53 protein-coding genes and 1 tRNA gene are annotated in these 51,632 nt (G+C 66.4%); 27 read left to right on the top strand and 27 right to left on the bottom strand.

Features of this window, described 5'->3' with window-relative positions; translation table 11 throughout:
- Both TX79_RS19910 and TX79_RS15750 read right to left on the bottom strand, forming a co-directional pair.
- Positions 1–922 (bottom strand): AMP-binding protein (locus TX79_RS19910; protein ID WP_230198598.1); only part of this gene is annotated, 922 nt, incomplete at its 3' end.
- 142 nt (positions 923–1,064) lie between these two features.
- A complete protein-coding gene (locus TX79_RS15750; RefSeq protein ID WP_049928601.1) occupies positions 1,065–1,985 on the bottom strand; it encodes an MBL fold metallo-hydrolase in 921 nt (306 codons plus the stop codon).
- A 208-nt stretch (positions 1,986–2,193) separates the two neighbouring features.
- Between TX79_RS15750 and TX79_RS15745 the strand changes: the two genes are divergently transcribed.
- Complete coding sequence (locus TX79_RS15745) at positions 2,194–3,369, top strand: sensor histidine kinase (RefSeq protein ID WP_049928600.1); 1,176 nt, start codon at positions 2,194–2,196, stop codon at positions 3,367–3,369.
- A gap of 13 nt (positions 3,370–3,382) precedes the next feature.
- Here TX79_RS15745 and TX79_RS15740 read toward each other — a convergent pair whose 3' ends face one another.
- Positions 3,383–4,285: a cation diffusion facilitator family transporter gene (locus TX79_RS15740; RefSeq protein ID WP_049928599.1), complete on the bottom strand. Its 903-nt coding sequence runs from the start codon at positions 4,283–4,285 to the stop codon at positions 3,383–3,385.
- Between the two features lie 264 nt (positions 4,286–4,549).
- On the opposite strand from TX79_RS15740, the gene TX79_RS15735 reads away from it, so the two are divergent.
- The 6 genes from TX79_RS15735 (at position 4,550) to TX79_RS19415 (ending at position 7,386) form a co-directional block, all read left to right on the top strand.
- Positions 4,550–4,963 (top strand): fluoride efflux transporter FluC, encoded by a 414-nt coding sequence (locus TX79_RS15735; protein ID WP_049928598.1) that lies wholly within the window; start codon positions 4,550–4,552, stop codon positions 4,961–4,963.
- Positions 4,964–4,968: 5 nt separating this feature from the next.
- The gene (gene crcB / locus TX79_RS15730) at positions 4,969–5,388 is read left to right on the top strand and encodes a fluoride efflux transporter CrcB (RefSeq protein WP_154660596.1); all 420 of its coding nucleotides are present in this window, start codon (positions 4,969–4,971) and stop codon (positions 5,386–5,388) included.
- A gap of 153 nt (positions 5,389–5,541) precedes the next feature.
- Positions 5,542–6,117: a magnesium transporter gene (locus TX79_RS15725; RefSeq protein ID WP_049928596.1), complete on the top strand. Its 576-nt coding sequence runs from the start codon at positions 5,542–5,544 to the stop codon at positions 6,115–6,117.
- Positions 6,118–6,145: 28 nt separating this feature from the next.
- Positions 6,146–6,727, top strand: coding sequence for a magnesium transporter (locus TX79_RS15720; RefSeq protein WP_049928595.1), 582 nt, complete (start codon positions 6,146–6,148; stop codon positions 6,725–6,727).
- An 81-nt stretch (positions 6,728–6,808) separates the two neighbouring features.
- The gene (locus TX79_RS15715; protein ID WP_049928594.1) at positions 6,809–7,240 is read left to right on the top strand and encodes a HalOD1 output domain-containing protein; all 432 of its coding nucleotides are present in this window, start codon (positions 6,809–6,811) and stop codon (positions 7,238–7,240) included.
- A complete protein-coding gene (locus TX79_RS19415) occupies positions 7,237–7,386 on the top strand; it encodes a hypothetical protein (protein ID WP_154660562.1) in 150 nt (49 codons plus the stop codon). The genes TX79_RS15715 and TX79_RS19415 overlap by 4 nt, the downstream gene beginning before the upstream one ends.
- Before the next feature lie 34 nt (positions 7,387–7,420).
- On the opposite strand, the gene TX79_RS15710 is transcribed toward TX79_RS19415, so the two are convergent.
- Positions 7,421–8,632: a potassium channel family protein gene (locus tag TX79_RS15710; RefSeq protein WP_049928593.1), complete on the bottom strand. Its 1,212-nt coding sequence runs from the start codon at positions 8,630–8,632 to the stop codon at positions 7,421–7,423.
- 114 nt (positions 8,633–8,746) lie between these two features.
- The gene (locus TX79_RS15705) at positions 8,747–9,523 is read right to left on the bottom strand and encodes a formate/nitrite transporter family protein (protein WP_154660561.1); all 777 of its coding nucleotides are present in this window, start codon (positions 9,521–9,523) and stop codon (positions 8,747–8,749) included.
- Positions 9,524–9,715: 192 nt separating this feature from the next.
- Here TX79_RS15705 and TX79_RS15700 point away from each other — a divergent pair, with 192 nt between their 5' ends.
- Complete coding sequence (locus TX79_RS15700; protein WP_049928591.1) at positions 9,716–10,171, top strand: GNAT family N-acetyltransferase; 456 nt, start codon at positions 9,716–9,718, stop codon at positions 10,169–10,171.
- On the opposite strand, the gene TX79_RS15695 is transcribed toward TX79_RS15700, so the two are convergent.
- Positions 10,168–10,803: a DUF7509 family protein gene (locus TX79_RS15695; RefSeq protein ID WP_230198597.1), complete on the bottom strand. Its 636-nt coding sequence runs from the start codon at positions 10,801–10,803 to the stop codon at positions 10,168–10,170. The two genes, TX79_RS15700 and TX79_RS15695, sit on opposite strands and share 4 nt — an antisense overlap.
- 80 nt (positions 10,804–10,883) lie before the next feature.
- On the opposite strand from TX79_RS15695, the gene TX79_RS15690 reads away from it, so the two are divergent.
- Positions 10,884–11,267: a winged helix-turn-helix domain-containing protein gene (locus tag TX79_RS15690; RefSeq protein ID WP_049928589.1), complete on the top strand. Its 384-nt coding sequence runs from the start codon at positions 10,884–10,886 to the stop codon at positions 11,265–11,267.
- 750 nt (positions 11,268–12,017) lie between these two features.
- On the opposite strand, the gene TX79_RS15685 is transcribed toward TX79_RS15690, so the two are convergent.
- The 4 genes from TX79_RS15685 to TX79_RS15670 all read right to left on the bottom strand — a co-directional run bounded on the left by TX79_RS15685 (position 12,018) and on the right by TX79_RS15670 (position 16,553).
- Positions 12,018–12,752, bottom strand: a complete 735-nt coding sequence (locus TX79_RS15685; RefSeq protein WP_049928588.1) for an SDR family oxidoreductase — start codon at positions 12,750–12,752, stop codon at positions 12,018–12,020.
- A gap of 83 nt (positions 12,753–12,835) precedes the next feature.
- Positions 12,836–14,200, bottom strand: a complete 1,365-nt coding sequence (locus TX79_RS15680; RefSeq protein ID WP_049928587.1) for an NRAMP family divalent metal transporter — start codon at positions 14,198–14,200, stop codon at positions 12,836–12,838.
- A 456-nt stretch (positions 14,201–14,656) separates the two neighbouring features.
- Positions 14,657–15,736 (bottom strand): aminopeptidase, encoded by a 1,080-nt coding sequence (locus TX79_RS15675; protein ID WP_049928586.1) that lies wholly within the window; start codon positions 15,734–15,736, stop codon positions 14,657–14,659.
- A 91-nt stretch (positions 15,737–15,827) separates the two neighbouring features.
- Positions 15,828–16,553: a queuosine precursor transporter gene (locus tag TX79_RS15670; RefSeq protein WP_049928585.1), complete on the bottom strand. Its 726-nt coding sequence runs from the start codon at positions 16,551–16,553 to the stop codon at positions 15,828–15,830.
- A 620-nt stretch (positions 16,554–17,173) separates the two neighbouring features.
- Here TX79_RS15670 and TX79_RS15665 point away from each other — a divergent pair.
- Positions 17,174–17,449 carry a PadR family transcriptional regulator gene (locus tag TX79_RS15665; RefSeq protein ID WP_049928584.1) on the top strand — a complete coding sequence of 92 codons (276 nt, stop codon included), beginning with the start codon at positions 17,174–17,176 and terminating at the stop codon, positions 17,447–17,449.
- A gap of 584 nt (positions 17,450–18,033) precedes the next feature.
- Here TX79_RS15665 and TX79_RS15660 read toward each other — a convergent pair.
- Positions 18,034–21,363 (bottom strand): cbb3-type cytochrome c oxidase subunit I, encoded by a 3,330-nt coding sequence (locus TX79_RS15660; RefSeq protein ID WP_049928583.1) that lies wholly within the window; start codon positions 21,361–21,363, stop codon positions 18,034–18,036.
- A gap of 438 nt (positions 21,364–21,801) precedes the next feature.
- Between TX79_RS15660 and TX79_RS15655 the strand changes: the two genes are divergently transcribed.
- From TX79_RS15655 to TX79_RS15620, 8 genes are all read left to right on the top strand, one after another.
- Positions 21,802–22,665, top strand: a complete 864-nt coding sequence (locus tag TX79_RS15655; protein WP_049928582.1) for a phosphatase PAP2 family protein — start codon at positions 21,802–21,804, stop codon at positions 22,663–22,665.
- A 164-nt stretch (positions 22,666–22,829) separates the two neighbouring features.
- Positions 22,830–23,690 carry a hypothetical protein gene (locus TX79_RS15650; RefSeq protein WP_049928581.1) on the top strand — a complete coding sequence of 287 codons (861 nt, stop codon included), beginning with the start codon at positions 22,830–22,832 and terminating at the stop codon, positions 23,688–23,690.
- A 75-nt stretch (positions 23,691–23,765) separates the two neighbouring features.
- Complete coding sequence (locus tag TX79_RS15645; protein ID WP_049928580.1) at positions 23,766–24,764, top strand: glycosyltransferase family 4 protein; 999 nt, start codon at positions 23,766–23,768, stop codon at positions 24,762–24,764.
- Entirely contained in the window at positions 24,765–25,871 is a 1,107-nt protein-coding gene (locus tag TX79_RS15640; protein ID WP_049928579.1) for a glycosyltransferase, read from the top strand.
- A gap of 223 nt (positions 25,872–26,094) precedes the next feature.
- Positions 26,095–27,012, top strand: coding sequence for an NAD-dependent epimerase/dehydratase family protein (locus tag TX79_RS15635; RefSeq protein WP_049928578.1), 918 nt, complete (start codon positions 26,095–26,097; stop codon positions 27,010–27,012).
- Between the two features lie 206 nt (positions 27,013–27,218).
- The gene (locus TX79_RS15630; protein WP_049928577.1) at positions 27,219–28,238 is read left to right on the top strand and encodes a lysylphosphatidylglycerol synthase transmembrane domain-containing protein; all 1,020 of its coding nucleotides are present in this window, start codon (positions 27,219–27,221) and stop codon (positions 28,236–28,238) included.
- Between the two features lie 259 nt (positions 28,239–28,497).
- Positions 28,498–29,781: a cation:proton antiporter domain-containing protein gene (locus TX79_RS15625; protein WP_049928576.1), complete on the top strand. Its 1,284-nt coding sequence runs from the start codon at positions 28,498–28,500 to the stop codon at positions 29,779–29,781.
- 33 nt (positions 29,782–29,814) lie between these two features.
- Positions 29,815–30,687 carry a universal stress protein gene (locus tag TX79_RS15620; protein ID WP_049928575.1) on the top strand — a complete coding sequence of 291 codons (873 nt, stop codon included), beginning with the start codon at positions 29,815–29,817 and terminating at the stop codon, positions 30,685–30,687.
- Positions 30,688–30,849: 162 nt separating this feature from the next.
- Here the strand turns inward: TX79_RS15620 and TX79_RS15615 are convergent.
- A tRNA-Ile gene (locus tag TX79_RS15615) sits at positions 30,850–30,954 on the bottom strand.
- A gap of 94 nt (positions 30,955–31,048) precedes the next feature.
- Here TX79_RS15615 and TX79_RS15610 point away from each other — a divergent pair.
- Positions 31,049–31,360, top strand: coding sequence for a DUF7091 family protein (locus tag TX79_RS15610; RefSeq protein WP_049928574.1), 312 nt, complete (start codon positions 31,049–31,051; stop codon positions 31,358–31,360).
- 545 nt (positions 31,361–31,905) lie between these two features.
- On the opposite strand, the gene TX79_RS15605 is transcribed toward TX79_RS15610, so the two are convergent.
- Genes TX79_RS15605 through TX79_RS15590 form a run of 4 tightly spaced genes read right to left on the bottom strand, consistent with a single transcriptional unit; the run spans position 31,906 to position 34,916 of the window.
- Positions 31,906–32,100, bottom strand: coding sequence for a hypothetical protein (locus tag TX79_RS15605; protein ID WP_049928573.1), 195 nt, complete (start codon positions 32,098–32,100; stop codon positions 31,906–31,908).
- On the bottom strand, positions 32,100–33,911 hold the full coding sequence (locus TX79_RS15600) for a b(o/a)3-type cytochrome-c oxidase subunit 1 (protein WP_049928572.1): 1,812 nt from the start codon (positions 33,909–33,911) through the stop codon (positions 32,100–32,102). The genes TX79_RS15605 and TX79_RS15600 overlap by 1 nt, the downstream gene beginning before the upstream one ends.
- Positions 33,904–34,701 carry a cupredoxin domain-containing protein gene (locus tag TX79_RS15595; RefSeq protein WP_049928571.1) on the bottom strand — a complete coding sequence of 266 codons (798 nt, stop codon included), beginning with the start codon at positions 34,699–34,701 and terminating at the stop codon, positions 33,904–33,906. Before TX79_RS15595 ends, TX79_RS15600 begins: the two co-directional genes overlap by 8 nt.
- Complete coding sequence (locus TX79_RS15590) at positions 34,698–34,916, bottom strand: hypothetical protein (protein ID WP_049928570.1); 219 nt, start codon at positions 34,914–34,916, stop codon at positions 34,698–34,700. Before TX79_RS15590 ends, TX79_RS15595 begins: the two co-directional genes overlap by 4 nt.
- Positions 34,917–35,016: 100 nt before the next feature.
- Here TX79_RS15590 and TX79_RS15585 point away from each other — a divergent pair, with 100 nt between their 5' ends.
- The 4 genes from TX79_RS15585 (at position 35,017) to TX79_RS15570 (ending at position 38,873) form a co-directional block, all read left to right on the top strand.
- Positions 35,017–35,223 carry a hypothetical protein gene (locus tag TX79_RS15585; RefSeq protein ID WP_049928569.1) on the top strand — a complete coding sequence of 69 codons (207 nt, stop codon included), beginning with the start codon at positions 35,017–35,019 and terminating at the stop codon, positions 35,221–35,223.
- A gap of 6 nt (positions 35,224–35,229) precedes the next feature.
- Positions 35,230–36,078, top strand: a complete 849-nt coding sequence (locus TX79_RS15580) for a sulfite exporter TauE/SafE family protein (protein ID WP_081655615.1) — start codon at positions 35,230–35,232, stop codon at positions 36,076–36,078.
- Between the two features lie 10 nt (positions 36,079–36,088).
- Positions 36,089–38,512: a heavy metal translocating P-type ATPase gene (locus tag TX79_RS15575; protein WP_049928568.1), complete on the top strand. Its 2,424-nt coding sequence runs from the start codon at positions 36,089–36,091 to the stop codon at positions 38,510–38,512.
- A 67-nt stretch (positions 38,513–38,579) separates the two neighbouring features.
- On the top strand, positions 38,580–38,873 hold the full coding sequence (locus tag TX79_RS15570) for a DUF7521 family protein (protein ID WP_049928567.1): 294 nt from the start codon (positions 38,580–38,582) through the stop codon (positions 38,871–38,873).
- Between the two features lie 55 nt (positions 38,874–38,928).
- Here the strand turns inward: TX79_RS15570 and TX79_RS15565 are convergent, their stop codons facing one another.
- The 5 genes from TX79_RS15565 to TX79_RS15545 form a co-directional block, all read right to left on the bottom strand.
- Positions 38,929–39,168 (bottom strand): hypothetical protein, encoded by a 240-nt coding sequence (locus TX79_RS15565; protein WP_049928566.1) that lies wholly within the window; start codon positions 39,166–39,168, stop codon positions 38,929–38,931.
- A gap of 84 nt (positions 39,169–39,252) precedes the next feature.
- Complete coding sequence (purQ, locus tag TX79_RS15560; protein ID WP_049928565.1) at positions 39,253–39,942, bottom strand: phosphoribosylformylglycinamidine synthase I; 690 nt, start codon at positions 39,940–39,942, stop codon at positions 39,253–39,255.
- Positions 39,943–40,001: 59 nt separating this feature from the next.
- Entirely contained in the window at positions 40,002–40,253 is a 252-nt protein-coding gene (gene purS / locus TX79_RS15555; protein WP_049929225.1) for a phosphoribosylformylglycinamidine synthase subunit PurS, read from the bottom strand.
- A 209-nt stretch (positions 40,254–40,462) separates the two neighbouring features.
- On the bottom strand, positions 40,463–41,416 hold the full coding sequence (locus TX79_RS15550) for an aminopeptidase (RefSeq protein ID WP_049928564.1): 954 nt from the start codon (positions 41,414–41,416) through the stop codon (positions 40,463–40,465).
- 78 nt (positions 41,417–41,494) lie between these two features.
- Positions 41,495–42,490, bottom strand: coding sequence for a hypothetical protein (locus TX79_RS15545; RefSeq protein WP_049928563.1), 996 nt, complete (start codon positions 42,488–42,490; stop codon positions 41,495–41,497).
- Positions 42,491–42,650: 160 nt separating this feature from the next.
- Between TX79_RS15545 and TX79_RS15540 the strand changes: the two genes are divergently transcribed.
- Both TX79_RS15540 and TX79_RS15535 read left to right on the top strand, forming a co-directional pair.
- Entirely contained in the window at positions 42,651–43,664 is a 1,014-nt protein-coding gene (locus TX79_RS15540; protein WP_049928562.1) for a type II glyceraldehyde-3-phosphate dehydrogenase, read from the top strand.
- Positions 43,665–43,812: 148 nt separating this feature from the next.
- Positions 43,813–44,214: an Hsp20/alpha crystallin family protein gene (locus tag TX79_RS15535; RefSeq protein WP_049928561.1), complete on the top strand. Its 402-nt coding sequence runs from the start codon at positions 43,813–43,815 to the stop codon at positions 44,212–44,214.
- A gap of 109 nt (positions 44,215–44,323) precedes the next feature.
- Here TX79_RS15535 and TX79_RS15530 read toward each other — a convergent pair whose 3' ends face one another.
- A complete protein-coding gene (locus TX79_RS15530; protein ID WP_154660560.1) occupies positions 44,324–44,914 on the bottom strand; it encodes a hypothetical protein in 591 nt (196 codons plus the stop codon).
- A 178-nt stretch (positions 44,915–45,092) separates the two neighbouring features.
- Between TX79_RS15530 and TX79_RS15525 the strand changes: the two genes are divergently transcribed.
- Positions 45,093–45,389, top strand: coding sequence for a translation initiation factor (locus TX79_RS15525; RefSeq protein ID WP_049928559.1), 297 nt, complete (start codon positions 45,093–45,095; stop codon positions 45,387–45,389).
- A gap of 347 nt (positions 45,390–45,736) precedes the next feature.
- Positions 45,737–46,900 carry a 7,8-didemethyl-8-hydroxy-5-deazariboflavin synthase subunit CofG gene (gene cofG / locus TX79_RS15520; RefSeq protein WP_049928558.1) on the top strand — a complete coding sequence of 388 codons (1,164 nt, stop codon included), beginning with the start codon at positions 45,737–45,739 and terminating at the stop codon, positions 46,898–46,900.
- Between the two features lie 189 nt (positions 46,901–47,089).
- Here the strand turns inward: cofG and TX79_RS19410 are convergent, their stop codons facing one another.
- The 5 genes from TX79_RS19410 to TX79_RS20115 form a co-directional block, all read right to left on the bottom strand.
- Positions 47,090–47,614: a hypothetical protein gene (locus TX79_RS19410; protein ID WP_154660559.1), complete on the bottom strand. Its 525-nt coding sequence runs from the start codon at positions 47,612–47,614 to the stop codon at positions 47,090–47,092.
- 602 nt (positions 47,615–48,216) lie between these two features.
- Positions 48,217–49,596 carry a serine--tRNA ligase gene (serS, locus tag TX79_RS15515; RefSeq protein WP_049928557.1) on the bottom strand — a complete coding sequence of 460 codons (1,380 nt, stop codon included), beginning with the start codon at positions 49,594–49,596 and terminating at the stop codon, positions 48,217–48,219.
- A 117-nt stretch (positions 49,597–49,713) separates the two neighbouring features.
- Complete coding sequence (locus TX79_RS15510) at positions 49,714–50,808, bottom strand: alpha/beta hydrolase (protein WP_049928556.1); 1,095 nt, start codon at positions 50,806–50,808, stop codon at positions 49,714–49,716.
- 113 nt (positions 50,809–50,921) lie between these two features.
- A complete protein-coding gene (locus tag TX79_RS15505; RefSeq protein WP_049928555.1) occupies positions 50,922–51,419 on the bottom strand; it encodes an NUDIX domain-containing protein in 498 nt (165 codons plus the stop codon).
- A gap of 158 nt (positions 51,420–51,577) precedes the next feature.
- Positions 51,578–51,632: hypothetical protein (locus TX79_RS20115; protein WP_394325001.1), on the bottom strand; the 55-nt coding region annotated here is incomplete at its 5' end.

The following is a 51,632-nucleotide window of genomic DNA, read 5'->3' as shown; positions in this document are numbered from 1 at the left end:
CTTCCGTCGGCCCGACCAGTCCGAAATCCTCCTGGAGCGTGTCGGGTTCTTCGGCGTAGGCGACCGTCACGCCGCTGGCAAACCGGAGGAAGTGACCGGCGGTCCGTTCGAAGACGTGCGCCAGCGGCAAGTACGCGACCGCGACGGAGTTCTCGTCGACGGTCGGCGCATCGTCGGGTTTGTCCGGGCGCGGGCCGAACCGTTTGCGATTGCCGTTGACGTTCGAGCGGAAGTTCCAGTGGGTGAGTTTCACCCCTTTGGGCTTGCCCGTCGTCCCGCTCGTGTAGATCAGGCTCGCCAGGTCGTCGCCGTCGATGTCGTCGATCCGCTCCTCGTAGGCCTCGAGATCGAACGTCTCCTCGCCGCGGTGGTAGACGTCCGCGAGGGTGTAGACGTCGTCGCGGTCGTCGTAACCCTCGAGGTCGTCCATCGAGACGATGAACTCGAGGTCGAGTTCGTCTTCGACCTCGAGGACTCGCTCCAGGAGGGCCTCGTTCTCGACGACGACGGCGGAGGCGTCCGGGTCGTCGAGCAGGTACTGGACCTGGTCGGGCGAGGAACTCGTGTAGACGGTCGTGATGACCGCGCCGAGGCTCAACAGCGCGAAGTCGGTCTGTGCCCACTCCATGCGGGTGTTGGCGAAGATGCCGACGCGGTCGCCCTTCGCGACGCCCAGGTCCCGGAAGCCTGCCGAGAGCTTTCGAACGACGTCCCGCATCTCGGCGTAGGAAATCGCCTCGAACTCCCCGTCCGGGGCTTCGGGGAGAACGGAGTCAGTCAGCGACCGGTCGTAGATCCCACCCTTGTACATCTGGGCGGCCTGATTCGTGTACCGGTCGGCTGCGTCCTCGTACATCCGTGCGAGGTTGCTCTCCCCGATGACCTCGTCGTCGTATGCTCGTTCGGCCTCCTCCCAGTCCATAGTTGTGTGGGAACGCATTCCCTGCGATAAAACGTGTCGAAATCGCTTGCAGCGGTCGAATCGTTTATCTCCGTTCGTCCACCATCGGTCGCCGTCTGGACCCGTCGAATGAAGGGGGTGCCCTCGGGCACCCCTCTGTCTCTCAGTCGCGCTCGTCGAGGTAACCGAGTACGCCACGGACGTTCATCCGCGCTTCGGCGCTGACTTTCTCTTCGGTCCAGGCCCCGTCGAGGGCGGCGGTGTCGCCGAAGTAGTCGACGACTGCGTCGTCGTCGCCGAGTTCGTCGCGCTTCTGAGCGACGGCCTCGACCCACCGCTCGAGGACGCGGCCGTACTCGTCGAGCGCGCGCTCGAGGTCGTCACCGACCTCACGGGGTCCGAAGTGTGTGTAGAGGAGGACGTCCGGATCGATCGCTTTGATGGTCTCGAGGTCCGCGAGACACTCCTCGAGGTCGAAGTCCGACGGCGGCGAGGTTTCCTTGATCTCCTCGTTCTCGGGGACCCAGATGCCGGCGGCGTCGCCGGTGAAGACCGCGTCGTTCGCGGGGTCGTGGTAGACGACCTGGTGGAACGCGTGGCCCGGCGCTGCGTGGACCCGGAGTTCGTGATCGCCGAGGTCGATCGTCTCGCCGTCCTCGAGTTCGCGGATGCGCGCTTCGGGGATCGGTTTCGGTTCGACGTAGTACTGCCACTGGTCGCCGACGGCGGCTTTCGTGCCGGCAACCAGTCGGGAGGGGTCGGCCAGAAGCCCCGCGCCGGGAGCGGGGACGCAGACGTCGGCGTTCGGACACGCCTCCGCGAGGAAGCCGGCCCCGCCGGCGTGATCGAGGTGGATGTGGGTCACCGCGATGACTGCCACCTCCTCGCGGTCGATACCGACCTCGTCTACGGCCTCGAGGACGTACTCGTGGTTGGTGCCGATCCCGGTTTCGACGATCGCGGGGCGCTCGGCGTCGAGCACGTAGGCGGCACCGTACTCGGGAGTGTCGTACATGCCGGTGTCGACGTAGTAACAGTCGTCACAGCCGTCGATCGTGACCTTCTCGACCGTTCCGGGGGTCATACTCCGGGAATTGCGTCGCCCAGTCCTATAGTAGCCACTGAAACTCGTTGCACAGTTGTTCGCGGGGCAACCGCCGGTGCTCGTCGCAGTCGCCAGTACTGGGCGTTTCGCCGCGGGGAGCCGTTACGCCCTTTGGTGTTCGTTCCCTCGGGCCACGTATGGACTCGAGTGGCCCCACTGCGACGACAGGGCCATCGGTGAGCGGCGTATGAGTACCGACGACTCCAGGACCGGTTCCCGCTGGGCCGTCGTCCCGCGGCTGCTCGTCGTCTCGGGGATCGGACTGTTCCTGGGCGTCGTCGCGTGGATCGTCGCGTTCGCCGAGACGCTTCGTCCCGTAGACGTCGTCCTCGGTGTCGCGCTCACCGGCGTTCCGGCGCTCGGAATCGTCTGGGCGGGCGCGTTCCTCGAGCGCAGCGAGGTCCGAGTCGAACGGTATCGACGGATCGCTGGCTGGACCGTCGGCGTCTGTCTGGTCTTTCTGCTGATCAACCTCGCGATGATAGTCCCCTACCCCTGGGAACCGTCCGTCGTCCTCATCTGGGGGCTCTGGTCGGTCGTGTTCGGTGTGCTGGGCGGATTCGCCGTCGGCTACGTCGAGGCACGTGCCATCCAGCGGGCGGCCGAGGCGGCGGCCGAACGGGCACGGGCCGAGCAACTCGAGGAGGAACGCGAGGTACTCGGCTACCTGAACGATCTGTTGCGCCACGAGGTGTTCAACAGCGCCCAGATTATCGCGGGCCACACCTCGCTGTTGCTCGACGACGACCTCGACGAACGCTCCCGCCAGCGTCTCGAGACGATCCAGCGCGAGAGCGAGTCGCTCGGCGACGTCATCGAGGACGTCCGGGCGATGCTCGAGGCCAACCGGACCGGCGTCGACTCGCAGGTCGATCTGTCGCGCCTGCTCGCCGACACCGTGGCGGGAGTGCGATCGACGTATCCCCACGCGACGGTCGAGCTAACTGCCCCGGAGTCGGTGGCCGTCACGGGAAACGACGGCCTCAGGTGGGTGTTCTCGAACCTCCTCGAGAACGCGGTCGAACACAACGACGAGGAGCCACGCGTCGACGTCCTCCTCGAGACGACCGGAGACGAGGCGGTCGTCACCGTCTCGGACGACGGTCCGGGCATCCCGCCCCGGATACGGGCGGACCTGTTCGAACGCAAATCGCGCAACCACGGCCTCGGCCTCTACCTGGCTCGCATCATCGCGAACCGGTACGACGGCACCGTCGAACTCGCCGAGACCGGACCCGAAGGGAGTACGTTTACCGTCCGGTTGCCGCTGGCTTCGGACGGGACAGCAGACGCCGACGGTGATCGCGCGAGCGCCGCCGATCCCTCTCGAGCGGATCTCGACGCCGTCCGTTCCTCGGAGTAGGCCCGACCAGGACTCACTCCTCGGATCGGGCCTTCCACTCGCCGATGCCCGAGGGATCGAGGTGGACGTGCGCGTCGCCGACCTCCTCGAGCGCGCGCAGGCGGTCCACGAGTTCCGATTCGACGTCGTGGGCGCGACGGAACGGCATGTCGCCGTCGACCTCGACGTGGACCTCCACCTCGAGGACGGTGCCGTCGTAGAAGACGGCCAGGTCGTGGACGCCCTCGACCTCGGGGTGGTCCTGGAGCGTCCGGGTGATCGCCTCCCGCTGGTCCGGCGAGGCGGCCGCGCCGGTGAGGTAGTCGACGTTCTCGCGGCCGATTTCGACCCCCTGATAGACGACCAGCAAACTGACGAGGCCGCCTGCCAGCGGGTCGAGCAGCGGCTGCTCGAGGAGGACGCCGACGATGCCGACGACGGCGGCGATCGAGGTGTAGATGTCGTTCAGGCAGTCCGTCGCGAGCGCGGTCAGCGCCGTCGAGTCGAGGTCGGCGTTGACGAACTCGGTGTACCGGTAGACGAGGTACATGTCGACCATCGCGAACCCCAGCGCGGCGAGCAACAGGAGGCTGGGCTCCGGCGGGTCCGGCACGAGCAGCCCCTGGACGGACTCCCGGAGCAACAGGAGACCGAGCAACGCGATGACGGCCCCGACGAACAGCGCCGTCAGGGGCTCGATCCGGTCGTGACCGTGTGGATGGGTGTCGTCCGGTTCGTCGAACGACCGTCGGCCCCAGACGAAGACGACGAGGCTCGCGGCCAGGTCCGCCACCGAGTGGGCCGCGTCCGCGATCAGCGCGACGCTGCCGAAGGCGAGTCCCGCGGCCCCCTCCACGAGGATCTTTCCGGCGTTCCCGGCGACGTTTACCCCCGCCGCCTTCGTGAACTGCCGCCGCCCGTCGCCCCCTCGAGCCATTGCCCGATTTAGAGCCAGTCTAACCTTGGGTCTTTTCCTTCCCGCTCGACTCGAGGGTTCCCGGCCGTCTCGAGGCTACGACGCGTCGGTTCCGGCGGGCGCACTGTAGGGAACCGGCCCCGAGAGCGACGGCGACTCCGCAACGCTCATGGCGGATCTGCGACAACGACGGCGTATCCGGGCGATGGGGCCCGCCTAACCCAACCGCCGACGGCGTGGAGTCGATCGCCGTTCGGCTGACGGTCCCTGTCCTGACAGACAGCTATGACGGCCCGTCACCCACTCGTCCGCCTCGAGACGTTCGCCCTGATCGGCATCGGCGGCTTCGCCGGCGCGAACCTCCGGCTGTTCGCGACCGGGATCGTCCCGGAGGTTCCGGGCGTGTTGCTGGTCAACGCCCTGGGAAGTTTCGTACTCGGCTTTCTGGCCTACGAGGCCGAGTACGCCGACCTCCTCGACCGGCGGTCGCGACTCGTCTTCACTACCGGCTTTCTCTCGTCGCTGACGACCTACAGCACGTTCGCCGTCCAGGCTTCGCTGGCCGCAGAGCCGTGGCTGCTCGGGGCCATCGTCGTCGGCAACTACGGCTTCGGTTTCGGGGGCGTGCTCGCCGGTCGGGCGCTCGCACGCTGGATCACGACCGGGATCCGGGCGACGGCCGGAGGTGAGACGGCGTGACCCTCGTGGGCTGGCTCGTCGACGCTGTACCGCTCGTCCCGTTGCTGACCGACGCCGTCACGTTCGATCCGGAGCCGGCACACCTCGTCGGTACTGGCGGTGCGATCGGCGCGAGCCTCCGCCACCTGGTCTATCTGCGGTTCTCGGGCGACCGCTTCCCGACCGCGACGCTCGCGGTGAACGTGGTTGGTAGCTTCCTCCTCGGCGCGGCGGTCTTCGCCGGCCTGGGGGAGTCGACGATGCAGTTACTCGGCGTCGGGATCTGTGGCGCGTTCACCACGTTCTCCTCGTTCTCGGTCGAGACCGTCCAACTGTACGAACGCGGCGACCGCGCCCTGGCCGTCGCGAACGCCGTCGGCAACCTCGTGCTCTCGCTGGCGGCGGTCGGCCTCGCATGGGCGCTCGTCGCGGCCGGACCGATCTGAGCGCCGTCGCGAACGTGTCACGTTCGCGGAGGTATCGCGTTCGAGTTGTTTCCCGCTCGAGCGACCGTCCAGCGCTCGGACGTGTCCTCCCCGTGATCGGTTTCGCCGACTCGCTCCCGGTACACTTAACAGCCAACTGGGTGATTCCCTGATATGAGTGTCCGGGGCGACTTCTGGTCGATCTACCGCGAAGCGCTCCCCATCCTGATCGTCGCACTCGGCGGCGGGTTGTTCGCCGGAGTAGTCCTCGAGCAACTGATCGAGAGCCTCGAGCGCTTTCCCGGACTGTTCGTGATGATCCCCGTCTTCCTGGCGACTCGGGGGAACGTCTACGGGGCGCTGGGTGGTCGGATCGCCAGCGGCCTCCACCAGGGGTTGATCGAACCCCGCTTCGAGTGGGACGAACGGCTCGTCAACGCCGTGCTCGCGTCGTTCATCAACGGTATCGGCATCTCGATCGTGATCGGCGCACTCACCTGGGCCGTCCTCGAGTGGGTCCTGCGCTGGGAGGAGGTGGCCGCGCTGTACGAACTCGTCGGGATCATGCTGATCTCCGGCGTGTTGACCTCGGTCGTCCTCATCGCCGGCCTGCTCGCGTTGATCTTCGTCGGCTACCGCTACGGCTTCGACCCGGACAACCTCGTGGGGCCGATCGTCACCACGCTCGGCGACATCTTCGGCATGTTGTTCATGCTGCTGGCCGTCGGGCTGATGGAGGTGATGGTGTGACCTCGCGATCCACGGAGGTGCGTCGCTGATGGTCGTCCCGGGGGGCTCGCTCGGCACCTGGGACTGGCGATCGATCGTCGGCAACATGTTCCCGCTGCTCGTGGTGCTGTCAGTCATCGTCCTCTGGGCCGGGATCACGCTCGAGTCGGCCGAGGAGGAACTCGCCAGGTTCGCCGTGCTCGCGGTGATGGTGCCGACGATGGTCGACATGGGCGGCAACCTCGGCGCGATCCTGAGTTCGCGGCTCTCGACGCGCTTTCACCTGGGAACGACGGAACTCGACCCACGCGATCGGGAACTGTGGGGTCCCATCGCGGCGGTGCTCGCGCTCGCGGCGACGATCTTCACGGCCCTCGCGATCGGTGCCGCGGCGATCGATTACCTCTTTTTCGGCGCGGAGGTCGGCCTCGTCCCGCTGTTGACGATCTCGCTGGTCAGCGGCATGTCCGTCGCCGTCCTCGCCGTCGTCTTCAGCTTCCTCGCGACCTACGGCTCCTACCGGCTGGGGATCGACCCCGACGACACCACGATCCCGATCGTCACCAACGTCGTCGACGTCTTCGGGATGCTCATCTTCATCGGCGTCTCGAGTCAGGTACTCGGCTTCTGAACGCCGCGCGTCAGACGCCCGTCGGCCGGTCTGCCGGGCGTCTGACGGAGTTTCAAGTGTCCCGATGTGGCCGTCGTCTCCATGTCCGAGGACTCCCTCGACGTCCGTATCGCCCGTCAGGTCGCCGCCCGCGAAGCCGTCGATCCGATCGCGCTCGAGCCCCCGCTGTACGAGGTGATCGACCTCGAGGCGCTCGAGGCGCTGGTGACGCGCCGCTCCGGCGACCTTCAGGACGCCACCAACGCTGACGATGCCGAGGACGCCGACGACGGTGCGGACGGCGAGGACACCGAGGACGCGCCCACGTTCGCGGGACAGCTCTCGTTCGAGTACTGCGGCTACCTCGTAACGGTCGATGACACGGGTGCTGTGGACGTCTCGCCGGCTTCGGGCGACGGCGACGTCGATGCTGGAGCCGACGGTGACGCTCGAGCCGACGTCGGCGGTCCGGTGACTCGATCCGGGGACTGGTCTGTCGGTCGTTCCGGTGCCCGCGCCGAACGCACGCGATGACCCGAGCGATCGTTCCCTTCGCCGTCGCGACCGCGGTGCTCGTCGTGGGCGTGATCGTCTACTTCGAACTCGTGCTCGCCCTGCTCGAGGCGACCGCGGGGACCGACGGGGGACCGATCGATCCGATCTGGCGGCTCGGCGGCTGACTCGCGAGAGCGTCGACACCAGAGCAAACCGGCGTCAGGCCGTCGACAGCGCCTCGAAGTCGGCCGCGGCGGTCCGGGTCCCTTTCGAGATGAGCACGTCGCCGGCCTGCAGTTCGACGTCGCTGTCGCCGACGAGGATCCATCCCTCTTCGGGCCGGCGGATCGCGATCACCGACATCGTCGACTCGGCGTCGGGAACGCCCGCGGAGACGGCGGTTCCGTCGAGGTCGCTGCCCGCGTCGACCTGGACGCGGGTGATGATCTCGTCGCTCTCCTCGACGGCCAGTCGGACGACCGGGTGGACGTCCAGGTCCCGGAGGACCCCCTCGCTGATGTCGACGGCGGCGTCGCTGATGACCTCCGTGCTGCTCCCGAGCTGGATCAGGCCCCGGAGGACGACGGGGTCCTCGGCGTCGGCGGCCGCCCGCAGCGTCCAGGCTCCGAACCGGGACTCCATCGCGTCGACCTCGACCTCGAGGTTGCGGACCTCCTCGGCCAGCCCCTCGCTGTCGAAGAGGACGCTGCTGTAGGCGAGGTCGACCGCCAGTTCCGAGAGGTTCTTCATGTGGATGATGGTGTCGACGGCCCGCTCGAGGTCGTCGACCTCGGCCCCGTCGTCGACGACCGGCGACTCGTAGGCCCTGCCGGTCAGCGTCTCGTAGACCTCGTCGATCGCGGGTTCGGGACCCCGGAGGAGGGCCACGTCGTCGGTCTCGACGGTCGTCGTCGGGCCGGGGTTGAGCAGCCACTCGTCCCCGCGGCGCAGGGCGATCACCCGGACGCCCGTTTCCGACTCGAGGTCGATGTCCTGCAGGGTTCGGTCGGCGTACGGCGAATCGGCGTCGACGACCCCCCGGACGAGCGTCTCCGCGGCCTCGGGCAGTGCGGCTCGCATCGCCTCGGGCAACCCCATCTCCTCTAAGACGACCTTGGCGATGTCGCCGGCGGCGTCGCTGATGTCGTCGGCCGCGCCGACGATCCCGAGCACGGGGGCGAGTTGCTCGGCGTCGTCGGGGTTACGAACCGCCATCATCAGGCTCATCCGCGCGCGCAACTCGAGGACGTCCATCCGTTCCTCGAGGCGCAGCACCTCCTGGGCGAGTTCCGCGTTCCGGTGGAGGACGGCCGAGTACGAGAGGTCGATCAACAGCTCCGCGGTGTCTTTCATCTCGACGAGTACGTCCTTGACGCTTATTGGCTCGTACTCGACCGATACCGACGACGCTTCCCCCTCGAGCGGATCCATACTGTTACCCAGTGTGCCCCGGGGAAAAAGCGTTTCCCGCTCGGAACGACCGCCGTTCGTCGGGTCGGGGTCGATCGTCCGGACGTGAGACGGGGACTGGCTCGCTCGAAGCGGTCACCGCGCCCCGCGAACGACGTGGCCGTATTTTAGCACGGCGACGAAGACGGCCCCGCCACACGCGTTGCCGAGCGTCGCCAGGACGAGGAAGGCGAGGTAATCGAGCGGCGTGACGGCCGAAGAGACGAACAGGCCGAACAGCACCTCCACGTTCCCCGCGATGGAGTGGGGCAGGTGCAGGAGCGATATCGTTCCGGTGACGATCCAGATGAGGGCGATTCGACTCAGCGTCCCCTGTGCGGCCGTGATCAGCCAGGCCAGCAGTCCCATCAACCAGCCGGCGAAGATGCCGGCCACGAACAGCCAGTGCAGGTCGTGGCTGACGAGTTTGTGCGCGATAGTCTCGAACGCCGCCGGCGAGACGACGCCGAGGTCCGGCATCAGGATAACCGCCAGCAACGTGAACAGCAGCCCTCCGACGATGTTACCCAGGTACACCAGTCCCCAGAGGCGGCCCAACTCGCCGACCGAGGCCTGCCGATCCAGCACCGGGATCACGGCCAGCGTGGTGTGCTCGGTGAACAGTTCCGAGCGCCCCAGGATGACGAAGAGAAAGCCGACGGCGTAGACGCTCGCCAGCACCAGTTCGGTCGTCAGATCACCGAACCCACCCTGCGACAGCGTGAGTACGACCGCCATCAGCAGCGGCCCGAATCCGATGTCCAACCCCGCGGAGAACCCCGAGAGCAACAGTCCAGACGTCTCGCGGCGGATCTCGTGGAGTCCGTTCTCGATCAGCGAATCGAGAACGTCCCGCGTCGGTATCTGGTCCATGACGGCAATTCGCTCCGGCTCTGAGCCAGCCACTCGTATTCACCTAGTCTCGACCTCGCCGTCTGACTGCTGTCTATCTTTTCATCCCGCGGACATCCCGGACGGTTTTCGAGGGTCGCGTCTCGGTGCGCCGTCGGGTCCCGTGCTCGCGTCCCGAAACGCTCTCACTCCTCGCCTGCGTACGGCCCGCCGATGGTGGACGTACGAGTCGCCGACGACGAGACCGACCGCGAGGCCGCGCTCGACGTTCGACACGCGGTGTTCGTCGAGGAACAGGGCGTCGATCCCGACCTCGAGATCGACGAGCACGACCCCGACGCGACCCACTTCGTCGCCGTCGACGGCGACCAGGCGGTAGGTGCCGCACGCCTGCGCACGCTCGAGGAGAGCGACGCCGTCGGAACGGTCGAACGCGTCGCCGTCCTCGAGTCCCGCCGCGGGGAGGGCATCGGCCGGCGGCTCATGGCCGCCGTCGAGCGCGAGGCCGCCGCGATGGGCCTCGAGACCGTAACACTCCACTCTCAGACCCACGCCGCCGACTTCTACGACCGGTTAGGGTACGAGCGCTCGAGCGACGTCTTCGAGGAGGCCGGCATCCCGCACGTAGAGATGCGCAAGTCGGTATCTGTCGGGGACCGGAACCCCTAGTCGAGTCGAGAGAGTTTGCCCGTTCGTTCCTTCCGGATCACGTCGCGGACGAACAGCCGGAGTTGTCGGCACAGATCCTCTCGGCCGTCGTAGGCGTAGATACGCGCCTCCCACCGATCACGAACGGCGGCTATCATCGCGCTCGAGACGCCCGATTCGTGGACGAAGAACACCCGTTCGCGCCGGTGAGCCGCGTTCGCTTCGTCGAACAACGCTTCGAGGACCGAACCGACCTCGATGCCGACACCGAGGTTGTCGCCGACCGCGGGCACCACGTACGCCACCACGTTGCTCGCTCGAGCGAAGGCGATACTTTGCGATGCTGCGTCCATTTCGGCGAGCGGCACGTCGACGTCGATCGCGAGAAACGCATTGACGCCGGCGACGGTCCGGAGGTGGTCGCGAACCTCGAGCAGGAGATCGAGTGCCGCCTCGTCGCGCTCGAGTTCTCGGTCCGCGTCGACGAGCGTTCCGAAGTCGATCGATTCGGGAACCGCGTCGGGATCGGTGGTTTCGAGCACCCGTTCGACGTCGAACGCTTCGTACGGCCCCATCAGGTACACGAGAAACCGTGATCGGGGGACGTCGCCTAGCTCGTCGACGATCCGGTCGCGCATATTTCGGCTACTCATCGTTATTATATAAATAACGGTGTTTTCAGCGGTTTTTGACTCAGAGAACGTTTATACTGGTGGTCGTTCAATCGATACACATGGTGGAGTCCGAGCGCTCGGCGGGACGATCGGGTGACGAATTACTGCCCGGGCACAGCGTTCTCTCGCTCGAGGAGTATCTCGCGATGCAGCGTTCGATCGGCAACGAGACGCGGTTTCGCGCTCTGAACGCGCTGGTCGAGGACGGCCCCCTGAGCGCGGGCCAGCTGCGGGAGCGACTCGAGATCCGATCGAACGCGCTCCACTACCACCTCGACGAACTCGTCGACGTCGGACTCGTCGAGAATCGCAAACGCAAGGAACCCGATTCCGACGGCCTCTACTCGTATTATCGAGCGACGTCCCTCGGTGAGGGTATTCTCGAGCACGGCGTCCGCGAACTCATGCGCCGCGAGTGGGACGCGCTCGAGGAGTACAGTTAGCCCGCATCGCTTGGAGCCGTCGTGCACGATTCCGGGTGTGGATATATCGCGGATGGAAACGGGCCGATCGAGGACCGACTGTTGACAACAGGATCGAGAACACAGCGAAAGCCCCCGACCGTCTCGAGTCGGGGGGCTCGCTGCGCGCCTCGGTCTTCGACCTGCGGTGCTTGCATCGCCCGCCTTCCTCGAGACGGTCGGCCCCTTTCAGTCCCGCCCAAAGCCTCACCCTCCCCAGCCGACTTCTGCTCACGGGTGCTGCGCACCCGTTCGCATGGTTCGCGGAACCTTCGGTTCCGCGCTAACGCTCACTCCGTTCGCTCGCCCCTCGCGGATTAGCGAACCGTCCTTCTCATCAGTTCACGGTTCACTCCGTTCACCGTTCGCTTTCCGAGATGCTTCGCACCTCGCTTTGCTCGGACGGTTCGCCAGCGCGCCATGTGGCCGGGAGCGCGGCTCCGCACAATAGGTGTGGAGCCGCGCGACCCGGGGAAGGGCAGGCCCCTCCTGGCGGACTGAAAGGGCGAGCCGCTGTGGCGTTTCATATAGTCGCTTCAGCGACCCCTATCCGCGCTTGCGCGGATATGTCGCTGAGCGACCGCCACAGCGGCGAGGGCTTTCGAAGTGTTCGACGTTCGAGTTCCCACTGCACTCACGAAAATCACATCACCGACTTGATCGAGAGGTGATCAATTCACACCCGAAATTGAACGCTGAGGAGGGTGCTGAGTCGCGACTGTGATGGGCTGATCAGCCGAAGTACGTCTCCCACTCCTGGACGGGCATGGACTCGCCGGTGACGCCGTCGGGGCCCTGCGCAGCGAGCAGGACGGCGGCGTCGTTCATCACGTCGGGCTCGAGGATCTCCGCGCGTTCCTCGTCGGGGAGGTGCGCCCAGATGTCGGTGTCGACCCGGCCGCCCGGATCGAGGGCGTTGACGTTGACGCCGTGGGGCTCGGCCTCGAGCGCTGCTGTTCGCGTCAGGCCCTCGAGCCCCCACTTCGAACTGACGTAGGGGCCAGCGCCCGCGACGGCGCTGCGGCCGAGCCCGGAGGAGACGTTGAGCACGTTGCCTCGACCCTGCTCGTACAGGTGCGGCAGGACGGCCCGGGTGAAGTAGAAGGCACCGGTAAGGTTGACCCCGAGGACGGTGGCCCACTCCTCGTCGCTGACGGCGGTCAGTTCGGAGCGCTCGTCGGTCATCCCCAGCAGGCTCACCCCGGCGTTGTTGACGAGGGTGTCGATCCGGTCGAACTGTTCGAGCGTGCGATCGACGACCGCCTCGACGGCGTCGCTGTCGCGAACGTCCGCGGGGACGACCAGCGACTCGCCCGGCAGGTCGTCGGCGATCTCGTCCATCCGCGCCTCGTCGCGGGCGGTCAGGGTCACCCGCGCGCCCTCCTCGGCAAAGCGTTCGACCATCGCGCGACCGAGCCCGCGGCTCGCGCCCGTGAGGACGATGACGTCGTCCTCGAGTGTCGACATACGATCGCCAACGCGAGCCGCGGCCTTCAACGCTGGCCTCGAGGGGGCTGGTTCGGCTCGAGTGGGGACGATTCCGCGATCGATCAGCGACCGCCGAGCCGTTCCCGGGCGTACCGCCCGGCGAGGCCGAGGATCGCCAGCGCCATCGCGACCGCGAAGGCGACGACGAACGCGGAGGCCGGTTCGGTGACCGTCTGCAGTTCGTCCTGGACGAACTCGCCGGCGAGGACGACGGCGACGCCGAACAGCGCGAGACCGCCGACGTTGGCCGCGAGCGAGTTCGTCTCGGGGACGACCTCGGGATCGTTCAGCAGGTAGAGGATCACCGCCAGCGCGAACGGCGTCCCGACGAGGCCGAACGCGAGCACGAGGACGAGTACCTGGAAGAAGGCGGCCCCGAGGAACGCGCCGGCCGCGGAGGCGAGCGCGACGACGACGACAGCGCCGCGGTAGCGGGGGTCGTCGACGGACTGCTCCCAGCCGAGTTTGTCCGCGAGCAGGTACGGCGGGACGATGGTGTTCCCGCCCAGCGTCGAGACGGCCGCGCCCCAGAGCCCCAGCAGGAACAGCCACATGGCGTGTTCGCCGGCGATCGGTCCCAGCGCCTCGGCGGCCTGGATCTCGTCGATCGAACCGGGATCGGCCACCACCCCGGGAAGGACGCTCCCGGCGACGAGGAAGACCGCGAGGCTGAAGATCCCGAAGGCGACGAGCATCGAACTCGCGACGTCGAAGGTCGCGATATCGCGGTCGCGCTCGGTCCAGCCGCGGGCCCGCATCGTGTAGCTCTGCATCGTCAGCAGGGTGATGTGGACGGCACCACCGAGCACCCCGGCGGCGACCAGCGCGCCGTCGACGCCCGGAATCTCGGGCACGAGCCCGGTCACCGCCTCGCCGGGGTCGATCGGGACGACGAACACCGAGGCGACGAACGCGAGGACGACCAGCGAGACGAGCAGTTTCGCGCCGATCTCGGCGAGTCGGTAGCCGCCGCCGGCCAGTCCGAGCGCCAGGATGACCGCCCACGCGATGCCCCAGAATCGGGGATCGGTGAGCAGGGCGCTCCCGACGCCCGCGGTGGCGGCGATCGTCGCGCTCACCTCCGCGAGCGTCAGCATGATCGCCAACTGGGCCAGGCCGGCCGCGAGCACGGCGTCGATCACGAGCACCCAGGCCCAGAACGATCCCAAATGCTCCTCGACGACGGCGACGATGCCGGCCTCGGTGAGCAGCCCCAGCCGCATCGCGAGGTACTGCCCGACCGCGCCCAGCACCGCCGAGAGGACGACCACCCACAGCAGCGCGTAGCCGTACCCAGCCCCGGCAGTCAGCAGGCTGGCCATCGTCGCCGGGCCCGCCGCGATCGCCCCGGCGAGCCAGGTCGGTCCGAGTCGTCGAATGAACGTGCCGACGCGTCCGATCGGTCCCGTCTCGGTCTGCGTTGCCATCGCCGGTGCTTGCGAGAGCGACGATAAAACTCCGTGGTATTCGCCGCTATTCTGATTGTTTGGGTGATATACCTGGGGCGGCTGGCATCGCTCGAGGGCGTACCAGGGTCCCGACCGTCCGACAGGTCCCGAGCACCGCGGCCGTCATCTCTGCGGCCGTCGTTGCTCGCATAGGGAACGACCGAGCGGAAAACGATAGGGAGCCACGACCGCTCGAAAAAGCGGGAAGGTCGGATACTACCGCCTCCGACGGGGCGGGCAGACAACTGTGGAGACGGGGAGGCGTCGGGCGAACGCCTCGACCGGTTACTCGCCGCCACCGGTCACGGGCGGTAGCCGAATCGAGGACGGAGACGGCCATTAGTATGCGCCGAATTCGCGGACAAGGAACCGCTTACGCCCTCGATAGGTGCCCCTTACGGCCGGTTCGGCACCCGCTCACGGGGAGCGCCGGGCTCACTCGAACCAGAACGTGCCGTCCTCTTGGACGACCTCGCCGTCGATCTCGAGTCGGGAGTTCTCGCCCACGTCGGTGATCATGTCGACGTGGACCGCCGACTCGTTGCCCGACTCGCCCTCGGGGAGGCAGGCGTCGTAGGCCCGGCCCAGCGCCAGGTGGACGGTGTCGCCCATCTTCTCGTCGAAGAGGATGTTGTCCGTGTAGCGGTCGATGCCGCGGTTCATCCCGATGCCGAGTTCGCCGAGGCGCTTCGCACCCGCGTCCGTGTCCAGAATGTCGCCGATCACGTCCGCGCCCTGCTCGGCGTCGTAGTCGACCACCTCGCCGTCGTCGAACTCGAGGCGGACGTTCCGGACGGCCTCGCCCCGGATCGTCATCGGGACGTCGAAGGTGACCTCGCCTGCGGTGGCGTAGGGCGCGGTGAAGACCTCGCCGCTGGGCAGGTTGTGGGAGTCGTAGGCGACCGAGGCGGCGCTGTTGACCGCGGTTCGGCCCTCGATGGTCATCGTCAGGTCCGTCCCCTCGGAAACCAATCGTACCTCGGAGCCCTCGTCGAGGCGCTCTTTCACGCGGGCCATCTTCTCGGCCAGCGCCTCCCAGTCCCGCAGGATGGCGTCGTAGGCGAAGTCCTGGTACTCCTCGTAGGCCATGTTCGCCTGCTGGGCGAGCGAGCGGGTCGGGTGGACCGTCGACACCCAGCGCGTGTCGTAGCGGGCCTCGCGGATGCCCGCTCGAGCGGTCCGGTAGGCCCGGCGGGTCTCCCCGGGGACGTCGGCCTTCGCGCTCGTGTTTCGCTCGCCGCCCAGCGAGAGGACGACGTCGGTCGCCTCGAGCAGCGCTTTCTCGTGCGTGGCTTCCGCGAACTCGCCGTCGTGGGCCCGGAGGTAGGCGCGGGTGACCTCGTCGTCGCTGTACGTTGCGAGCAAGTTCGCCCCGCGTTCGCCGAGTTTCTCGGCGACGGCGACGGCGAGTTCGTGGGCGTCCGGCCCGACCGAGAGCACGACGTCGTCGTCTTCCTCGACGCGGGCGCTCCAGTCGACCAGTACCTCGGCGTGTTCGCGGACGCGTTCGTCCATGCCCGGTACGTACGAGAGGACGGATAAAACGGTCCGGGCTTCGGCAGCCGACTCGAGACCGCCTCGAGATTAGGACGTCGAGGTTGCGGGATCAGGACGCGACTTCGGTCGCCGTCGTGCCGTCGCGCGAGCGAACCAGGTGGACGACCGCGTAGACGACCGGCGTGTCGAGGACGGCGATGGCGAGTTTCAGCAGGTACTGGCCGAGCATCAACCCGAGCAGCGCCTGTGGGGGGAGGAGGTTCCCGACGCCGAGGACCGCCGGCGCGAGCGCGAACGCGACGCCGACGAAGATGACGGTGTCGATGGCCTGGCTGGTGGCCGTCGAGCCGATGTTTCGGAGCCAGAGGCGCTGCCGGCCGGTGTACTCCCGGATGCGGTGGAAGACGATCACGTCCCAGTTCTGGCTGACGACGTACGCGAGCAAACTCCCGAGGACGATGTTCGTCGACGGACCCAGCGCCGCCGCGAACGTGTCCGGATCGACGCCGGTGGGGGCCGCAGGGGCCGCGATGGTCGACCAGACCAGCGCGAGGACGACGAAGTTCATCGCGAACGCGACGTTGACGACGATCTGGCCGGCCCGCCGGCCGTAGAGTTCGGTGTAACAGTCGCTGGCGAGGAACGTCAGTGCGTACGCCAGCGCCGCGCCCGGCAGGAACAGTTCCGACCCGGTCAGGGGTATCTCGAACGGCAACTGGAACGCCAGGATCTTCGCGGCGGTCAACTGGGCCGTCACCAGCGCCGTCACGAACAGCGCGATCAGGCCGACCTGCGCGACCGTCGGCGTCCCGGGGGAGTTCGATCCGGTCGTCATACCTCGCGCGTTTCCGGTCGAGCGACGTAAACCGTTCGAGACGGATCGACGCCGCCGGGAACTTCGACCCCTCCCCACGGAAAGGAACGCGTTCGCACCCGGGGCCGTCGATTTGCGCGACCTTGCAACGGGGTAGGCGACGATTATTTCACCGGACCGAACCGCGTGACCCGACCGGCCGTCCTCGCCACTCGAGGGCTTGCCCGACGACCGAGCACAGTACGGATCCCCGAGCTGACGGCGTTGGCGCGCCAATGCGGGCGATACGGCGCGTGGTCCGACGCTCGTTGGGTGTCCTTTCGTGGAACGAGCTACCGTGGGGCATCTACACTATTGACCGAATGGGGGATGGTTCCGAATATCGGTGCCTGATTGCTGGCTGACGACCGGGTTAGGTTAGAAGTGGAACGCTCTGAGCGGGTCGGAAAAACGAACGGTCGTCCGAAAAACCGCCAGTCGATCCGTGGTCAGTGATATGTCATGTAGTCCGGATGGCTCGAACTCCGCGTAAAGTAACCGATGGCTCAACAGCGTATTGGACGCCTGAAACGCTCTCAGCGGGAGTGATACGCGATAGATAACAAATAGTCGGTCGCTTGGTGTGATCACATGGGTGAAACATGGACGATCTGACCGGGTTTCAGCGGGATCTGTTGTACGTGATCGCTGGAGCCGACCAACCCTCGGGCCAGGACGTCAAGGAGGAGATCGAAGGCTACTACAGCTCCGAGATCAACCACGGCCGGCTGTACCCAAACCTCGATACGCTCGTCAACAAGGAACTCGTCGAGAAGGGCCAGCTCGACCGTCGGACGAACTACTACGCCATCACCGACGACGGCCTCGAGGCGATCGAACAGCGCCGCGAGTGGGAGCGCCAGTACGTCGACGTCTAGCTCGAGTCCGGCTCGAGGCGATCGACCCTCGATCGTGCCCGCTGGCGGGCGCAGAGCGCCCCGTCTGTCCGGAGCCGACCGCTCGTCCTGCACCGCGATGGGAGCCGGTAGGATCGCGAGTGCTGCGAGCCGCACTCGCGATCGATCTTCTCGGTGTGACGAGTATCGGAGTGAGTTTGCACGACGTCCCGTTCGTCCCGTTCGGACTGTTTGATCCGTTGACTAGATGTGCGAACTGAACGGTGAGTTCGAACGAAGGACAACGAAACGAAGCGTCCTGCTATCGTGGACACGGGGAGTGGCCACGCCGCTCACGGGTCACTCCGTTCCCCGTTCGCATTTCGAGGCGCTCACTCCGTTCGCGCCTCGCACTCCCCAGCCGATTCACTCGCTCCCTCCGGTCGCTCGTTCATCCCTCGCGCGGCCTTGACGGCCAGCCTCACGGTCGTTCGGCTGGCCGACAGCGCGCGCCACCGCACGCAGTTGGCCAGATACGAACCGGTAACTACACAGCCTGTACTGATCGATTCATTCGGCCCAGATACAGCCCTCTTTCTCGCGGTCCGGAAGCGAGGAAGCCCGCGTCAGGACGGGCCGAGCGCGAGCCAGCCGTCGCTTCTCGGCTCGCCCTCGAGCGGGCGGCCGCGGGCGGTCCAGAGGTGACGCACGGCACCGACGGTAAACGCGAGCGCGCCGAGGATCATCGGCGTATCGCCGAGGGTTCGCGCCCACAGCAGCGTCTGGATGTCGTCGCGTTCGTAGAACGCGAGGCTCCGCGCGGTCGCGTACCCCTCCTGGTAGGCCGCCTGCAACTGTCGGAAGCCGATCGGGAGCAAGGAGGCGACGGTCATCACCGTGAGGCCGACGTTGGTCAGCCAGAACGCCCCGCGGAACCAGGTCGGGTTCCACGCCTCCTCGGGGGTGACGACTCGGAGCACGTACGTCCCCAGCCCGAGGGCGAGCAGGCCGAACGCGCCGAACGTCGCCGTGTGCGCGTGAGCGACGGTGAGGTAGGTGCCGTGTTCGAAGTAGTTGATCACCGGCAGGTTGACGAAGAAGCCCAGCACCCCGCCGCCGACGAAGTTCCAGACGCTCGAGCCGACGATAAACAGCAGCGGCAGCGTGTAGGGGAACGACTCGCCCTGGGCCTGTAGCGTGCGGTACTCGCCGAAACTCCGGTAGAGGACGAAGATCAGCGGGACGAACTCGAGCGTCGAGAAGGTCGTCCCGATGGGGACCCAGACGTCCGGGAGGCCGACCCACCAGTAGTGGTGGGAGACGCCGACGATGCCGGCGGCCATGATCGCAAAGACTTCGAAGAGGATCGCTCGCTCGGCGTCGGCCTGCTCGAGGAGGTCCATCGAGACCAGCGCGACCGAGACCACGGCGGTGACGAAGAACTCGAAGACGCCCTCGACCCACATGTGGACGACCCACCAGCGCCAGAACTCCGTCACCGCCATATTCGTCTCCGGCGTGTAGAGCATGCTCGCACCGAACATCAGCGCGATCGACCCGCCGGCGTAGGTCATGAAGTGGCCGAGGCCGGTCGGCGGTTCGTCGAGTCGCCGGACGCTCCGGAGCACGAGCCCGGTCCAGCCGACGAGCGCGCCCAGCAGGCCGACCTTCCAGACCCGGCCGGTCTCCAAGTACTCGAGTCCCTCCGCGCCGAACCACCACCAGCGGTCGCTCTCGTCGGGCGAGCCGAGTTTCCCCTGCATGCCGAGCCAGACGCCGGCGAACGCGCCGACCGTCGAGACCACGAGCGCCCCCAGGAGGAGCGTCGCGGCCGCGGCCTGCCAGGGCGGATCGCTGTCGGTGAACAGCCCCGGCAGGAAGAGCCCGCCGGCGAGCCACAGCGTCGTGATCCAGAGGACGGCGAGGTTGACGTGCCAGGTGCGGCCGATGGAGAAGGGAAGCAGGGAGACGACGTCGATCCCAAGTGCGTCGCCGATGCCGTAGAAGCCGGTGCGCTCGACGTAGTAGTGGGCCAGCAACGCGCCCACGAGTGCCTGTGCGAGAAAGAGTCCGCCAGCGACGGGCACGTACCACGCCGCGGCGTACTGGGTCGGCGTGATCGAGACCGAATCGGGCGAGGGGACGTCGACGAGTTCGGTCGTCGGCTCGGCGAAATCGTACGCGTGGTAGGCCCAGACGCCCGCGCCGCCGCCGGCGATCAGCAGGACGACGCTGATCGTGCTCCAGACGAGCACCTGGCCGGTCGGCCGGTTGCCCGCCGCGGGGACGTACGGCCAGTCGTTCGTGTAGGAGTGATCGGATTCGGGCCGGTTGGTGTGGGACATCCACGCGGTCCACAGCGCGAAGTCGGCGATCCGGGCGGCTTGCTCGGCCGAGTCGACGAACCCCTGCGGGACCCCTCGCTCCGGCGCGCCGCCGTAGTAGCGGTCGACGTACTCCTCGCGGATCCGCCGGTGTGCGTCGGCCTCCGCCGCCGAGTAGGTCGCGACCGCTCCCTCGGGCGCGTCGGCGTCGAGTTCCCGTTCGACCCGTTCCTCGACGGCCGCCTGCGCGCCCGCCTCGAGGTCGTCGAACGCGCCCGCCCCGCGCTCGCGGGCGTAGTAGTCCCGCATGAACGCGGCTTTTCGCTCGAGGGCGTCGGCGGTGAGGTCGGCCCCGAAGTACGAGCCGTTACCGAGGACCGAGCCGTGGTTCATCAGTCCGTTGGCCTGGAAGGCCTTCTTGCCCAGGCGGACCTGCTCCGCGGTGACGATGGGGTCGCCGTCGGGGCCGCGGATCTCGTCGGGGATCGGCGGAGCCTTCCGGTGGGAGAGCCAGGCTCCGACCCCCATCGCGACGAGATTGGCGACGAACAGCGCCACGAGCGCTTTCGACCCTTTCGACCTCGAACCGAACGTCGAGAGGTCGAGACTCTCCGTCGACAGCAGCAGTTCGCCGACGAGGTCGAGGGCCGTCCGCGCGGTCGCCCCCGCGTCGCCGCCCGCGACCGTCGACGCCAGCGCCGGCAGCGCACGGACGAGCGAGCCGTCGGCCGGTCCCGTCTCGGAGCGCGCGAGCAGGGCGACAGCCGCGGCCGCGACGATCGCCCGCGTCGTCTCGCCCGACGCGTCCGGCGTGATCGGTCCACCAGCCCGTCGATACAGGGACGCGCCAGGGGCGTCCGATCCGTCGCTCGCGCTCCTCTCGAGCGAATCCGCGGTCTCGAGCGCCGCATCGCGGTCGTCCGCCGACGCGGCCTCGAGTCCCGTCTTCGCCTCCTCGAGCGCACGTTCGACCGCGTGGCCGACCGCGACCGCGTCCCGCTCGCGGATCGCCCCGAGCAGTTCCGTGGGCGACTCCGACTCGAGGTCGAGGGCCGCTCGGAACCCGGCGACCGCGTCCACGAGGGGATTGGTGGCGGGGTCGTCGCTTTCGGCCTCCGTCGGAGCGGCCGATCCCTCGTCGGACGTCCCGGCCAGTTCGTCGGCCGCGTCGGCGTACGAGCCGTTCTCGTCGTCGAGCGCCCCCTCCTCGAGCAGTTCCTCGAGTCGGTCCGCCGCCTCCGTGCCGAGTTCGGCGGCGACGGCCTCGCGAATCGTCTCGAGAGTGTGCTCGTCCAGTCGCGTCTCGTCGAGCCGGTACCGTCGCAGGAACGCCTCGAGTCCCCGGTCGGTCACCTCGTCGACGGATGCCTTGAGGTCGGTGTCCGCGAGTCGGTCGGCGAGCACCGATTCGAGCGTCTCGCTCGCCCGGTCGGTCACGGCCGCCCGTGCCCGGCTCGAGAGGGCCTCGACTGACGCGTCTCGAAGGCGTTGCGAGCGGGCGTCGCCGTCGGCCTCGCGGACGCGGTCGACGCAGTCCTCGACGCTTTCGAGCCGATCGGCGACGGACGCGACCGCCCGTCGGCCGCCGGCCTCGAACTCCTCGACCGTCGCTAGCAGTCTCCTGACAGCCATAAATGACGTTTTTATCACACAGGGCTCGTGCTATAGTGACCGACGCGGCAACTGCAAGGGAGGAACGGGTGCGGAACCGGTGGGCGTCCCGGCATTCGGTTCACCGGCTCGACCGTTCGAACGATCCAGAAGGTGGAGCGGTCGATCGCCGGGATCGATCGGAGTCCAGTTCGAACGTCGGCCCGGTTCCGGACGGGACGGCCAATCCGATTCGTACTCCGGCCTTGCTCGGGGTCGCTCGGCGCTCGCTCTGAGCGGTCGTCCGTTCGGTGGACCCGCTATACCATCCGTTTACGGGCCGATTTGCTCGATCGTACCGACTTACGTGACAATCAACAGCCATAATAGTATGCGGGTGTGCAGTTGCCGTACGGAACCGTCGCCGCGACGATCCGTCTATGGATCTCGCGGCAAATCTGCGATCACCCTCGTGAACCGATGGCGCTTGGACCTGTCCTCCTGATCACGTCGGTTGCAGTTTGTATCGGTCTCGTTAGCACCTGTTGGATCTGTCTCGAGCGAATCGATATCCAGCGAACGGTGGCTGACTTCAAAGCTCACTTCCTCGACGCTGCTCCGTACGTCGCCGCCGCATTGCTGTTTTTCGTTGCAAAACGCGCGACGCATGGGTACAGTCTTCGGATCTCACACGCGCTCGACTGGGACATCACGAGTGAAATCTTCGCCGTCGAGGGAGCGCTCGTCGCGGCCGTGCAGCGCGTCGTGCCGGAGGTGACGCTCGAGTTCTTCACCGTGATGTACATGTTCGGGTTCCCGTACCTGCTCGTGACGGCTCCGGTCCTCTACTTTTTCGTGGGCGCACGCCACTCCCTCAAGAAACTGCTCGTCGCGTATCTCCTCAACTACGTGGTCGGCTCGATCTGCTACACGTTATTTATCGCCTACGGACCGCGGATCCACCTGGCGTCGGTCGACGGGCTGATGTACGACGCGTATCCACAGACGCAATCGCTTACGGCGGCAGTCTCGTCCAACACGGACGTCTTTCCGTCCTTGCACACGTCGCTGGCGGTCGTCGTAGTGCTGCTGGCGTGGCAGTCCAGACGACACCTGCCCCGGTGGCTTCCGATCTCGGCGTTCGTTGCGGTCAGCGTCGTCTTCTCGACGATGTACCTGGGGATCCACTGGGCCGTCGACGTCGTCGCCGGCGTCGTCCTCGCGGTCTGGAGCGTCATCGTTGCACATCGACTCGTCGATTGGATCGAGCGGCCAGCGGGAAGAGATGCCGCGGTCGACGGGACCGAAGACGGTATCTCCTCGAGTACGGATCTCGACGACTGACCGTCGTCCGGGCAGTACGCGGAGTCCGCGTTCGAACTCGAGCGTCTCGAGACTGCTGGTACCGGCTACGGACCGTGGCCGGTCGCATCGTCGATACGACAGCGATCGTGACTGTCAGTCACCAATAAAACTACAACAATCCAATCACTACCATCAGCCGATCGATGGAGGACCACCGGTTTCTCGAATCGGACTGGGACTACTGTCTGGTACTGGATGCGTGCCGGTACGACGTCTTCGAGTCCGTGTACGACGACTACCTCGACGGAACGTTGGAGAAGCGTCGAACCAACGGATCATCGACGCCGGAGTGGGCCTACCGGACGTTCACCGGGGAGCACGACATCGCGTACTTCTCGGGGAATCCCTTCATCAACGACCTCGGGATTCCGTTGAACGAACTCAAGTGGGGGGCCAGTTGCGATTACGAGTGGGCGGCGTCGGATCACATCAGTGAGGTCTTCGACGTCTGGAAGACCGGGTGGGACGACGAGCTCGGAACGGTTCCCCCAGAGAGCCTGGCGGAGGCGTTTCGCGAACACCGCGAGGCGGCCGAACGGGCCGATCGGACGGTCCTTCATTACATGCAGCCCCACGCACCGTATCTCGCGCGCGGGAAAGGCCAGAAGCTCAAGCAGATTCAGAAGGGGATTCGACGCCAGGAGGAGTCCGCTACGGCGACCGACGGGGATGGCGGACGGCTCTCGTCGCTCGGCGACTCGATCAGACCGAAAGTCGAGAGCACGCTCGAGGGGAGCGAACTCGCCCAGAAGGCGGGACTCTGGCTCGAACTCGATCCCAAGGAGCTCGTCACGAACGGCACTCGCGAGGCTGCACTCGAACTTTACGAGGAGAACCTCCGGATCGTGCTCGAGGAAGTCACAGACCTGCTTCCGGAACTGGACGGGACGGTCGTCGTGACCGCAGACCACGGCGAAGCCTTCGGCGAGGAAGGGGTCTGGGAACACCACATCGAGACGTACATTCCGCCGCTCATGGAGGTGCCGTGGCTCGAAGTCGAGTAACCCTCGAGAACGCCGTGAAACGGCGTCCAGTCCAGTCGATGTGCCGGAATCGGATACAGCGGTAAGGGGTTCGGGATGAAGATCAGCCACTACTTCGAGTTCGAGGCGCACGTCACCGGCGGCATCCGCGAGTCCGTCGCTCACCAGCGGAAGATGCTGAACCGACTGGGGATCGAGTACACGACCGAGCCGTCGCTCGAGGCCGACGTTCTCCACTGCAACCTGATGGGGCCGCGCTCGGTCTGGTACGCGAAGCGTGCCCGTTCGCGCGGCGTTCCCGTCGTCGCCCACACCCACGTCACCGCGGAGGACTTCGGGGACAGCTTCCGGTTCACCAACGCCCTGGCGAAACCGCTGAGACCCTACCTCGAGCGGGCCTACGGACTGGCCGACGCGCTGGTCTGTCCGTCCGAGTACAACCGCGGGCTGATCGAGTCCTACACCGACGTGCCGACGACCGTCATCTCGAACGGCGTCGACTGCGAGAAACTCGCGGGCCTGGAGTCGCTCGAGGCCGAGTACCGCGAGCGCTACGACCTCGAGCCGCCGACGGTCTTTCTCGTCGGGCACGTCATCAAGCGGAAGGGACTGGAGACGTTCGTCGAACTGGCCCGTCGATTGCCCGACCTCGATTTCGCGTGGTTCGGTCCGCTGGACCTCTCGTTGAAGGGGCGGGAGACGACGCGCTTGATCGAGGAGTCCCCCGAGAACTGTACGTTCACCGGATACGTCGACGACGTTCGCGGTGCGTACGCGGCGGGTGACGTCTTCTGCTTTCCCACCCACGAGGAGAACGAAGGGATCGCGCTCCTGGAAGCGATGGCCGCCGGCAAACCGATCCTCGTCCGCGACATCGAGACGTTCTCGTGGCTCGAGGACGGCGAGGACTGTCTGAAGGTCGACCCGTCGGAGACGGACGGATCGGACGTCGAGGCGTTCGTCGACGCCCTGGAACGACTGACCGACCCCGACCTCCGGCGACGACTCGGATCGAACGCGGCCGAACGGAGCGAGGCGTTCTCGCTCGAGGCGGTCGCGAACCAGTACCGGACGCTGTACGAGGAGGTGGTCTGAATGCAAATCGGCTTCTTCACTGACAGTTACTTCCCCGAAATCGACGGTGTAACGTATACGATCGACCTCTGGCGCGAGGAGTTAGAACGCCACGGACACGAGGTGTACGTCGTCTACCCGGACGGCGACTACGAACCGGGTGAGCGGGAACTCCCCGTCAAATCGGTTCCGAACCCGTTCTACGCCGGCTATCGCATCCCGTTGTTCAGGCGGCCGTCGACGCTTCCGGACCTGGACGTCGTCCACTGTCACGGACCGGCACCGGTCGGCGTCCTGGGACGGTACTACGCGCGGAAACACGACCTGCCAGCGGTGTACACGCACCACACGCCGATCGAGGAGTACTTCCACCAGAGCGTGACGTTCGAGTCGGTCGCCAACGCCCTCGGCAAACTGTACGTCCCGATGGAGAACGCCTTCCTCCGGAGTTTCGACGTCGTCACGGCATCGACGAACCGTATCGACCGGAACGTCGAACACGTCCCGCTGCCGGTCGGCATCGACATGGAGTTCTTCCGGCCGACCGGGGAGGACTGGTACCCGGACCGGCCAGTGATCGGCTACAGCGGGCGTCTCAGCATGGAGAAAAACGTCGACGAGATCCTTCGTGCGGCCGAGGAACTGCCCGCGTACGACTTCGTCATCGTCGGCGACGGCCCCTATCGCGACCGCCTCGAGCGGGACGCCCCCGAGAACGTCGAGATCAGGGGGTTCCTCCCGCGCGAGGAGTTACCGATCTTCTACTCCTCCATCGACGTCTTCGTCACCGCCTCGACCGCCGACACCCTCGGTCTCTCGACGCTCGAGGCCAATGCGTGTGGCACGCCCGTCGCCGCGGCCGACGTCCCGCCGTTCGACCAGACGATCGGTGCCGGCAACGGCGAACGCTTCGCGTACGGCGACCTCGAGGCGATGGTCGACTGCATCGAAACCTGCCTCGAGACGACTCGCGACACGCGGGCGGCCGTCGAACCGTACTCCGTCGAGCGAACGCTCGAGCACCTGACTCTCCTCTATCGGACGGTCAGGTCCTCGGTCGACTCGGTGCCGACGGCAGTGGACGACGAGTGGGGGTTCGGCACGGACTCCCTGGAGTCGTCGGATTGACGATGCTGTCCCGACCCGGCCGCCGTCGATCCGTCGTCGATCGCTTCCCACTGCGACGCACAGCGAGGACGGGGCGACGGCCGCGTGCGGAATCGTACTCGCGTTCGTTCGCGAGCAGTGCCAACTATCGTATGATCTCAGAACACTACCGTACGGTAACTGATCCGATGGAGTATCGTCCGCAGAGACAGCCCCCGTTAGCGAATCACGGCCTCTGTCGACGATGAACGACGCTCGCGTCCTGATCACCGGCGGTGCGGGATTTATCGGTTCGAACCTAGCGAACCGGCTCGCGAACGAGAACGACGTGACCGTCGTCGACGACTGTTATCTCGGCACACCGGAGAACCTCTCCGATGCCGTCGAGTTCGTCGACGCGAGCGTCCTCGAGGACGACTTACCGACCGACGTCGACGTCGTGTTTCACCTCGCCGCGCTCTCGTCGTACGCGATGCACGAAGCGGATGCCGCGAGAGGTGCGAGGGTGAACGTCGAGGGGTTCGTGAACGTCGTCGAGCAGGCCCGGGAGGCCGGCTGCGAGACGATCGTCTTCGCGTCGACGTCGTCGGTCTACGGCACCTGTACGGAGCCAACGGCCGAAGACGTCGACGTGACGGCAAGCACCGGCTACGAGGCGTCGAAACTCGCCCGCGAGCGATACGCCGAGTACTTCGCGAATCACTACGGCCTCTCGCTGGCCGGGCTCCGCTTCTTTTCGGTCTACCAGGGCTACGACGGGGCCGAGTCACACAAAGGGGAGTACGCGAACGTCATCGCTCAGTTCGCCGACGACGTGGCGAACGGTCGGTCACCGAAACTGTACGGTGACGGTACGCAAACGCGGGATTTCACCCACGTCGACGACGTCGTCCGGGCGATGATTCTGACGGCCGACCACGAGTTGACCGGCGTCTACAACGTCGGTACCGGTGACCGCCACTCGTTCAATCGCGTGGTCGAACTACTGAATCGCGAACTGGGGACCGACGTCGATCCGAGCTACGTCGACAATCCGATTCCCGAATCGGTGTACGTCCACGACACGTGCGCGGACGCTTCGAAGTTCCGTGCTGCGACGGGGTGGAACCCCCGGATCTCGCTCGAGGAGGGTATCGAGCGCGTCTGCGAACCGTACCGATAGCCGACGCCGCGGGCGTAGCGCCGCTCGTTTCCGGCGGCGTCGGGCAGTCGGTACGGGGTTCGCTTCGGAACGCTCGCTGTGGTGACCGGCTCGGTCGGATCGCTCCCCGGAGCGCCGGCATCGGGCCAGCGATCGGATTCCGTGCCCGTACTGGACGGAGCAGGCACGATCAGACGTTTCAAGTCGGTCGATACGTCTTCGCCTGTATGGGCGGCAGAGAACGGAACGCATTCTATCTCGGCGTGTTCGGAGCGATCGCCGTCTTCGTGGTCCTGCTGACGCTCGTCGGGGCCGACCGCGTCGTCGCGTCGCTGGCCTCGGCGCGACCGGTTCCGGTCGTCGTGACGTTCGCGTTCGCGCTGTGTTGGCTGACCGCCTGGAGTTCGATGTTCCGGACGATTCTCGCCGGCCTCGGCGTTTCCCTCACCTTTCGTACGGCGTTTCTCGTCTATAGCGGGGCTGTCTTCGCCAACAACGTGACTCCCTTCGGTCAGGCGGGGGGCGAACCGGTCGCCGCGGCGCTCGTCTCGAAGCTCGTCGGTTCACGCTACGAAACCGGTCTCGCCGGCATCGCGAGCGTCGACGTGCTCAACGTGATTCCGTCGCTCTCGCTCCTCCTCGTCGGTCTCGGCTCCTACGCGACGACCGCCACCGTCGGTGATCGCCTCGAGGCCACCGTCGGGGTCACGTTCGCGCTCGTCAGCGCCGTCGTTCTCGTCGTCACGATTCTCTGGCGGTACCGATGGCTCCTCGTCGATCGGGTTCCGGCCCTCCTCGCTCCCGGCGTCAGTCGACTCGGCATCGACCGGTTCGCCACCGGCGACCTCGAGGGGGAGGTGACGGATCGCATTCGTCGGTTCGTCGAGAACCTCGAACGGATCGGGACGGACCGGGGGCGACTTCTCGCGGCGGTCGCCCTCTCGTTGGCGGGATGGCTCTTCCAGGCGGTCGCACTCGCCGCGGCGTTCGCGTCACTCGGTCACAGCGTTCCGCTGTCCGTCCTGTTGTTCGTGATTCCGCTGGCCAACGTCGCGGGGGCGGCACCGCTCCCGGGAGGACTGGGCGGAATCGAAGCCGCGTTCGTTTCGCTACTCGTTCCGACCACAGGAATCGAGGCTTCCGCCGTCACCGCGGCCGTCCTCATCTTCCGCGGGGCGGTATACTGGATGCCGATCGTCATCGGGGGGACGTCGGTATCGCTGTTCGGCGTCCGCGTACTCCGGTGATCGACCGGGCCTATCTCGGCTGAGCACACCCGCCGTACCGACCCTGCTGAGATGCTGCCGCCAGGTCCGGCCGAACCCGCACGGATACCGTCTTGCTCCCTGCCCCGCTTACCGCTGCCGGGATCCGGGCTCCGGTGTCGAAACTGCGGTAACGAACGACGCTCGCAGGCCGAACTCCTATCTCAGCACCCGGGGAACCAACCCACTGGCCGTGGTTTCGGACGGGAAAGCTGGTCGACCGCCGTCCGGAGCCGAGATCATGCAAGAACTGAACATCGCACTCCTCTCGATCGGCGGATTGACGCTCGTGGTGAGTCTCGTTGCGGGGGTGATTCGAGGCAAGGTCTACTTCCTCTCGGAACCACTCGCAGCGGTGCTACTGGGTATCGTTATCGGCCCCCTTGGGCTCGGACTGATCCGGCTCTCCGACTGGGGCGATCCGTTTACGATTCTGGAACAGTTCGCCCGCTTGACCGTCGGACTCGCCGTCGTGGGCGCTGCGCTCCGGCTCCCCCAGTGTTACGTTCGGACGCACGCGAGATCGATGGCCGCCATTCTCGGCCCCGGAATGGTCGGGATGTGGATCGTAAGCGGCGGTCTCGTCTACCTCCTCCTGGACGTTTCGCTCTGGATTGCACTGCTCATCGGGGCGATCGTCACACCCACGGATCCGGTTCTCGCCGGGACGATCGTTACGGGTACCACGGCGGAGCAGTACATCCCGGCACCAATCCGAAATCTCCTCACCGGTGAGTCGGGGGCCAACGATGGATTGGCGTATCCACTCGTCTTCCTCCCGCTTCTCGTCCTCCAACACGCGCCCCAACGGGCGATCACCGATTGGCTGCTCTCGACGCTCCTCTGGGAGGTCGGTGCCGCGATCTTCGTCGGTGCCGTTGTCGGCACCGGTGCCGGGTGGATCGAACGCGAGTCCCGGACCCACGACTTTCTCGAGGAGACGTCGCTGTTGAGCGTGACCGTCGCCCTCACGTTCACCGTACTGGGCGGGGTCAAGTTGCTGGGAAGCGACGGCATTCTCGCGGCCTTCGTCGCCGGGTTGCTGTTCAATCAGTTCGCGGACGCGGGCGACGAAGCCGACGAGCAGAAGGTCCAGGAGACGGTGCTTCGCCTGTTTACGTTCCCGATCTTCGTGTTCTTCGGCCTCGCGTTGCCCGTCGACCAGTGGGTTTCGCTGGGGTGGGCGGGCGTCGCCCTCGCTGCTGGAGTGTTACTCCTGCGACGACTGCCGATGATGCTCGTGTTTCGACAGGTGGTCCCGTCGGTCGAGGGCGACCGCGACGCGCTGTTTGCAGGGTGGTTCGGTCCGATCGGGATCGCCGCGTTGTTCTACGCGACGGTCGCACACCGGATACTCGGGGACGAACTCATCTGGACGACGGCCAGCCTCGTCATCGCGAGTTCGGTGGTCGTCCACGGGCTCATGGCCACGCCGGCTACGAAACTGTACGGGAACGTGATCGACCGCGTGCAACCGGACTCGTCGGACGGAACCGACCACTCCTCCGTCTTCACTGACGGGTGATACTACTATGTGGCTCCTGACCGAACGTGCCACATGCTTGATTTCGTTCTCGTTCCCGTCGACGGCAGCGAGCCGGCGGCTACCGCGCTCGACTACGCCCTCGAGATCGCGGCCACTCACGGGGCGACGATACAGTTGCTGTACGTGGCGGACACGAACAAACCAAGTCTCACGCAGTACGGGGGCTCCGTCGTCGACGTCCTCGAACGGGACGGCGAGGACGTCCTCGCGGACGCGCGCGAACGAGCGACGTCGCAGGCCGTCCCCGTCACCGACGATATCGTTCAGGGGGATCCGCGAGAGGCGATCGTCGACGCGGCAGCACCTGACCTCGTCGATCTCGTCGTACTGGGGACCCACGGCCGCGATAGCCTCGAGAAGTACGTCCTCGGGAGCGTCACGGAACACGTCGTGAACGCGTGCGAAATCCCCGTCCTGGCGGCTCGTACGGGCGAAGACGCGAGCCAACCGCACCCGTACGACGACGTTCTCGTTCCGACCGACGGAAGCGAGACCGCACGACAGGCGCTGGAAGTCGCCGCGGAGATCGCGACCTACTACGGCGCGACGCTGCATCTCCTGTCGATCGTCGACGAACCCGCACTCGGAGTCGCAGTCGGCTCCTCCTCGGTACGAGAGCAACTGAAAGCCGACGCTCGGGAACGCGTCGCCGACGACGCGTCGATCGTGCGGCAAGCGGGCGTCGACGAGGTCGAGACGACGGTCGAAACGGGCGCGGTGCCGGAGACGGTCCGGTCGGTCGCGACCGACGTCGATGCCGACCTCATAGCGATGGGAACGCACGGGCGAACCGGGCTCGACGACCGATTTCTCGGCTCGACCACGGAACGAGTGCTTCGAACGGCACCGGTGCCCGTCCTGACGGTCGGCGTCGCTGGGGACTGAGTCACTGACGTACCCGCCGTACGTATCGCGACGATCTATACCCTGCAGGATTCGAACCTTGTGGAGACGGTCACGCTTGCTTCGCTCGCGTGCTGCGACTCCCCGGGTTCGAATCGTCAGTGCAGCATTACGTGCTGCCCGCGAGTTGTTCGCAGCACTCCATGGGCCCTGACGGATTCGAACCATCGACCACTCGGTATCCCACGAAACCCGATGACCGGATTCCGATATGAGCCGAGCGCTCTCACCAGACTGAGCTAAGGGCCCTCGTGTCGGGTCAAAAACGGGGACTGTAGTTAACAGTTACTCTCCGGCCCCTCCGGCGACGAGACTATGTGTCCGGCGGCCGAAATTCGCCCCGATGTCGGATCAGCGTCGACTCGAGCGGTTCGTCCGTTCGACGCTTCGGGGGGCGGGCGAGAGCTACGAACAGCTACGCGGGTCGGCCGACGGCCAACTCGAGGAGGCCCGCGAGGCTTACCGCGCGGCGAAACACGCCCGCAGCCTGCCCACCGACGAGAACGACCGGGCGAAGATCGTCTGCCGCCGCTACGCCGAACGCCGGGCCGTCAGACTCGACGATAAGTATCGGCCGGCCTGCTTCGAGGCCGACCACCCCGACTGCGAGGGCTGTCTCGAGGACACCTACGACGGCCGCATCGAAACCTGGTAGCGCTCGCGGTGCGTGGGACGACCGTTTTCGGATGTAGATCGGCGTTGCGTTCGACTCCCCCTTAATGAGTCGGTTGGTTGACTAAATCGTTAGCTGAAAGATCTGGCGACGGACCGGAGCGTTCTGCTATCGTGGACACGGGGAGTGACCACACCCTCCCCAGCCGATTCACTCGCTCCCGTCGTCTGCTCACGGGCACGGCGGGGCGGCTGCGCCGCCCCGACATCGCGGCGCGTAGCGCCGCGCTCTGCCCGTTCGCATGGTATGCGGGACCTCGGTCCCGCACTAGTCGCTCGTTCATCCCTCGCACGGCTTCGTCGGCCATCCTCACAGACGCTCACGGGTCGCACTGCTCCCCGTTCGCGTTTCGAGGTGCTCCCGGAGGTCGCACCTCGCTTCGCTCGGCTGGCCGACAGCGCGCGCCACAGCAAGACGGGTGGTGTCGGACCGATATTTATTCGACCGATATACGCGATCAGCACGGGCATCCTGCCCCGGAAGTAGGAACATCGGAACGGGTCAGAACCCGAGCGCGTCGACTCCCACTACCCCGAACCGTGCGGTTCGGATTCGGGCCAGACGGCGTACAGCACCAGCCCGAGGCTCAACGCGGCCCCGAGCGCGAGCGACTCGAGGACGGTCACCTCGACGCCGAACCACGCCAGCACCGTCCGGAGCTCGACTACGACGGGGACGATGAAGGCGATGGCGACCAGCAACACCGCCGGCGAGAGCCGCACTAGCCCATCACCTCGGCGATGAGGGAGGGTACCGTCGCGAGTGCGCTCCGGATCGACTCGAGGCCCGCCGTAGCGACGTCGCTCCCGGCGGTCGCCACCGCGTCGACGAGGAGGTCGACGCTGAGGGGGAAGCCGCTGAACTCGTAGCCGAACAGGCCGCCGCGCTCGACGATCGAGAGCAGCGGGAACGCGTAGGCGAAGACGACGAGGGCGACGGCGATGGCCGTCCAGAGTTTGAGGTTGTCGAGGACCAGCGGCGCGTCTTCCGGACCCGACAGCGCTTCAGCGTAGGCGTTGCCGGGCACGGCACTGCTCCGGCTCCCGACGACGGTCAGGACCATATTCAGGAGGAACAGCAGCACCGAGACGGCCAGCAGGGTACCGCCGATGGCGATCTGGGCGTCGAGTTCGGCGACGGAGCCGACGCCGGCCTCGAAGGAGACGTCCTGGTACTGGGGTTCGGCGGTGCGGCGCGGGATGCTGAAGAGGCCGCCACGGTGCATGGCGTTCGACATCAGCGTCATGCCGACGAACCACAGCAGCACCTGGATCAGTCCGAGCGTCCGGTTCCAGATGTCCTTGCCGGTCAGTTGCGGGATGAACCAGTAGGAGGCGGCCATGAACGTCAGCGCCACCGCAGTGCCGACGGTGAGGTGGAAGTGGCCGACGATCCAGAACGTGTTGTGCACGAGGTAGTTGATGTTCATCCCGGCGTTGATCATGCCGGAGAAGCCGGCGGCGGCGAACATCAGGCCCGCGAGCGCCATCCCTGTGAAGACCGGGTCGCGCCAGGGGAGGGCCTTCAGCCAGCCGAGATAGCCCGTGCCGCCGCGCTGGCGAGCGCCGTGTTCGATGCTCGCGACGACGGTGAAGGCGGTCAGCAGGCTCGGCAGCAGCAGGAACATCGTGTTCGTCATCGCGATGAACTTGAAGCCCTCCGCGATGCCGGGATCGAGGTACTGGTGGTGGATCCCAGTCGGCACCGAGAGGATCAGGAACAGGACGAACACGACGCGCGCGAGCGGGTCGCTGAACAGTTTGCCGCCCGCGAGTTTCGGCAGCATGATGTACCACATCATGTACGCCGGCAGCAGCCAGAAGTAGACGACGGGGTGGCCGAAGAACCAGAACAGCGTCCTGGTGAGCGTCGGGTTGACCCCGTCGACGATGCCGAGCGTCCACGGCAGGATGAAGAAGATGATCGCGACGGCGACCCCGAGACTCGCGAGGTACCACATGATCGTCGTCGTGAGCACCATGAACGCCGGCAGCGGGATCCGCTCGTCGGGGTTGTCCTGCTTCCAGCGCCACCAGGTACGGATCCAGTCGAAGCCGGCGACCCACGTGCCGACGACGAAGACCGCGAGGCCGACGTAGAACAGCGGGTGGGCCTCGAGCGGCGCGTAGAAGGTAAACAGGACGTCGGCGCTCATCTCGACCGAGTCGACGAAGCCGGCGAACATGGGGATCGCAGCCAGCACGACGCCGACCACCATCATGGCGTACCAGCCCCAGGCGAACCGGCGACTGGGTAGCGGCCGGTCGAGGCTAGTCGTGATCGCCCACGTGAACACGCCTACGAGGAAGAAGATCGTGAACGTCAGCGCCAGCAACACGCCGTGGATGGTCAACACGGTGTAGTAGTCGGTCGAGTCGATGAACCGGAAGACGTTCGTCCGGTGTAACACCTGTACCAGCCCGAACAGGGCACCGACCGCGAGGGCGGCGAACGAACTCCAGAACGCCGCCTTGATCAGTTTCGCTTCGCCCGGGAACGCGTCGACGTAGGGAGTGGTCGTTCCGTTAGTCATCGTTTCCCTCCGTGTCGGTGTCGGCGTCGGAGCCGACGGTCACGTCGCCGCGTTCCGTCTCGCCGTCGACGGCCACGGACCAGTCGTGCTCGCCCTCGCCGAGGGTCGCGGCGTCGACGGTGAGCGTCACCGCTTCGCTGTCGGATCCGTCGATGGTAACCTCTTCTTCGAGCGTCTCGTCACCGATTTCGGCCTCGAGAGTAGTTTCGTGGGTCTCGACGAGGCCGTTGGTCACGGTGGCGGTGAGGGTTACCTCGCCGTCGGCCGCGACCGATTCGTCGGCCTCGACGGCGAGTTCGGTCAGGTCGAACTCGTTCTCCGGGACGACCTGGATCTGGCTCTCCATCCCGTGGTGACCGGAGCCACAGTACTCGTTGCAGATGACGCCGTACTCGCCGGGGTCGTCGAACTCGACGGTCATCGAGGAGATCTCGCCGGGGATGACCATCGTGTTGACGTTGGTACCGACGACGCTGAAACTGTGGATGACGTCGCCGCTGGTGACGTAGAACGTCACGTCGCTGTTCGCGGGCACTTCGATGGGATCGGGCCGGAAGGCGAACGAGCGAGCGACGACGTGTGCCTCGTACTCGTTCTCGGCGACCTGTTCGACGCCCGGATCGCCGAAGTCCTCGTGATCGGAGATCTCGTTCGGATCGATCGTCTCCTGGCTGTCGTCGATCATCGCGATGCCGATGCCGACCGAGCCGTAGGTGATCGTCGCGATGAAGCCGACGATCAACAACATCGCGGCGACCAGCCAGAGTTTCTCGTAGCTGTGAACGTTCATACCACTCCGACCCCCGTTCCGAGCCAGCCGACGACCGTCGGGCCGTTCCCGAGGAATTCGACGAAGTACATGAACAACCACATTGCGACCAGAATCAGGAAGTACAACCCGATGAGCACGAGCGTCCCGATCGGATCGTACTCGTCGTGGCCGATCTCACGAACCAGCTCGTCCTCCACTGGTTCGTCGACCTGTCGTTCTGTAGTCGAACTCATAGCCGATCATAGGGATAATCGGTATCTTATCGTCGGGTGCTGTTCCAACACGGTGGGAAATCCTGTATCGTTTAAGTAGCAGCTATACTCTGGTTCCAATATGGACCTTCACGAACTCCCGCCGCGACGGCTCCTCGTGGTCGGGCTCCTGGCGATTCTCCCGCTCGCGTGGTACGGTCTCGAGGGATCGCTGACCGCTGGCGTCGTCTCCGCGGTCAACGTCCTGTTGATCCTGACCTGCCTGTACGTGGCGTTTTCTCCCGTCGAAGGCCACGAGGAACACGGCACGAACGGCGCGGCGTCGTAACCCTCTATGCTCGAACTGGACGCGGCGGTCACCCTGACGGTACTCGAGCACGGGCACGATCACAGTACCGCAGCGGTCGCCGCCGAGAACGTCGACCTGCTGCTACTGCTGCTCGTCGGCCTGCTCGCCGGCGTCCACTGTCTCGGGATGTGTGGCCCGCTGGTGACGACGTACGCCGATCGGATGACCGCCACCGACCGCGACGGCGCTCGAGGTCGGGGGAGCCACCTCTCCGTGTTCGAGGTCCGCCAGCACGGGCTGTTCAACCTCGGTCGGACGGCCAGCTACGCGGTGATCGGCGGCCTGTTCGGCCTGCTCGGGGGTCTCGCGTTCACGTCGACCGACGCCGTCGTCGCGACGGGCAATTCGGTCCGCGGTGCCGTCGGCATCCTGGTCGGCGTCGCGATCATCGCCAGCGGCCTCTACTACCTGCGCGGGCAGGCCGGGCTTCCCCACGGCCTCCCCCTCGTCGGCCCGCTGTTCCGGTGGCTCTCCGGCCTGCTGGCCAGCCGCGTCGACCGGCTGGCGAGGTCACCGGGAATCGTCGCCCTCGGGGCGGTCCACGGGCTGTTGCCGTGTCCGATCATCTATCCGGCCTACCTCTACGCCTTCGCGCTGGGCGACCCGATCCGGGGGGCGCTGTCGCTGGCCGCGCTCGGTCTCGGGACGATCCCGACGTTGTTCCTCTACGGCACCGTACTCTCCTCGATCGAACCGGAGACCCGCGTTCGCCTCCACCGGGCGCTCGGCGTCGGCTTCCTCGTGCTCGGCTACGTACCGCTCCAGCACGGTCTGATGCTGTACGGCATCGACTTCCTGCCACACCTGCCGTTGCCGTTCTACCAGCCGCTGTAACCGATCCGCGATGACGGTACCAGTACCGGAACCGGACCGCGACGCGACCCCCTCCTCGAGCGCGGACGGCTGTGCCCTCTGTGACCTCCCGCTCCCGGACGATCCCTTCGTCGGGAGCGACCTCGAGGGCCGGTTCTGCTGTCGTGGCTGTCTCGAGGTCGCCCGGACGCTCGAGTCGGTCGACGATGTCGAGCGTGAGACCGTCCGATCGCGCGCGGACGAGGAGGCGAAGGACCTCGATGCACTCGACGGCGAGGAGACGTTCGTTCACGTCGACGGTATGCACTGTTCGACCTGCGAGGCGTTCCTCGAGGCGCGCGCGGAGTCGATCGACGACGTCCGCGGGGCCGCGGCCAGTTACGCGACGGAGACGATGCGCGTCGTCTACGATCCGGACCGGCTGTCGGCCGAGGCGGTGTCCGAACGCATCTCGGGGTATGGCTATCGAGCCAGCGAACGCGGGACGGAGGGGACGGCGGACGCCGACGGCGAGCGGGACCTCGTGAAGTTCCTGGTCGGCGGCGGCCTCTTCGGGATGATGGTGATGGTCTGGTACGCCGTCTTCCTCTATCCGACCTACTTCGGGTACGACCCCGTCGCCGACTTCGGTTCGTACGACGGCTACTACGTCGCGGTCCACATCTGGCTCATGACCTCGTTCGTCCTCTTCTACACGGGGTGGCCGATTCTTCGGGGTGCCGTCGTTAGCCTGCGGGCGGGCGTACCCAACATGGACTTGCTCGTCGCGACCGCCGCAGTGGGGGCCTACGCCTACAGCACGCTCGCGATGGTCCTCGGACGGACCGACTTCTACTTCGACGTCACCGTCGCGGTCGTCCTCGTCGTCACCGGCGGTGCCTACTACGAGGACCGGATCAAACGCCGCGCCACGGGCCTGCTTTCGGAACTGACCGAACAGCAGGTCGACGAAGCGCGCCTCGAGAACGGCGAGACCGTCCCGCTCGAGGAGGTCTCGCCCGGTGACCGCCTGCTCGTCAAACCCGGCGAGCGCGTCCCGCTGGACGGCGAGGTGTGCGAGGGCCAGGCGGCGGTCGACGAGTCGCTCGTGACCGGCGAGTCGGTACCGGTCGAGACGGAACCCGGCGACCCCGTCCGGGGCGGGACCGTGGTGACGGACGCCCCGCTCGTCGTCGCGGTGGGCGAGGAGGCCGAGAGCACGCTCGATCGGCTCGTCTCCGTCCTCTGGTCGATCCAGAGCGCGCGGCCGGGCGTCCAGCGGCTGGCCGACAAACTCGCGACGGTCTTCGTGCCGCTCGTCCTCTCGCTGGCGGCGCTCGCGACCCTCGGGTTGCTGGCGACGGGCTCGACCCTCTCTGCGGCGCTTCTGGTCGGGTTGACCGCCGTCATCGTCTCCTGTCCCTGCGCGCTGGGGCTGGCGACGCCGCTGGCGGTTGCCGCCGGGATCCAGGCCGCGGCGAAACGCGGCATCGTCGTCGCCGCGGAGACGCTGTTCGAGGATGCGCCGGACGTCGACGTCGTCGTCCTCGACAAGACCGGCACGCTAACGACGGGCGCGATGACCGTCACCGACGTCCACGCCCCCAGGAGCGACGCCGCCCGACTCCACCGCCGCGCGGCGGCCGTCGAGGCGCTCTCGGCGCACCCGATCGGCGACGCCATCGTCGAGGCGCTTCCCGACGACGGCTCGAGGGACGGCGACTCGAGCGACGACGCCCCGACGAACGTCTCGGTCGAGGCGTTCGAACGGGACCGTCGCGGCGTCAGCGGCGTCGTCGACGGCGACCGTGTGGTCGTGGGCCACCCGGACTACCTCCGCGAACGAGGGCTGAAGCTTCCCGCTGAACTCGAGTCCCGCGTCGAGACGGCTCGAGCGGCCGGGGACGTCCCCGTCGTGGTCGGCTGGGACGGCCGCGCACGCGGCGTGATCGTCGTCGGCGATACCCCGCGGGAGTCCTGGCGCGAGGCGGTCGCGACCCTCGGCGAGGGACGGGAGGTGATCGTTCTCACCGGCGACGAGGGGGCGGCCGCCGACCGGTTCCGCGCCGTCGCGGGCGTCGACGAGGTGTTCGCCGGCGTGCCGCCGGAGGGGAAAGCCGAGACTGTCCGGCGACTTCGCTCCCGCGGGACGGTCGCGATGGTCGGCGACGGGAGCAACGACGCGCCGGCGCTCGCGGCGGCAGACGTCGGCATCGCGATGGGCAGCGGGACGAAACTCGCGACCGACGCCGCGGACGCGGTGATCGTCGGCGACGACCTTTCGGCCGTCAGCGAGACGCTCGCGATCGCCCGCCGCACGAACCGTCGGATCCGCCAGAACCTCGGCTGGGCGTTCGTCTACAACGCCGTCGCCATCCCGCTCGCGATCACCGGCCTGTTGAACCCGCTGCTGGCCGCCCTCGCGATGGGCTCGAGCAGCCTCCTCGTCGTGCTCAACTCCGCCCGGTCGATCTGACGGGCCGTCGGCTCCCGAAAACGACAAATTACTTGGTCGTCGTCTCGAAATTCGACACGTAGCAGCTATGAGTCCGGACGTCGCCGGAGTGCCGAGCTCCATCGCGCTCGCCGTCGTGAAGACGCTCAGTCTGGTCGTCGGCGGGCTGATCACGTTGCTGGCCTACCGCGCCTACCGCCGCACGCGACAGCGGGCGCTGGGACTGCTGGCGCTCGGGTTCGGGCTCGTGACGCTCGGACTCGTCCTCGCGGGGACCCTCTACGAACTGCTGGACGTCGCCCTCCAGACCGGCATCCTCCTCGAGAGCCTGTTGATGCTCGCCGGCTTCCTGGTGATCGCCTACTCGCTGTACGTTACCTGATCGCCGGTCGTCGTCGATAGCGGCGAATTCCCGTTCGATCGGTATGCGTGTCCGGTCAGTCAGCCGACCCGTCGTCGGGCGTTCGTTCGGTTCCAGCGGCGACTGCGGTTTCGATTCCGGTGAACAGTCCGTACAGACACAGGGAGAGACCGATGACGATCACCAGACCGACCGTGATGGTAGCGAGGACCAACCCTTGCCACTCGAGTTCCGTCCAGTCGGGAAACAGCGCGTAGCCGACGGACGCGAGGATCCCACCGGAAACGGCTGCAGCGATCGGTCTGCCGTAGCTCATATCGATCCTCTTCGTACCGAAGGCATACTTTTCTTTCCTGAGTGACGGATCCGGTAGAAGGTGGGTGCTCGACTCGAGCCTCGATCAGGCGTCGCTGGCCGTCTCGAAGCCCCGGAGGATCCCCTGGCCGTCGGTCGGTCCGATCTCGGGCAGCGTGGCGCGTTCGGGGTGGGGCATCAACACGGCGACGGTCTCGCGGTCGCCGAGCACGCCCGCGACGTCGTGCTTCGAGCCGTTCGGGTTCACGTCGGGGCCGGTCTCGCCGTCCTCGTCGCAGTAGCGGAAGAGGATTCGGTCCTCGGCCTCGAGCTCGGCGAGGCGGTCGTCGTCGATCTCGTACCGGCCCTCGCCGTGGGCGATGGGAACCTCGATGACCTCGCCTTCCTCGTAGGCGGCGGTCCAGGGCGTGTCCGCACGTTCGACCCGCAGGTAGACGTGCTCGCACTGGAACCGGGCGCTCTCGTTCGTGGTAAAGGCTCCCTCGGTCAGCCCGGACTCGCAGCCGATCTGGGCCCCGTTACAGACGCCGAGCACGGGCACGCCGTCGGCCGCGGCCTCACGGACCGCTTCCATGATCGGCGACCGGGCGGCCATCGCACCGGCCCGGAGGTAGTCCCCGTAGGAGAACCCGCCCGGCAGGACGATTCCTGAGGTGTCGGCGGGGAGACCGTCCTCGTGCCAGACGATCTCGGCGTCGATGCCGAGGTGTTCGAGGGCGCGCGCGGCGTCGCGGTCGCAGTTCGAGCCGCCGAAGCGGACGATCGACACTGTCACAGTCGACACCCCTCGGTGTGTCGACCGACAGTGTCGGTCGTCGTGATCGAAACCGTCATTTAGCGTTCGGCGACCTCCACGTCGTAGTCGTGGATGGTCGGGTTCGCCAGCAGCCGTTCGGCCATCTCGTCGGCGCGCTCGCGGGCCTCGTCCGCCGAGGCGGCCTCGAGGTCGACCTCGAAGCGGTCGGCCGAGCGAAGGGCCTCGAGTTCGAAGCCCAGCCGTTCCAGGGCCTGCTTCGTCGTCTCAGCCTCCGGATCGAGGACGCCGCGTTTGAGTCGAACCGTCACCGTCGCGGTGTAGGCGGTCATCACCCGAAACCCCGCATCCGTGCTCAAAAACGCTTTCGCCTCGCCGTCGTATTCCACGTTCGTGGATACTCGTCGGCGTCGACGGGCTCCGTCCACCGACCGGACCGAAACCCGGCGTAACGGAGCGTCTCTCCGGACGGCGAGCCGTCCGGTCTCGAGTCGGCTATGACCCCGAACGTCGGTGAGCGTCGCTACCAAATCGATCGGCGTCAGTTCTCCGTCGTCGGGAGGTCGATCGGTTCGCCGTCGGCGTAGACCGTCGGGTCGCGGAGGATACCGTCGAGGTGCAGCGGAGCCTCCGTCTCGCCGCCGATGCTGGCGTTGTCGCCGATGGCGATGTGGACGGTTCCGGCGGCCTTCTCGTCTAACAGCACGGAGCCGACGAGTTCCTCGACGCCGACGTTCGTCCCGATACCGAGTTCGGCGAGGTTGTACGCCGCGTCGCCGACCTCGTCTGCGGCGTCCTCGACCTGTCGGCGGATCTCGTCGTCCGAGATGTCGGTGACGAGGCCGTCCTCGACGACGAACTCGAGTTCCTGGCCGTCCTCGAGCAGGCCGTGGGGGCGCATCGTCCCGTCGACGACGTAGGTGCCGTCGGCCGATTCGGGGCTGACGAACACCTCGCCGGCGGGGAGATTGGAGAACGAGCCGGGGTCGCTCACGTCGCCGGTGTCCTCGTGCCACTCGCGGTCGCCGATCGCGAACGCAATGTCGGTACCCCGCTCGGTGGTCACGCGCACCTCGTCGGCGTCGACGACCTGCTCGAGGGTCTCCTCGCAGGCCTCCCGGATGCGGTCGTAGTCGGCGTCGAGGCCGGCGACGAAGACGTCCTCGGTGATGCCAGGCAGCGTCGATCCGCGGCCGCCCGCCGCGGTGGCCTCGGACCGGGCGCGGGTGTGACTCAGGCTCTTGGTCGTCGGCGCGAGGAAGGCGTCGGCTCCGGCCAGGGCGGCCGCGACGGGTTCGGGCGGCTCCTCGCCGTGTTGCTCGCCCGGCGAGTAGCGAACGATGGCCGCGTCGTCGGTGATCTCGCTGGCCACGGCGTAGAGGGCCTCGCCGACCGATTCGCGCTCGTCGTCGGTGACGACGACGCAGGACTCGTCGCCCCGGAGTTCCAGACACTGTTCGACGGCCGTCTCGGCGGCCGCGCGGAGTTCTGACATACGCGTACTGTCGCGCGAGCGGGCCGAAATGTTTTGCCATCCGCGGGTCCGGCTCGCGACGCGCGTCGCGCGCTCGGCTCAGTCGGGCTCCTCCGACCACGGCCACTCGACGGGCGGCACGAACGGCGCGACCGTGACCGTGTACCGGAAGATGGTCGCGATGCGGAGCACGTAGACCATCACCAGCACCAGCGGCGCGGCGACGAGCGCGAGCGTGGCGCAGACGACCGGCTCGAGCGGGGCCGAGGTGAGTACCGTCGGCGGGTTCGTCTCGTAGGCCAGCGGGACGAGCAACGCGGCGACGAGGGCCGGAAAGCCGACGACGATGAACTGCCGCGACAGCTGGGCGAGCTCCTGGTGGAGGGCGACGGTCTTGAAGTACTGGCGGAAGACGGTGACCGCGCCGAGCAGTTCGGCGATCGTCTCGAGCGCGTCCCGCTCGTCGGCGGTGAGGTGCTCGTACCGCTCGGTCAGGAGTTCGTCGGTGCGGTCGAAGTGGTGGGCGAAGTCCGGACCCGCCAGCGTCGAGATGACCTTCTCGGGCGGCATCTCGCTCGAGACCTCCTGGACGATTCCGGCGTACTCGTCGACGTTGTCGGCGTAGGTCTCGATCTCGTCGGCGACCGCCTCGTCCCGGCGGGCGTACTCGTCCGGCAACCGGTCGGCCTGCTCCGCGACGATCCCGCCGATGAAGGAGATGAACGACGCGATCCGGATCGGCGGCGAGGGGTGGTCGGCGATGTCGCCGACGCTCTCGCGCAGCTCCGTCCCGCCCTCGTGTTTCTCCTGGAGCCGATCGAGCGTCCCGAAGACCCGCGAGGAGATCAGCTGGTTGATCGCCAGCGTCACCGAGATCAGCGAGAAGAGCCCGGCGACGACGCCGCTTCCCAGTATCGACTGGATCGGACTCCTGGGGCCGACCGAGAGCTCGCCGGCCGCGACGAGCGCCCACGCGAGCGCGAAGAAGGCGACCGTGATCCCCGCCGTGATGAGGAGCCGGTTCCCCTCGAGAACGACCCACCGAATCAGGGTGTCGTACCCCGTGTCGACGTCGCGTCCCGGCTGGATATCCATGCGGTCACTCATCCCGCGACCGCTTACGACGTTTGGGGCGCAGAGCGAAAGCCCCGTAAACCGCGGGGGCTCGAGCGCGAGACGAGAACTCGAAACCGAGTACTAGTCCGGCGAGAAGGCTCGAAACGGTTATCCCGCTCGGTAGTGGACTGCCGGACACATGATTCAGGTCGCGATCAACGGCTACGGCACGATCGGCAAACGCGTCGCGGACGCCGTCCGTGCCCAGCCCGACATGGAGGTACTGGGCGTCGCCAAAACGCGCCCGAACTTCGAGGCCGAGACGGCCGTCGACAAGGGGTTCGACCTCTACGCCGCCGTCGAAGAGCGCGCCGACCGGTTCGCCGAGGCGGGCCTCGAGATCGCCGGTCCCGTCGAGGACCTCGTGGACGCGGCCGACGTCGTCGTCGACGCCACGCCCTCGGGAATCGGCGCGGAGAACAAGTCGATGTACGAGACCTACGACACGCCGGCGCTCTATCAGGGCGGCGAGGACGCAGACCTCGTCGACACCAGCTTCAACGCCCGGTCGAACTTCGAGGACGCCACGGGAGCCGACCACGTCCGGGTCGTCTCCTGTAACACGACCGGCCTCTCGCGCGTGATCGCCCCGCTGCGCGAGGCATACGGCATCGAGAAGGTCCGCGCGACGCTCGTCCGCCGCGGCGGCGACCCCGCCCAGACCGGTCGCGGCCCGATCAACGACATCCTGCCGAACCCGGTCACCATCCCCTCGCACCACGGCCCCGACGTCGAGACCATCTTCGACGACCTGGACATCGATACGCTGGGCATGAAGGTGCCCGCGACGCTGATGCACATGCACAGCCTCAACGTCACCCTCGAGGAGGCGGTCGAGGCCGCCGAGGTCCGCGACCTGTTCGCCGACGAATCGCGCCTGTTCCTGATCCCCGAAGAGCTGTCGATCGACGGCAGCGGGAAACTCAAGGAGTACGCCATGGACGTCGGCCGTCCGCGAGGGGACATCTGGGAGAACTGTATCTGGGAGGAGTCGATCTCGACGGTCGGCAGGGACCTCTATCTGTTCCAGGGCATCCACCAGGAGTCCGACGTCGTCCCCGAGAACGTCGACGCGATCCGCGCCGTGCTGGGCGCGGCCGACGCCGAGGAGAGCATCGAGACGACCGACGAGACGCTCGGCATCGGGCTGTAGACCGAACCTGCACGGGTCATTCGGACGCTGCCGGACGACCATACGGACTGGCCGTCGAGGCCGACGAGAAGCGGCGACAGTCCGCCAAACCGGTTCGACAGGTGAGTCCGACAGAAAGTTTTTCCCAGCCCCTCCCTAACACACTCCCATGCGACGAGACGACCGCGACGAGCCCTTCGACGACCTGTTTCGGGAAATCGAGCGGATGATGAACGAGATGATGAACGGTGCCGACGGGAACGTCAGTTTCGACTCCCAGGGTCCCACCGACAACGGCTTCGGCATGGACACCCACGTCGACATCCACGAAACCGACGACGAGGTCCGCGTCGTCGCCGACCTCCCCGGCGTCGAGAAGGACAACATCGAACTCGAGTGCGACGGCAAGGTGTTGACCATCTCGGCCGGAACGGAGCACCGCCAGTACGACGAACGCGTCTCCCTGCCGACCCGCGTCAACGAACACACCGCCTCCGCGACGTACAACAACGGCGTCCTCGAGGTCGTCTTCGATCCCGCCGAACAGTCCTCCGATATCAGTCTCGAGTAACGCGGTCGTCGCTGTCCTCTCCCTCTTCTCGCGTTCTCGTCACCGCGTCGGTACTCCATCCCTCTCGCGTTTCCTCGACCGGCCAGCGACTGGTCCCGGAGTCGCTCGTTCAGCCGAGTGCGACGCCCGGGACGCCTCCGGTGCCGATCTCGATGATCCCGCTGCGATACACCACGACGCCGTAGCCCAGTAGCGTGATCTCCAGCAGGGTAGCGTCCGCGCCACCGTCGCTTTTGGTCGTCTCCTGCAGGGCGAACGTGATCGCCGTCGGCGTCGCCTCGCCCGCCGAGAGCGACGCGAACGCGTCGGCCGGCACGTCGCGAATCGTCCCCTCGACGGTGAACGCGATCGCACCGGGGGTCGTCCCGAACGGATCGCCGCTCCCGTCGCTCGTCGGATCGAGCGCGGTCACGTCCGGCGACAGCTCGTCCGCATCGGTCGTCGTCACGCCGACGTCCACGCTCTCGAGTCGAAGCGTCGGCTCGCCCGTGAGGTCGACGGTCACCGGCGTCGAGCCGTCGACGGTAAACGCGACTTCGGTCGGCTGCAGGGTCGTGCCCTCGAACTCGCCGAGTAACGCCTCGGAGACCGTGAGCACGCCCTCGGCGACGAAGTCGATCCGGTCCGGGGGACGCGTCTCGACGACGGCGTCGGAGAGGCGGGCGTGTTCGTGTTCGTCGAGCTGGATGGTGAGCCCCATCGTCCTCCTCGCGTAGAGGACGCTCGCAGGGATGAATCGCACCCGTGATAATACAGACGCCCGCCCGTTGCCGGGTTTCGGCGCGGGGACCGCCTGCGTCAGTTCCCGCCGGCGGACACTTGCGGTGTCTGCGAGGGCAAGGCCAGGGTTTCCTTCCGCTGCGGACCGACGCCAGGCTATGGCCGACGAGGACGACATCGACGACCTGCTCGCGGAACTCGACGAGCAAACCGACCTCGAGACGTCCCAGCAACGGCTCTCGATCCGGACGGAGAGCCGTCGCTACGACAAGCCGGTGACGATCGTCGAGGGGTTCGACCTCGAGACGAGCGAGATCGAGTCGATCGCCTCCGACCTGAAGAGCGCGATGGGCACCGGGGGCACCGTCGCCGACGACCGGATCGAACTCCAGGGTGACCACCGGGATCGGGTGCCCGACCTGCTTCGGGACCGCGGGTTCGACGTGCGCGAGTGAGGATCGCGCGATCGGAAAATCTGCGTATTGACCGGTGAGTTCGAACGGAGGATGACGAATCGAAGCGTCCTGCTATCGTGGACACGAGGGGTAGCCACACCCTCCCCAACCGATTCGCTCCCGCTGGTCGCTCATCCCTCGCACGGTGTCGGTCGAGCGCCCTCCCTTTCGGTCGGCCGCTCGACAGCGCGCGCCACCGCACGTGGTTGGCCAGATACGGAACGGTAACTACACCCCCTGTACGTATCGTTCGTGGGAGAACGGGTGAGCGGAGACGCGAACTGTGCGATGACTCCGTCTCCGACGAAGTGAAGCCCTTATGTTCGGCGCGACGACACACCGAGGTAATGATCCCCGGGGCGGACGAGTACGGCGTCGAGATCGAGATCGACGAGGCCGCGATCGACGACCTGCTGGGCGTCGGTCCGGACGACGTCGCGGCTCCCTCCGAACTGACGTTCGCCCGCAACGTCTTCGTGCCGCTGACGACGGCCTGCCGGTACACCTGCACCTACTGCACCTACTTCGATCCGCCCGGCCAGGCCTCGCTGCTCTCGCTCGAGGAGGTCCGCGAGATCTGCCGTCGCGGCGCGGACGCCGGCTGTACGGAGGCGCTCTTTACGTTCGGCGACGATCCCGACGACCGCTACACCGAGATCCACGCGCAACTCGAGGAGTGGGGTCACGACTCGATCCACACGTACCTGCGCGCGGCCTGCGAGGTCGCTTTGGAGGAGGGGTTGCTCCCCCACGCGAATCCGGGCGACCAGACTCGCGAACAGATGGCCACGGTCGCGGACGTCAACGCCAGCATGGGCGTGATGCTCGAGACGACCGCCGACGTCGGCGCTCACGCCGGCCCGCGGCAGAAGGAACCGGGCCAGCGCCTGCGCACGATCGAGAACGCGGGCGAACTCGACGTCGCGTTCACGACGGGCATCCTCGTCGGCATCGGCGAGGAGTGGCGCGACCGCGCGGAGAGCCTGCTGGCCATCCGCGAGATGCACGAGCGCTACGACCACGTCCAGGAGGTGATCGTCCAGCCGGTCGTCAACAACGAGCGCTGGTCCGACGGCTCCCCGGACCTCGAGACGATGCGCCGCGTGACGGCGATGGCCCGCGCCGCGCTCCCCGAGGAGATCTCAGTGCAGGTGCCGCCGAACCTCGCGCCCGCCCGGGAGCTGATCGACTGCGGGGTCGACGATCTGGGCGGCGTCTCACCGGTCACCGACGATCACATCAACCCCGACTACGCGTGGCCCGCGCTGCGCGAACTCGAGGAGATCGCCGCCCACGCCGACCTGCCGCTGGGGGAGCGGCTGCCAGTCTACGAGCGGTTCCTGCCCGCCGACCTGCGACCCGACGACTTCGACGGCGTTCCCGCCGCGGGGACCGACCCCGATCACGCGACCGAACGCGAGTGGATTTCGCCCACGATCCGCGAGGCGCTCACCGCCGACGACGAGGCCGGACAGCGGCACCGTCGCGTTCTCGAGGGCGATCTGACCTAACGGAACCGGCGACCGTCACGTCGCTGTCGGGGCTGTCGATCGCCGTCCCCGTACCGTCCTCCGCTTCGCGTCTCTCCTGTCGCAGAAAGTTCCATGGAGAGGAACAGCCGCGGAGGAACTCGTACCGACCCCAATCTACTGTCGTAAAGCAACTTCTCTGCTTCTGTCTCACGAGATACACAATCAAAATTATGAGTTTCCGAACAGTTCCGAAATGTCCCCATCCGAATTTTCTATGGCTTTTGTGAGTGGGCCGTAATCGACATCGCTGGTTTCGATCCCGTCTTTTGAGACGACGATAGTCTTCTCAGGGCCTAAACCATACATAATTGATGCATGGGTCCCTGGTTCGACAACGACCATCGTATCTAACTCATCCGTACCCTGAAAATACTTTTTCGCCAACTGCTCTCCATATGCGGTTGCATCAACAACACCATTTTTAATCGTCTCAGGATGGGCACCGACCCAATGGCCGAAGGCTGTATGTGCTGGATTTTCTGTATCACTGTAGGAGATATTCAATTGATATATAATTAGTCCGTCTCTAGTGGTACTTTGTGCCACTGTCTCGTGTGGTTCGAGCCCATAGTCACGGAAATACTCATCTATCTTGTTAAACTGCGTTGATTCGAATACTTGATCTTTTAAACGCGACGCTTCGTCTTCCGGGAGGTCTGTTATGGAGTTCCGCTGACTCTCTTTACCTTCCATTTTATTTTAACTATGTGTGGTAAGTTCAATAAATTTACTGGTACATATAAACTGATGGTCCTTGACTACTTGACTTCAGTACTTCACGAACAATTCGGTACAGCGTATTCCAAACGTCGAACAGCAGATGTTTTAATGCAGTTTGGAGTAGACTCCTACAACGGTTGTGGAAATTTGGCTGGAAAGATTAACTGCAGTTCTAATCTGGCTTCGGTCGCAGAGGGATTTCAGGAATTATTGCAGCGCATAGAAGCCAGCACTTTCGTGGGTCGCTTGTAAAGCGTGCGAAGAATCTGAAAAGAGTCCCTACCGCGTTTTCCGATCCAGAACGTACGCTGTCGTCGTCACGCATAGGATGACTATCCCGAGGAGACGCGTCGCTCACGCAGTGAGAATTTTCGTGAAAAACGGAGCTATCGCGACGAGGCCGAGTATCGCGAACCACCAGGATCCGATCACTAGCAGCAGAAGTACGAATAGCACGCCGATGACGGACGCGACGACCTTTTGAAACAGTGAAACGTACATTAAACGAAACTTCACGAATCAGTTACAAAAATACGTCGGAAAACCGACCGTACGACCCGCCGTCGCTGGACGCGCTACTCCCGTTCGCCGGCCCCTAACGCGGCTTCGCCGACCTTCTCGTGGCCCTCGATGACCTCCTGGCCGTCCATATAGGGCCGCAGCGCCTCCGGCACGGTGACGGTGCCGTCCTCGTTCTGGTAGTACTCGAGGATGGCCACCATCACGCGGGGAAGCGCCAGCCCCGAGGCGTTCAGCGTGTGGAGGTACTCGGCCGACTCGTGGCGCTCGGGCCGATATCGGAGGCCGGCGCGGCGGGCCTGGAAGTCCTCGAAGTTCGACGCGCTCGAGACCTCGAGCCAGCGGCCGCCCTCTTCGGGGCCGTCGTCCATGTCGTCGGCGGGGGCCCAGACCTCGATGTCGTAGGTCTTGGCGCTCGCGAACGTCAGATCGCCGGTACAGAGTTCGAGGATGCGGTAGGGAAGCTCGAGGCGTCGGAGCACTTCCTCGGCTTCCTCGAGCAGGCCCTCGAGGCGGTCGTAGCTCTCCTCGGGTTCGACGAAGTTGACGAGTTCGACCTTGTTGAACTGGTGGACCCGGACGATGCCGCGGGTCTCGGTCCCGTGTTCGCCGGCCTCCCGGCGGAAGTTCGGCGAGTAGGCCTGATGCTTGAGCGGGAGGTCCTCCTTGAGGAGGATGTCGTCGGCGTACATGTTGGTGACCGGGACCTCCGCGGTGGGACAGAGCCAGAGGTCGTCGTCCGCGTATTCCTCGTCGTTGCTCCCGCCTAGGCGGTAGGCGTCGTCGACGAACTTGGGGAACTGGCCGGTCCCACGCATGGCCTCGCTCGTGACGGGCACCGGCGGGAAGACGTCGACGTAGCCCTGCTCGCGGTGGATATCGAGCATGAACTGAATCAACGCGTGTTCCAAGCGTGCGCCGTCGCCCTTGAGGAAGTAAAAGCCCGAGCCAGTCGTCTTGGCTCCGCGGCCCTCGTCGATGATGTCCAGTTCCTCGCCGAGTTCGTAGTGGGGAACCACCTCGTCGGCGTCGACCCGCAGGTCGTCGAAGCCCCAGCGGCGATCCTCGACGTTGTGGCGTTCCTCGAGCCCCAGCGGGACGGTCTCGTGGGGGACGTTGGGAACCTCGAGCATCCGCTCGTCGAGTTCGTCCTTGAGGTCGGCCGCCTCGGCCTCGACCTCCTCGAGTTCGGCCTTGAGCGCTTTCGACTCCTCGATGGCCGCCTCGCGTTCCTCCTCGTTTTCCTTGCCGGTCAACTTCCCGATCCGCTTCGACACCTGGTTGCGCTCGTGGCGGAGTTCGTCGCCTTTCGCTTTCAGCTCCCGCCAGCGTTCGTCGAGTTCGAGGAGTTCGTCGACGTCGACGTCGGCCCCCCGATTCTCGACGGCGTCGCGTACCTCCTCGGGGTTCTCGCGCAGGTAGCTCCGGTCGATCATCGGCCGTGGGTTCTTTGCGGCCGTCCAAAACCGTGTCGGAAAACGTCGTCGAGCGAACCGCCCGAACGTCGGCCGAACGGCGCTGTCGGACGACGGACTGCGTCGCCGTGGGACCCCTCAATACCGCGTCTGGAAGTGCCGCACGGCGTCGAAGAACTCCTCGCGCTTGCGCTCGAGGAAGATGAAGTGCGTCCCGCCGGCGATCTCGACGTAGCGCTTGTGGTGATCGACCGATCCGACGGCGTCGTAGAGGTTCAACGCGCCCTCCCGGGAGATGGTCTCGTCGCTCGAGGCCCGAATGACGAGCGTCGGATCGTCGATGTGCCGGGGGTGGTACTGCTGCCGTTGCAACACGAGCGGGTTGATGATCGTCTGGGGATCGGTTCCGATCGCCTGGTTCGAATCGAAGATCGCTCGCCAGGTCGCGCCGACCACCTCCTCGGCGGTGTACTCGGGGCCGCCGACCCACCAGTCGACGGTCGCGCCGTCGGGTACTTCGGCGAGCCAGGCCGCCTCGAACTCCTCGCGCGTGTGCGGCAGGTACGCCGGCCCCTCGGGATCGGCCCCGACCTCGAGCGTGTCGAACGACCCGCCTGCGAGCGTGACCGTCGCGTAGTCGGGGTCGCCGAGCGCGTAGACCGCCCGCCCACGCCAGGTGCCGCCCGACAGCCCGACGTAGTGGATGCGGTCGAACCCGCGTTCTTCGCGGAGCCACTGCGTCAGCTGGAGGATGTCCCTGGCCTCGCGTTCGAACGACAGCGGCGGCGTATTCGCTTCGGGCGGTTCGCCGTACTCCGGTGGTAGTTCCGTCTCGCCGTAGCCCCGCATGTCCGGCGCGAAGGCCGCCTGCCCCTGTGCGGCCGCGTACTGGAGCCAGCCGAACTCCTCGTCGACGGGCGGATCGAACATCGAGACGGCCCCGTAGGTCATCCCGTGGACGAAGATGACTGCCTCGTCGGGGTCCTCGACCGCGGTGCGCTCCCAGACCCGCAACCGGTGCCCGTCGTCCATCCGCAGGTCGTGTGCCGTCGGCTTCCACGGTGCGTCCGTTGGAAGCGTGCGACCCGACTCGTGATCGGAACCGCCCTCGTAGTCGTCCCCAGCCAGGACGGTGCCCGTCGTGTTCAGTGCCGTCGCCCCGATTCCCGCCGTTCCCGCGAGAAACGCCCGTCTGGGCGTCCGTTCCGTCGAGCGCTCGCCGTCGCGTGACATACGCATTGTACCACCAACAGACCGGACGAAAACGATAACTGATGGTTTCGAGAACGCCCGTTCCGGGACCTAGGACTGTCCTCGAGCGCAACTACCGCCAGTCGGCTCGGCGTTCACTCGCGAAGCGACCGGACGTCCCGCTCGAGGGCGTCGGCCGCTCCATCGGGGAGCCGGTCGAGCCAGGCGACCTCCTGGACCGTCTCCCCTGCGACGGTCGGCTCGTCGGCCACCGGTTGCCCGGTGACCGTCCCCGTCACGAGGACGTCGGCACTGGTGACCGACCGCTCCCCGTCCTCGAGCCGGAAGGTCACCTCCCGAAGCCGAACCGGTTCCTCGATCGTGATCCGCACGTCCGTCAGTGATTCGGCCAGTCGCTCGGCGGCCGCCGTCCAGTCGTCGTCCGGATCGACGGGCGTTGCGGGCAGCGTCCAGCCCCGCGGCCCGTCGGCGATCAGCAACACCGCGTCGCGGTCGTTCACCAGCCCGAGGGTGACGTGATCCTCGAGGTCGCGGGCCGTATCGAACTCCGGTCGCGTCACCGTTCGCGTCTCGGTCTCGACCGTCACGTCGTCGCGTTCGCGGAGCGTGTCGAGCTCGAGCGTCTGATCCATGCGTGACTCGAGGTAGCTCCGCGAGGAAAAGCTATGGAAACGCGCTCGAGAGAAAACCGATCGAACTCGCTTTCGGTGCTGTGCTGAGAGCGTTGGAGAAACTCGTTACGCGAGTTTCTCGATATTCTCGCGGCCGTGCCGCGAGAGTCCGAGCGACGCTACGCGAGTCGCTCGATATTCACGCGGTTACTCCGCGAGAGTGCGAGAAGCTCC

It is taken from the genome of Halopiger goleimassiliensis (assembly GCF_000455345.1).
GTDB classification, from domain to species: domain Archaea; phylum Halobacteriota; class Halobacteria; order Halobacteriales; family Natrialbaceae; genus Halopiger_A; species Halopiger_A goleimassiliensis.
This window is presented reverse-complemented; position numbering and strand designations above follow the sequence as displayed.

Bases quoted from the DNA above. Each gene is read 5' to 3' on its own strand.
- TX79_RS15580 (WP_081655615.1), top strand. From the start codon at position 35,230: ATGCTCGAACTGGACGCGGCGGTCACCCTGACGGTACTCGAGCACGGG.
- TX79_RS15595 (WP_049928571.1), bottom strand. From the start codon at position 34,701: ATGAACGTTCACAGCTACGAGAAACTCTGGCTGGTCGCCGCGATGTTG.
- TX79_RS15690 (WP_049928589.1), top strand. From the start codon at position 10,884: ATGGTGGAGTCCGAGCGCTCGGCGGGACGATCGGGTGACGAATTACTG.
- TX79_RS15610 (WP_049928574.1), top strand. From the start codon at position 31,049: ATGTCGGATCAGCGTCGACTCGAGCGGTTCGTCCGTTCGACGCTTCGG.
- TX79_RS19415 (WP_154660562.1), top strand. From the start codon at position 7,237: ATGACCCGAGCGATCGTTCCCTTCGCCGTCGCGACCGCGGTGCTCGTC.
- TX79_RS15740 (WP_049928599.1), bottom strand. From the start codon at position 4,285: ATGGCTCGAGGGGGCGACGGGCGGCGGCAGTTCACGAAGGCGGCGGGG.
- cofG (WP_049928558.1), top strand. From the start codon at position 45,737: ATGATCCCCGGGGCGGACGAGTACGGCGTCGAGATCGAGATCGACGAG.
- TX79_RS15725 (WP_049928596.1), top strand. From the start codon at position 5,542: ATGAGTGTCCGGGGCGACTTCTGGTCGATCTACCGCGAAGCGCTCCCC.
- TX79_RS15625 (WP_049928576.1), top strand. From the start codon at position 28,498: ATGCAAGAACTGAACATCGCACTCCTCTCGATCGGCGGATTGACGCTC.
- TX79_RS15645 (WP_049928580.1), top strand. From the start codon at position 23,766: ATGAAGATCAGCCACTACTTCGAGTTCGAGGCGCACGTCACCGGCGGC.
- TX79_RS15600 (WP_049928572.1), bottom strand. From the start codon at position 33,911: ATGACTAACGGAACGACCACTCCCTACGTCGACGCGTTCCCGGGCGAA.
- TX79_RS19410 (WP_154660559.1), bottom strand. From the start codon at position 47,614: ATGGAAGGTAAAGAGAGTCAGCGGAACTCCATAACAGACCTCCCGGAA.
- TX79_RS15550 (WP_049928564.1), bottom strand. From the start codon at position 41,416: ATGTCAGAACTCCGCGCGGCCGCCGAGACGGCCGTCGAACAGTGTCTG.
- TX79_RS15630 (WP_049928577.1), top strand. From the start codon at position 27,219: ATGGGCGGCAGAGAACGGAACGCATTCTATCTCGGCGTGTTCGGAGCG.
- TX79_RS15505 (WP_049928555.1), bottom strand. From the start codon at position 51,419: ATGGATCAGACGCTCGAGCTCGACACGCTCCGCGAACGCGACGACGTG.
- TX79_RS15635 (WP_049928578.1), top strand. From the start codon at position 26,095: ATGAACGACGCTCGCGTCCTGATCACCGGCGGTGCGGGATTTATCGGT.
- TX79_RS15650 (WP_049928581.1), top strand. From the start codon at position 22,830: ATGGAGGACCACCGGTTTCTCGAATCGGACTGGGACTACTGTCTGGTA.
- TX79_RS15680 (WP_049928587.1), bottom strand. From the start codon at position 14,200: ATGGCAACGCAGACCGAGACGGGACCGATCGGACGCGTCGGCACGTTC.
- TX79_RS15640 (WP_049928579.1), top strand. From the start codon at position 24,765: ATGCAAATCGGCTTCTTCACTGACAGTTACTTCCCCGAAATCGACGGT.
- TX79_RS15695 (WP_230198597.1), bottom strand. From the start codon at position 10,803: ATGAGTAGCCGAAATATGCGCGACCGGATCGTCGACGAGCTAGGCGAC.
- TX79_RS15655 (WP_049928582.1), top strand. From the start codon at position 21,802: ATGGCGCTTGGACCTGTCCTCCTGATCACGTCGGTTGCAGTTTGTATC.
- serS (WP_049928557.1), bottom strand. From the start codon at position 49,596: ATGATCGACCGGAGCTACCTGCGCGAGAACCCCGAGGAGGTACGCGAC.
- TX79_RS15565 (WP_049928566.1), bottom strand. From the start codon at position 39,168: ATGAGCTACGGCAGACCGATCGCTGCAGCCGTTTCCGGTGGGATCCTC.
- TX79_RS15510 (WP_049928556.1), bottom strand. From the start codon at position 50,808: ATGTCACGCGACGGCGAGCGCTCGACGGAACGGACGCCCAGACGGGCG.
- TX79_RS15575 (WP_049928568.1), top strand. From the start codon at position 36,089: ATGACGGTACCAGTACCGGAACCGGACCGCGACGCGACCCCCTCCTCG.
- TX79_RS15735 (WP_049928598.1), top strand. From the start codon at position 4,550: ATGACGGCCCGTCACCCACTCGTCCGCCTCGAGACGTTCGCCCTGATC.
- TX79_RS15660 (WP_049928583.1), bottom strand. From the start codon at position 21,363: ATGGCTGTCAGGAGACTGCTAGCGACGGTCGAGGAGTTCGAGGCCGGC.
- TX79_RS15710 (WP_049928593.1), bottom strand. From the start codon at position 8,632: ATGGATCCGCTCGAGGGGGAAGCGTCGTCGGTATCGGTCGAGTACGAG.
- TX79_RS15620 (WP_049928575.1), top strand. From the start codon at position 29,815: ATGCTTGATTTCGTTCTCGTTCCCGTCGACGGCAGCGAGCCGGCGGCT.
- TX79_RS15670 (WP_049928585.1), bottom strand. From the start codon at position 16,553: ATGACGACCGGATCGAACTCCCCCGGGACGCCGACGGTCGCGCAGGTC.
- TX79_RS15540 (WP_049928562.1), top strand. From the start codon at position 42,651: ATGATTCAGGTCGCGATCAACGGCTACGGCACGATCGGCAAACGCGTC.
- TX79_RS15545 (WP_049928563.1), bottom strand. From the start codon at position 42,490: ATGGATATCCAGCCGGGACGCGACGTCGACACGGGGTACGACACCCTG.
- TX79_RS15720 (WP_049928595.1), top strand. From the start codon at position 6,146: ATGGTCGTCCCGGGGGGCTCGCTCGGCACCTGGGACTGGCGATCGATC.
- TX79_RS15585 (WP_049928569.1), top strand. From the start codon at position 35,017: ATGGACCTTCACGAACTCCCGCCGCGACGGCTCCTCGTGGTCGGGCTC.
- TX79_RS15530 (WP_154660560.1), bottom strand. From the start codon at position 44,914: ATGGGGCTCACCATCCAGCTCGACGAACACGAACACGCCCGCCTCTCC.
- TX79_RS15570 (WP_049928567.1), top strand. From the start codon at position 38,580: ATGAGTCCGGACGTCGCCGGAGTGCCGAGCTCCATCGCGCTCGCCGTC.
- TX79_RS15685 (WP_049928588.1), bottom strand. From the start codon at position 12,752: ATGTCGACACTCGAGGACGACGTCATCGTCCTCACGGGCGCGAGCCGC.
- TX79_RS15700 (WP_049928591.1), top strand. From the start codon at position 9,716: ATGGTGGACGTACGAGTCGCCGACGACGAGACCGACCGCGAGGCCGCG.
- TX79_RS15590 (WP_049928570.1), bottom strand. From the start codon at position 34,916: ATGAGTTCGACTACAGAACGACAGGTCGACGAACCAGTGGAGGACGAG.
- TX79_RS15745 (WP_049928600.1), top strand. From the start codon at position 2,194: ATGAGTACCGACGACTCCAGGACCGGTTCCCGCTGGGCCGTCGTCCCG.
- TX79_RS15675 (WP_049928586.1), bottom strand. From the start codon at position 15,736: ATGGACGAACGCGTCCGCGAACACGCCGAGGTACTGGTCGACTGGAGC.
- TX79_RS15525 (WP_049928559.1), top strand. From the start codon at position 45,093: ATGGCCGACGAGGACGACATCGACGACCTGCTCGCGGAACTCGACGAG.
- TX79_RS15715 (WP_049928594.1), top strand. From the start codon at position 6,809: ATGTCCGAGGACTCCCTCGACGTCCGTATCGCCCGTCAGGTCGCCGCC.
- TX79_RS15750 (WP_049928601.1), bottom strand. From the start codon at position 1,985: ATGACCCCCGGAACGGTCGAGAAGGTCACGATCGACGGCTGTGACGAC.
- TX79_RS15705 (WP_154660561.1), bottom strand. From the start codon at position 9,523: ATGGACCAGATACCGACGCGGGACGTTCTCGATTCGCTGATCGAGAAC.
- purS (WP_049929225.1), bottom strand. From the start codon at position 40,253: ATGACCGCCTACACCGCGACGGTGACGGTTCGACTCAAACGCGGCGTC.
- TX79_RS15665 (WP_049928584.1), top strand. From the start codon at position 17,174: ATGGACGATCTGACCGGGTTTCAGCGGGATCTGTTGTACGTGATCGCT.
- TX79_RS15535 (WP_049928561.1), top strand. From the start codon at position 43,813: ATGCGACGAGACGACCGCGACGAGCCCTTCGACGACCTGTTTCGGGAA.